Origin of the sequence: Streptomyces sp. NPDC050732 (assembly GCF_040654255.1) — a bacterium.
GTDB lineage: Bacteria > Actinomycetota > Actinomycetes > Streptomycetales > Streptomycetaceae > Streptomyces.
Window position 1 is genome coordinate 1 of sequence record NZ_JBFAHP010000051.1, and the last position, 51,227, is coordinate 51,227.

The 51,227-nt window shown below is 70.8% G+C and carries 33 protein-coding genes, 1 tRNA gene and 2 pseudogenes; 23 read left to right on the forward strand and 13 right to left on the reverse strand.

All coding sequences use genetic code 11. The annotated features are described in order from the left end of the window. Positions 1-232 precede the first annotated feature (232 nt). Positions 233-2,704, reverse strand: a complete 2,472-nt coding sequence (locus AB0H82_RS33405) for a DEAD/DEAH box helicase (protein ID WP_362999271.1) — start codon at positions 2,702-2,704, stop codon at positions 233-235. An 80-nt stretch (positions 2,705-2,784) separates the two neighbouring features. Between AB0H82_RS33405 and bldG the strand changes: the two genes are divergently transcribed. From bldG to AB0H82_RS33460, 11 genes are all read left to right on the forward strand, one after another. Further along, positions 2,785-3,126: an anti-sigma factor antagonist BldG gene (gene bldG / locus AB0H82_RS33410; protein ID WP_362999272.1), complete on the forward strand. Its 342-nt coding sequence runs from the start codon at positions 2,785-2,787 to the stop codon at positions 3,124-3,126. 163 nt (positions 3,127-3,289) lie between these two features. Then, the gene (locus AB0H82_RS33415) at positions 3,290-3,724 is read left to right on the forward strand and encodes an ATP-binding protein (protein ID WP_362999273.1); all 435 of its coding nucleotides are present in this window, start codon (positions 3,290-3,292) and stop codon (positions 3,722-3,724) included. Between the two features lie 301 nt (positions 3,725-4,025). Beyond that, on the forward strand, positions 4,026-6,428 hold the full coding sequence (locus AB0H82_RS33420; RefSeq protein ID WP_362999274.1) for a sodium-translocating pyrophosphatase: 2,403 nt from the start codon (positions 4,026-4,028) through the stop codon (positions 6,426-6,428). Positions 6,429-6,643: 215 nt separating this feature from the next. Then, positions 6,644-7,213, forward strand: a complete 570-nt coding sequence (locus AB0H82_RS33425) for a small secreted protein (protein WP_362999275.1) — start codon at positions 6,644-6,646, stop codon at positions 7,211-7,213. Between the two features lie 85 nt (positions 7,214-7,298). Further along, on the forward strand, positions 7,299-8,825 hold the full coding sequence (locus AB0H82_RS33430) for a class I SAM-dependent methyltransferase (RefSeq protein ID WP_362999276.1): 1,527 nt from the start codon (positions 7,299-7,301) through the stop codon (positions 8,823-8,825). 219 nt (positions 8,826-9,044) lie between these two features. Beyond that, on the forward strand, positions 9,045-9,242 hold the full coding sequence (locus AB0H82_RS33435) for a hypothetical protein (protein ID WP_362999277.1): 198 nt from the start codon (positions 9,045-9,047) through the stop codon (positions 9,240-9,242). 324 nt (positions 9,243-9,566) lie between these two features. Beyond that, entirely contained in the window at positions 9,567-12,392 is a 2,826-nt protein-coding gene (gene topA, locus AB0H82_RS33440; RefSeq protein WP_362999278.1) for a type I DNA topoisomerase, read from the forward strand. Positions 12,393-12,488: 96 nt separating this feature from the next. Next, positions 12,489-15,674 (forward strand): dTMP kinase, encoded by a 3,186-nt coding sequence (gene tmk / locus AB0H82_RS33445; RefSeq protein WP_362999279.1) that lies wholly within the window; start codon positions 12,489-12,491, stop codon positions 15,672-15,674. A 107-nt stretch (positions 15,675-15,781) separates the two neighbouring features. After that, positions 15,782-16,987: a DNA polymerase III subunit delta' gene (locus tag AB0H82_RS33450; protein WP_362999280.1), complete on the forward strand. Its 1,206-nt coding sequence runs from the start codon at positions 15,782-15,784 to the stop codon at positions 16,985-16,987. Positions 16,988-17,119: 132 nt separating this feature from the next. Further along, positions 17,120-18,733, forward strand: a complete 1,614-nt coding sequence (locus AB0H82_RS33455; RefSeq protein WP_362999281.1) for an alpha/beta hydrolase — start codon at positions 17,120-17,122, stop codon at positions 18,731-18,733. Positions 18,734-18,817: 84 nt separating this feature from the next. Beyond that, a tRNA-Thr gene (locus tag AB0H82_RS33460) sits at positions 18,818-18,891 on the forward strand. A 47-nt stretch (positions 18,892-18,938) separates the two neighbouring features. Here AB0H82_RS33460 and AB0H82_RS33465 read toward each other — a convergent pair. From AB0H82_RS33465 to AB0H82_RS33480, 4 genes and pseudogenes are all read right to left on the reverse strand, one after another. Beyond that, a pseudogene (locus AB0H82_RS33465) lies at positions 18,939-20,112 on the reverse strand (tyrosine-type recombinase/integrase). Positions 20,113-20,175: 63 nt separating this feature from the next. After that, positions 20,176-20,379 carry a helix-turn-helix domain-containing protein gene (locus tag AB0H82_RS33470; protein ID WP_362999282.1) on the reverse strand — a complete coding sequence of 68 codons (204 nt, stop codon included), beginning with the start codon at positions 20,377-20,379 and terminating at the stop codon, positions 20,176-20,178. Between the two features lie 554 nt (positions 20,380-20,933). After that, positions 20,934-23,294: a hypothetical protein gene (locus AB0H82_RS33475; RefSeq protein WP_362999283.1), complete on the reverse strand. Its 2,361-nt coding sequence runs from the start codon at positions 23,292-23,294 to the stop codon at positions 20,934-20,936. Positions 23,295-23,773: 479 nt separating this feature from the next. Beyond that, positions 23,774-24,724 carry a LysR family transcriptional regulator gene (locus tag AB0H82_RS33480; RefSeq protein ID WP_362999284.1) on the reverse strand — a complete coding sequence of 317 codons (951 nt, stop codon included), beginning with the start codon at positions 24,722-24,724 and terminating at the stop codon, positions 23,774-23,776. A gap of 404 nt (positions 24,725-25,128) precedes the next feature. Between AB0H82_RS33480 and AB0H82_RS33485 the strand changes: the two genes are divergently transcribed. Continuing rightward, the gene (locus tag AB0H82_RS33485) at positions 25,129-26,283 is read left to right on the forward strand and encodes a ParB/RepB/Spo0J family partition protein (RefSeq protein ID WP_362999285.1); all 1,155 of its coding nucleotides are present in this window, start codon (positions 25,129-25,131) and stop codon (positions 26,281-26,283) included. Between the two features lie 51 nt (positions 26,284-26,334). On the opposite strand, the gene AB0H82_RS33490 is transcribed toward AB0H82_RS33485, so the two are convergent. The 3 genes from AB0H82_RS33490 to AB0H82_RS33500 form a co-directional block, all read right to left on the reverse strand. Then, on the reverse strand, positions 26,335-27,738 hold the full coding sequence (locus AB0H82_RS33490; protein WP_362999286.1) for an aldehyde dehydrogenase family protein: 1,404 nt from the start codon (positions 27,736-27,738) through the stop codon (positions 26,335-26,337). Next, entirely contained in the window at positions 27,738-28,865 is a 1,128-nt protein-coding gene (locus AB0H82_RS33495) for a phenazine antibiotic biosynthesis protein (protein ID WP_362999287.1), read from the reverse strand. The genes AB0H82_RS33490 and AB0H82_RS33495 overlap by 1 nt, the downstream gene beginning before the upstream one ends. A 132-nt stretch (positions 28,866-28,997) precedes the next feature. Beyond that, on the reverse strand, positions 28,998-29,360 hold the full coding sequence (locus AB0H82_RS33500) for a hypothetical protein (RefSeq protein ID WP_362999288.1): 363 nt from the start codon (positions 29,358-29,360) through the stop codon (positions 28,998-29,000). A 285-nt stretch (positions 29,361-29,645) separates the two neighbouring features. Between AB0H82_RS33500 and AB0H82_RS33505 the strand changes: the two genes are divergently transcribed. Together AB0H82_RS33505 and AB0H82_RS33510 are read left to right on the forward strand one after the other, a co-directional pair. Further along, on the forward strand, positions 29,646-30,008 hold the full coding sequence (locus AB0H82_RS33505) for a nuclear transport factor 2 family protein (RefSeq protein WP_362999289.1): 363 nt from the start codon (positions 29,646-29,648) through the stop codon (positions 30,006-30,008). 94 nt (positions 30,009-30,102) lie between these two features. Then, a complete protein-coding gene (locus AB0H82_RS33510; RefSeq protein WP_362999290.1) occupies positions 30,103-31,662 on the forward strand; it encodes an MFS transporter in 1,560 nt (519 codons plus the stop codon). A gap of 59 nt (positions 31,663-31,721) precedes the next feature. Here the strand turns inward: AB0H82_RS33510 and AB0H82_RS33515 are convergent, their stop codons facing one another. Then, positions 31,722-32,621 (reverse strand): LysR family transcriptional regulator, encoded by a 900-nt coding sequence (locus AB0H82_RS33515; RefSeq protein WP_362999291.1) that lies wholly within the window; start codon positions 32,619-32,621, stop codon positions 31,722-31,724. A gap of 273 nt (positions 32,622-32,894) precedes the next feature. Here AB0H82_RS33515 and AB0H82_RS33520 point away from each other — a divergent pair, with 273 nt between their 5' ends. From AB0H82_RS33520 to AB0H82_RS33540, 5 genes are all read left to right on the forward strand, one after another. After that, a complete protein-coding gene (locus tag AB0H82_RS33520; RefSeq protein WP_362999292.1) occupies positions 32,895-33,452 on the forward strand; it encodes an adenylyl-sulfate kinase in 558 nt (185 codons plus the stop codon). 115 nt (positions 33,453-33,567) lie between these two features. Then, positions 33,568-34,356, forward strand: coding sequence for a class I SAM-dependent methyltransferase (locus AB0H82_RS33525; protein ID WP_362999293.1), 789 nt, complete (start codon positions 33,568-33,570; stop codon positions 34,354-34,356). A gap of 70 nt (positions 34,357-34,426) precedes the next feature. Then, a complete protein-coding gene (locus AB0H82_RS33530) occupies positions 34,427-35,332 on the forward strand; it encodes a sulfotransferase domain-containing protein (protein WP_362999294.1) in 906 nt (301 codons plus the stop codon). 185 nt (positions 35,333-35,517) lie between these two features. Then, positions 35,518-36,048 (forward strand): cupin domain-containing protein, encoded by a 531-nt coding sequence (locus AB0H82_RS33535; protein WP_362999295.1) that lies wholly within the window; start codon positions 35,518-35,520, stop codon positions 36,046-36,048. Positions 36,049-36,052: 4 nt separating this feature from the next. Then, a complete protein-coding gene (locus tag AB0H82_RS33540; protein ID WP_362999296.1) occupies positions 36,053-36,862 on the forward strand; it encodes a glucose 1-dehydrogenase in 810 nt (269 codons plus the stop codon). 72 nt (positions 36,863-36,934) lie between these two features. On the opposite strand, the gene AB0H82_RS33545 is transcribed toward AB0H82_RS33540, so the two are convergent. Further along, positions 36,935-37,753 (reverse strand): alpha/beta fold hydrolase, encoded by an 819-nt coding sequence (locus tag AB0H82_RS33545; RefSeq protein WP_362999297.1) that lies wholly within the window; start codon positions 37,751-37,753, stop codon positions 36,935-36,937. A gap of 177 nt (positions 37,754-37,930) precedes the next feature. On the opposite strand from AB0H82_RS33545, the pseudogene AB0H82_RS33550 reads away from it, so the two are divergent. The 3 genes and pseudogenes from AB0H82_RS33550 to AB0H82_RS33560 form a co-directional block, all read left to right on the forward strand. Continuing rightward, positions 37,931-38,644 (forward strand): annotated as a pseudogene (locus tag AB0H82_RS33550) (response regulator transcription factor); the annotation flags it as partial. A 295-nt stretch (positions 38,645-38,939) separates the two neighbouring features. Continuing rightward, entirely contained in the window at positions 38,940-40,964 is a 2,025-nt protein-coding gene (locus tag AB0H82_RS33555) for a HAMP domain-containing sensor histidine kinase (protein WP_362999298.1), read from the forward strand. A gap of 311 nt (positions 40,965-41,275) precedes the next feature. Next, positions 41,276-44,851 carry a BTAD domain-containing putative transcriptional regulator gene (locus tag AB0H82_RS33560; RefSeq protein WP_362999299.1) on the forward strand — a complete coding sequence of 1,192 codons (3,576 nt, stop codon included), beginning with the start codon at positions 41,276-41,278 and terminating at the stop codon, positions 44,849-44,851. A 94-nt stretch (positions 44,852-44,945) separates the two neighbouring features. Here AB0H82_RS33560 and AB0H82_RS33565 read toward each other — a convergent pair whose 3' ends face one another. Next, complete coding sequence (locus AB0H82_RS33565; RefSeq protein ID WP_362999300.1) at positions 44,946-46,670, reverse strand: bifunctional 3'-5' exonuclease/DNA polymerase; 1,725 nt, start codon at positions 46,668-46,670, stop codon at positions 44,946-44,948. Positions 46,671-47,404: 734 nt separating this feature from the next. Here AB0H82_RS33565 and AB0H82_RS33570 point away from each other — a divergent pair. Further along, complete coding sequence (locus AB0H82_RS33570; RefSeq protein ID WP_362999301.1) at positions 47,405-48,247, forward strand: nitrilase-related carbon-nitrogen hydrolase; 843 nt, start codon at positions 47,405-47,407, stop codon at positions 48,245-48,247. Here the strand turns inward: AB0H82_RS33570 and AB0H82_RS33575 are convergent. Both AB0H82_RS33575 and AB0H82_RS33580 read right to left on the reverse strand, forming a co-directional pair. Next, positions 48,222-50,417 carry an FtsX-like permease family protein gene (locus AB0H82_RS33575; RefSeq protein ID WP_362999303.1) on the reverse strand — a complete coding sequence of 732 codons (2,196 nt, stop codon included), beginning with the start codon at positions 50,415-50,417 and terminating at the stop codon, positions 48,222-48,224. The genes AB0H82_RS33570 and AB0H82_RS33575 overlap by 26 nt on opposite strands. Next, entirely contained in the window at positions 50,417-51,148 is a 732-nt protein-coding gene (locus AB0H82_RS33580) for an ABC transporter ATP-binding protein (protein WP_362999302.1), read from the reverse strand. The genes AB0H82_RS33575 and AB0H82_RS33580 overlap by 1 nt, the downstream gene beginning before the upstream one ends. Positions 51,149-51,227: the final 79 nt, after the last annotated feature.

Sequence of the window (51,227 nt, forward strand, 5' to 3'; positions counted from 1 at the left end):
GCGAACGGAGCACCGAGCACACTCTGGCGCCTTTGGACTTGAGGCGTGGCGCAGGGATAGCGAGTACGCACATACCCCCGCGGCCCCGCCCCACAACCGAGCCCGAGGCGCAGACCCCCAGGCGACCTCGCACATACCCCCGCGGCCCCGCCCCCCCAGACGAACAGGAGGCGAACCCAGCCACCACCCAAGGCCCTGCCCCCACCGCCCCACCGCCCCCCCAGCCCCACCCCTAGCCCTCTCTCGCCCCCGCCCCCACCCCCGCATCCCGCAACAAAACCGAAAGCAACCGCACCGCGCCCCGCTTGTGCAGAGGTTCGTTGCCGTTGCCGCACTTGGGGGACTGGATGCACGAAGGGCAGCCCGCCTCGCACTCGCAGGAGGCGATCGCCTGCCGCGTGGCCGTCAGCCACTCCCGCGCCGTGTGGAAGGCCCGCTCGGCGAAGCCCGCCCCGCCGGGGTGGCCGTCGTACACGAACACCGTGGGAAGGAGCGTGTCCGGGTGCAGCGGGACGGAGACGCCCCCGATGTCCCATCGGTCACACGTGGCGAACAGCGGCAGCATGCCGATGGACGCGTGCTCGGCGGCGTGCAGGGCGCCGCCGAGGATCTCGGGATTGACGCGGGCGGCGTCCAGTTGGTCTTCGGTGACGGTCCACCAGACCGCCCGCGTGCGGAGCGTACGAGGAGGGAGGTCGAGTTTGGTCTCGCCGAGCACCTCGCCGGTGAGGACGCGGCGACGCAGGAAGGAGACGACTTGGTTGGTGACTTCGACGGAGCCGTAGCAGAGCCGCCCGGCGCCCCAGGGGACCTCGGTGTCCGTCTCCAGGATGGAGATCGCCGTCGTGTCGCGAGCGGTCGTGGAGTAGGGCGGAGCGGCCTCCTCGACCAGGGCCACGGAGTCCTCCAGGTCGAGGTGGCGGACGAGATACGTGCGCCCTTGGTGGAGGTGGACGGCCCCCTCGTGCACGGTGGTGTGCGAGGCGGACGCGTCGACGGTGCCGAGGAGCCGCCCCGTGCCCTCCTCGACGATCTGGACGGGGTTGCCGCCCTCGCCGCGGATGTCGGTGAGGTCGGCGGCCCGCTCCCGCCGGGTCCAGTGCCAGGCCTTGGTCCGGCGCCGGAGCAGCTTCGCGGCTTCCAGTTGTGGGAGCAGTTCCTCGGCGGTGGGGCCGAAGAGCGCGAAGTCGTCCTCGACGAGGGGGAGTTCGGAGGCGGCGGCGCACAGGTGGGGCGCGAGGACGTACGGGTTGTCGGGATCGAGGACCGTGGACTCCACGGGCTGCTGGAACAACGCCTCGGGGTGGTGGACGAGATACGTGTCCAGTGGGTCGTCCCGGGCGACGAGCACGGCCAGCGCGCCCTGCCCCGACCGCCCGGCGCGCCCGGCCTGCTGCCAGAGGGAGGCCCGGGTGCCCGGGTAGCCGGCGATGAGGACGGCGTCCAATCCGGAGACGTCGACGCCGAGTTCGAGCGCGGTGGTGGCGGCGAGGCCGAGGAGTTCGCCGGAGTGCAGGGCGCGTTCCAGGGCGCGGCGCTCCTCGGGGAGGTAGCCGCCGCGGTAGGCGGCGACGCGGCGGACGAGGGAGCGGTCGACCTCGGCGAGGCGTTCCTGGGCGATGACGGAGATGAGTTCGGCGCCGCGCCGGGAGCGTACGAAGGCGACGGAGCGGACGCCCTGGACGGTGAGGTCGGTCAGGAGGTCGGCGGTCTCGGCGGTGGCGGTGCGGCGGACAGGGGCGCCTTTCTCGCCGTGCAGGTCCGTCAGTGGCGGCTCCCAGAGGGCGAAGACGAGGTCGCCGCGGGGTGAGGCGTCGTCGGCGACCTCTCGCACCGGCACCCCGGTGAGGCGCTCCGCGGACGCCGCTGGGTCGGCGGAGGTGGCGGAGGCGAGGAGGAAGACGGGTTCGGAGCCGTAGCGGGCGCAGAGGCGACGGAGGCGGCGCAGGACCTGGGCGACGTGGGAGCCGAAGACGCCGCGGTAGGTGTGGCACTCGTCGATGACGACGTAGCGAAGGGCGCGCAGGAAGGAGGACCAGCGGGGGTGGGAGGGGAGGATTCCGCGGTGCAGCATGTCGGGGTTGGTCAGGACGTAATTGGCGTACTGACGCACCCATTCGCGTTCTTCGAAGGGCGTGTCGCCGTCGTACACGGCGGGGCGCACCGCGTTGCCGAGGGGGGCGGCCAGTTCGCGGACGGCCCGGCGCTGGTCGGCGGCGAGGGCCTTGGTGGGGGCCAGGTACAGGGCGGTGGTGCCGCGGCCGTTGGGCGCTTCGGAGCCGTCGAGGAGGGCGGAGAGCACGGGTGTGAGGTAGGCCAGGGACTTGCCGGACGCGGTGCCGGTGGCGACGACCACGGACTCGCCGTCCAGGGCGTGCTCGGCGGCCTGTGCCTGGTGGGCCCAGGGGTGCTCGATGCCCGCGGCCCGGACGGCGGATATGACCTCGGGCCGGATGCGGTCGGGCCAGACTGCATACCGGGCCTCGCGCGGGGGCAGGTGCTCCGTATGAGTGACGCGCGATGCACGGCTCGGCCCCGCGGTGAGCCGGTCCAGGACGGTCCGCGGGGACGTGCTTGCCGGGGCGCCCGCAGCGGGTCCTCCGGGAGGAGAAATTTTGGCCATCGGCATCGAGTGTGTCACTGGCGGGATGGACAATGGTCCGAAGGCGTCGTGCATGCGTGCCTGTAAGTGATTGAATGCCATCGCGGCTGGCGATCCGTCCTGGGGGCTCTGCCGAGGTGTCCCGAGGGATGACCGCTCGATAGCAAGGTGCTGGAGGATCCGTGGACCTGTCCCTGTCGACCCGTACCGTCGGCGATCGTACGGTCGTCGAGGTCGGTGGCGAAATCGATGTATATACCGCGCCCAAGCTGCGCGAGCAGTTGGTCGAGCTGGTGAACGACGGCAGTTTCCATCTTGTCGTCGACATGGAGGGCGTGGACTTCCTCGACTCCACCGGGCTCGGCGTGCTGGTCGGCGGCCTGAAGCGGGTGCGTGCCCATGAGGGCTCGCTGCGCCTGGTCTGCAACCAGGAGCGCATTCTGAAGATCTTCCGCATCACCGGCCTCACCAAGGTGTTCCCGATTCACACCTCGGTCGAGGAAGCGGTCCAGGCCACCGACTGAGTGGTGGCCTCGGCTGAGTGGCTTCGGCCGATTCGGCCCGAGCGGCTGCGGCCGACCGGAAGTGAGACGTCCCGGGCCCTTGGGTCCGGGACGGCAGTACAGCAGGGGACCGGGCCTGCGGGCCCGGCCCTCTGACAGCACGCGCGTCTGTCGAGGGGGATGCATGGCCACCGTTGAACTCCGCTTCAGCGCGCTGCCCGAACACGTCAGGACTGCCCGCCTCGTGGCGGCCGCGGTGGCGCGCAGGGCCGGGGTGGACGAGGCCGTCCTCGACGAGGTCAGGCTCGCGGTCGGTGAGGCCTGCACGCGTGCCGTCGGGCTCCATCAGAGCAGCGGGGTGAACGCACCGGTGCGGGTGGCGCTGATCGAGGACGAGAAGCAGTTCTCCATCGAGGTCGGGGACGAGGCGCCTCGTGCGGCGCCCGGTGGCCGGGCGTCCGGCACGCTGCTCGACGACGGTGACGACGCGGAGGGCGAGGACGAGATGGGCCTCGCGGTCATCAGCGGCCTCGTGGACGACGTGGAGGTCACGTCCGGCGAGTCCGGCGGCCTCATCCGCATGAGGTGGCCCACGACGCCGGCGACGCTTCTGCCCTGACGCCCCCCTCCACTCCGCAGACCCTGTCACCACCCTGTAGGCCCTGTCACCACCACGGTGAACAGGGCCTTTTATTTTTCGATCATTTATTTTGATCATTTAATGGCGTCGGATCGGCGATCCACATCTTCGACGTCAACGGGTTTGAGGCATTACCGCTTTCGGGGCCAATCTTCGCCCCCGATCATTTGCTGAGAAGCGATCTCAGGTCAATTCCGTTTGTGGTGCTCTGTTTTGATCAGGTTCCGCTCCCTACAATCCGTCCACATCTTGAGCTCAGCCCAAGCGTCAAGGAGGACGAATGGCGGGGCTTTCTACCCCTCATCAGTTTGACCACCCCTCAACCTTCGCAGCCGCAGTCCTGACCGACGACAACCGCCTCATCGTGATGGTCATCGCGGCCGTCGCGCTCGCGGCTCTCGTCGTCGCGGGTGTGCTCGTACGACAAGTACTCGCGGCAGGCGAGGGCACCGACAGCATGAAGAAGATCGCGAAAGCGATCCAGGTGGGCGCGAATGCCTATCTGGGACGCCAGCTGCGCACTCTCGGCGTATTCGCCGTCGTGGTGTTCTTCCTGCTCATGCTGCTGCCCGCGGACGACTGGAATCAGCGCGCCGGCCGATCGATCTTCTTCTTGGTCGGAGCGGCGTTCTCGGCGACCACCGGCTATATCGGTATGTGGCTCGCCGTGCGCAGCAACGTTCGTGTGGCAGCCGCCGCCCGAGAGGCCACTCCGGCAGAAGGCGAGCCTGAAAAGGATCTCACCGCCGTATCGCACAAGGCCATGAAGATCGCTTTCCGCACGGGCGGCGTAGTCGGCATGTTCACGGTGGGGCTCGGTCTGCTGGGCGCCTCCTGTGTGGTGCTCGTCTACGCGGCCGACGCGCCGAAGGTGCTCGAAGGTTTCGGCCTCGGCGCCGCGCTGATCGCGATGTTCATGCGAGTCGGTGGCGGCATCTTCACCAAGGCCGCCGACGTCGGCGCCGACCTGGTCGGCAAGGTCGAGCAGGGCATTCCGGAGGACGATCCGCGCAATGCCGCGACCATCGCCGACAACGTGGGCGACAACGTCGGCGACTGCGCCGGTATGGCCGCCGACCTCTTCGAGTCCTACGCCGTGACGCTCGTCGCCGCGCTGATCCTCGGCAAGGTGGCGTTCGGCGACTCCGGGCTCGCCTTCCCGCTGATCGTCCCGGCCATCGGTGTCGTGACGGCGATGATCGGCATCTTCGCGGTGGCGCCCCGGCGCTCCGACCGCAGCGGAATGAGCGCCATCAACCGCGGCTTCTTCATCTCCGCCGTCATCTCGCTCGTCCTCGTGGCCGCGGCCGTCTTCGTCTACCTGCCGTCCACGTACGCGGACCTGGACGGCGTGACGGACGCCGCGATCAAGGCCCACGACGGCGATCCACGGGTCCTCGCGCTCGTCGCCGTCGCCATCGGCATCGTGATGGCCGCACTGATCCAGCAGCTCACCGGCTACTTCACCGAGACGACCCGGCGTCCCGTCCAGGACATCGGCAAGACCTCGCTCACCGGTCCCGCCACCGTCGTCCTCGCCGGTATCTCCATCGGCCTGGAATCGGCGGTCTACACCGCGCTCCTGATCGGGCTCGGCGTGTACGGGGCGTTCCTGCTCGGCGGTACGTCGATCATGCTCGCCCTCTTCGCGGTCGCGCTCGCCGGTACGGGACTGCTCACCACCGTCGGCGTCATCGTCGCCATGGACACCTTCGGTCCCGTCTCCGACAACGCGCAGGGCATCGCCGAGATGTCCGGCGACGTCCAGGGCGCGGGCGCGCAGGTGCTCACCGACCTGGACGCCGTCGGCAACACCACCAAGGCCATCACCAAGGGCATCGCCATCGCGACCGCGGTCCTCGCGGCCTCGGCGCTCTTCGGCTCGTACCGCGACGCCATCGCGGAAGCGGCCAAGGACGTCGGCGAGAAACTCGGCGACGGCGCTCCGATGAACCTGGTGATGGACATCTCACAGCCCAACAACCTGGTGGGCCTGATCCTCGGCGCCGCGGTCGTCTTCCTCTTCTCGGGACTCGCTATCAACGCGGTGTCGCGGTCGGCGGGAGCCGTGGTCTACGAGGTGCGGCGGCAGTTCCGCGAGCACCCCGGGATCATGGACTACACCGAGGAACCGGAGTACGGGCGCGTCGTCGACATCTGCACCAAGGACGCGCTGCGCGAGCTGGCCACGCCGGGTCTGCTCGCCGTGCTCACCCCGATCGCGGTCGGGTTCTCGCTCGGTGTCGGCGCGCTCGGCTCGTTCCTCGCGGGCGCGATCGGCACGGGCACCCTGATGGCGGTCTTCCTCGCCAACTCCGGTGGTGCCTGGGACAACGCGAAGAAGCTCGTCGAGGACGGCCATCACGGCGGCAAGGGCAGCGAGGCCCACGCCGCGGTCGTCATCGGCGACACCGTGGGCGACCCGTTCAAGGACACCGCGGGCCCGGCGATCAACCCCCTGCTGAAGGTGATGAACCTGGTGGCGCTGCTCATCGCGCCCGCGGTCGTCAAGTTCAGCTACGGGGACGACGCCAGCGTCGGGATGCGGGTGCTGATCGCGGGGCTCTCCATCGCGGTCATCATCGGCGCGGTCTACGTCTCCAAGCGGCGCGGTATCGCCGTCGGGGACGAGGGCAACTCGGGACGGGTGGCCAAGTCGGCCGACCCGGCCGTGGTCTCGTAACCGCTCCGGCAACACGCGGGCGGGCGGCGCTTTCTGATGCGCCGTCCGCCCGTCGGCGTGAGCGGGGGCGCCCGTGAGGCTTCTCTCGCGCCCCTACCGTTCCCCCGCTTGGTGCAAATGGCTGCAATAGCGGTAGTACCGGGCCCCCGGCATGCGGATGTCGCCCAGTTGGCGTGTAAGTTCCGGGGCCGAGAGCCACGGAAGGGACCAATCCGGTGAACAAGAAGCTTGCAGCCGCACTGTCCGGCGGTGCGGTACTGGTACTCGCTCTGTCAGGGTGCAGCAGCGACGACGGCAACAAGGAACTGGACGACTGGGCCAAGAAGGTCTGCGACTCCGTCCAGCCGGAGTCGAAGAAGATCGCGGACGCCAACGCCGCGATCCAGAAGGAGACCTCCGACAACAGCTCGCCGGCCGACGTCCAGAAGACCGACTCCAAGGCGTTCAAGGACATGTCCGACGCCTACAAGTCGATGGGCGACGCAGTGAAGAAGGCGGGCGCGCCGCCGGTCGACGACGGCAAGAAGAAGACAGACGACGCCGTCAAGGAGCTCAACGCCATCTCCAAGTCGTACGGCGACCTGAAGAAGCAGGTCGACGGCCTGGACACCAAGAACCAGGCGGACTTCGCGGACGGCCTCAAGGACGTCGCCGGAGAGCTCGACAAGCTGAGCAAGAGCGGCAACGAGGCGCTGGAGAAGCTGCAGGAGGGGGAGGTCGGCAAGGCGATGGGCAAGCAGGACAGCTGCAAGAGCGCGTCCGCCACGCCCTCCGCCAAGAACTGACCCCTTCCGGCCGTACCTTCCCGATGCCCCCGACGCCCAGGCGGCGCCGGGGGCGTCGGCGCACCGGGCGGGCCACAATGGAGGGGTGAGTAACGCCAGCCGCAACGCCAGCCTCCCCCTGCCCGCGTCCGACCGCCCCGACGCAGCCGCCGCCCTGCGGGACGCGCTGCTCGCCGCCGACTTCACCGCCGACGGGCTCCTCGAACTGCTCGGCGCCCCCGCCTACACGGCGCTCGCCCGCAGCGAGACCGTGCCGGCGCTGCGGGCCACGCGAGGGGACAGTGCTCTCGCGGCGCTCGTACGCCTCTTCCTGCTGCAGGAATCCGTGCCCCACGCGCGCGTGGCGGACGTTCTCCCCGTCGGCGTACTCCTGGAGAGCGACTGGCTGACCGAGCGGGACGGGGAGCTGTGGGCGACGGTCGACGTGCGGCCGTACGGCGGGCCGGGCGGTGAGGACTGGTTCATCGTCTCCGACCTGGGCTGCGCGGTCGGCGGCGCGGGCGGCATCGGCAGCCACGACGAGGGCGTCGTCCTCGGGGTCGGCGGCGCGTCCACCACCCTGGCCGGCATCACGGTGCGTACGCCCGTCGCGTGCGCCCTCGACCTCGGCACCGGCTCCGGCATCCAGGCGCTGCACGCCGCCCAGCACGCCACGCGCGTGACGGCCACCGACCTGAACCCCAGGGCGCTGCGGTTCACCCGGCTCACACTGGCCCTCTCCGGGGCACCGGAGGCCGATCTGCGCGAGGGCTCGCTCTTCGAGCCGGTGGGGGAGGAGACGTACGACCTGATCGTGTCGAATCCGCCCTTCGTGATCTCGCCGGGGGCGCGGCTGACCTACCGGGACGGCGGGATGGGCGGGGACGATCTGTGCCGGTCGCTCGTTCAGGAGGCGGGGGAGCGGTTGAACGAAGGGGGGTACGCGCACTTCCTGGCCAACTGGCAGCACGTGGACGGCGAGGAGTGGCAGGACCGGCTGCGGTCCTGGGTGCCGCGCGGCTGCGACGCCTGGATCGTGCAGCGCGAGGTGCAGGACATCACGCAGTACGCCGAGCTGTGGCTGCGGGACGCCGGGGACCACCGCACGGACCCCGGGCAGTACGCGGCGCGGTACGACGCGTGGCTGGACGAGTTCGAGGCGCGGGGCACACGCGCCGTCGGGTTCGGCTGGATCACGCTCAGGAAGTCCGGATCCGATGAGCCGTCCATCACTGTCGAGGAGTGGCCGCACCCCGTCGAGCAGCCGCTCGGCGACACGGTCCGGGAGTTCTTCGAGCGGCAGGAGTACCTGCGTACGCACGACGACGCCGCGCTACTCGCCGGGCACTTCAAGCTCGCCGACGAGGTCGTGCAGGAACAGGTCGGGCTGCCGGGCGCCGAGGACCCCGAGCATGTCGTGCTGCGCCAGAACCGCGGGATGCGGCGGGCCACCAAGGTCGACACCGTGGGCGCCGGGTTCGCGGGCGTCTGCGACGGCTCGCTGAGCGCCGGGCGGATCCTGGACGCCATCGCGCAACTGGTGGGGGAGGACCCGGTGTTGCTGCGGGACCGGACGCCCGCGCAGATCAGGCTCCTCGTGGAGCAGGGGTTCCTGCTGCCGGTCGGGGCGTAGCGGGTCTGCGCACCGCACCCGCGCGGTGGGAGGAAACCGGCCAACATCACGCTCGTACGGGGCATTTCGGAGCTCGTAGGGGGCATTTCGGGTGGGGTGTACGGGGCTTTCGGGTGAGGTGTACGGGCGGGCCGCTCGCCGTTCACCCCGATGTCGTCCTCCCGATTCCCGTGCGTGCCAGCCTCCCGGCAGGGGAACTCGGCACGGGGAGGCACGACCATGGAGAGCGGACCAGCGATCTTCGCCGGGACGGTGTTCGCACTGTTCGGAGCCGGACTGATGCTGTGGACCGGTGCGCGTGTCGCGCACCGCGCTCCCGTCGCCCAGGGTGTGAACCCCGTCGCATCGGCGACGTTCGCCCTGCTCGCCGGAACGGGCGCGCTGCTGCTCGGGGTGTGGTGCTTCACGCGGCTGTGACGTGGTGCCGACGACGCGGCGGACCCTCTCCTTCCAGTCGTCCTGCGGGCGCCGGCCGCACGGGGTGCCGGAAGAGCGGTGGCTACGCCGGGCGGCAGGAATGGCGGTAGTCGGGTTACCGTTCGAGTGGCCGTTGCGGGCTTTTCCCGTTTGACACGGGGGCGGGATGTACCGTCACACTCCGCAGCGACAGCGCAACGCAAGCCATGCGGGCACTGCCACCGCACTGCCAGAGCCCTGCCACCACGCAGCGCCACCGGGCGGTGCGGCCGAGCGGTGCCGCCGCGCACTGCCACCGAGCGTCGACCGGAGAGAAGAGCGAAGTTGTCCCCGACCAGCGAGACCGCACAGGGCGGCCGCCGACTCGTCATCGTCGAGTCGCCTGCCAAGGCGAAGACGATCAAGAGCTACCTCGGCCCCGGCTACGTAGTCGAGGCCAGCGTCGGGCACATCCGCGACCTCCCCAACGGCGCCGCGGAGGTGCCGGAGAAGTACACCGGCGAGGTGCGCCGCCTCGGCGTGGACGTCGAGCACGACTTCGCGCCCATCTATGTCGTCAACGCCGACAAGAAGGCGCAGGTCAAGAAGCTCAAGGACCTCCTGAAGGACTCCGACGAGCTCTTCCTCGCCACCGATGAGGACCGCGAGGGCGAAGCCATCGCGTGGCACCTCCTTGAGGTCCTGAAGCCCAAGGTCCCCGTCCACCGGATGGTCTTCCACGAGATCACCAAGGACGCGATCCGCAGCGCCGTCGCCAACCCGCGCGAGCTCAACAAGCGCATGGTCGACGCCCAGGAGACCCGCCGCATCCTCGACCGCCTCTACGGCTACGAGGTCTCGCCGGTCCTGTGGAAGAAGGTCATGCCGCGCCTGTCGGCCGGCCGCGTCCAGTCCGTGGCCACCCGCCTCGTCGTCGAGCGGGAGCGCGAGCGCATCGCCTTCCGCTCCGCCGAGTACTGGGACCTGACCGGCACCTTCGGCACCGGCCGCGCCGGCGACGCGTCCGACCCGTCGCAGCTCGTCGCCCGCCTCACCACGGTCGACGGCAAGCGCGTCGCCCAGGGCCGCGACTTCAACTCCGTCGGCCAGCTCAAGGCGGGCAGCACGGGCACCCTGCACCTGGACGAGGCGAACGCCCGCGCGCTGGCCGCCGCCCTGCGGGACACCGACTTCGCCGTACGCTCCGTCGAGTCGAAGCCGTACCGCCGCTCGCCGTACGCGCCCTTCCGTACGACGACGCTGCAGCAGGAGGCGAGCCGCAAGCTCGGCTTCGGCGCCAAGGCGACCATGCAGGTGGCCCAGAAGCTGTACGAGAACGGCTTCATCACCTACATGCGTACGGACTCCACGACGCTCTCCGACACGGCTGTCGCGGCCGCCCGGGCCCAGGTCACGCAGCTCTACGGCAGCGACTACCTGCCGGACAAGCCGCGTACGTACGCCGGGAAGGTCAAGAACGCGCAGGAGGCGCACGAGGCGATCCGCCCCTCGGGTGACCGTTTCCGCACGCCCGCCGAGACCGGCCTGACCGGCGACCAGTTCCGGCTCTACGAACTGATCTGGAAGCGGACCGTCGCCTCCCAGATGAAGGACGCCACCGGCAACTCCGTCACGGTGAAGATCGGCGGCCGCGCCTCCGACGGCCGCGACGCCGAGTTCAGCGCGTCCGGCAAGACCATCACCTTCCACGGCTTCCTCAAGGCCTACGTAGAGGGCGCCGACGACCCGAACGCCGAGCTGGACGACCGCGAGCGCAGGCTCCCGCAGGTCAGCGAGGGCGACGCGCTCTCCGCCGACGAGATCTCGGTGGACGGCCACGCGACCAAGCCGCCGGCCCGCTACACCGAGGCCTCGCTGGTCAAGGAGCTGGAAGAGCGCGAGATCGGCCGCCCGTCGACGTACGCGTCGATCATCGGCACGATCCTCGACCGCGGCTACGTCTTCAAGAAGGGGACGGCGCTCGTACCGTCCTTCCTGAGCTTCGCCGTGGTCAACCTGCTGGAGAAGCACTTCGGCCGGCTCGTCGACTACAGCTTCACCGCCAAGATGGAGGACGACCTCGACCGCATCGCCCGCGGTGAGGCGCAGGCCGTGCCGTGGCTGCGGCGCTTCTACTTCGGCGAGGGCGAGGCCGCGGGCGGCGCGGCCGACGCGGGCAACGGCGACGGCGACCACCTCGGCGGCCTGAAGGAGCTCGTCACCGACCTCGGCGCCATCGACGCCCGCGAGGTGTCGTCCTTCCCTGTCGGCAACGACATCGTGCTGCGCGTCGGCCGCTACGGCCCCTACGTCGAGCGCGGCGAGCGCGACTCCGAGAACCACCAGCGCGCGGACGTCCCCGACGACCTGGCGCCCGACGAGCTCACCGTCGAGTACGCGGAGGAGCTGCTCGCCAAGCCGAGCGGCGACTTCGAGCTGGGCGCCGACCCGGTCTCCGGCAACCAGATCGTCGCCAAGGACGGCCGCTACGGCCCGTACGTGACGGAGATCCTCCCCGAGGGCACCCCCAAGACCGGCAAGAACGCGGTCAAGCCGCGCACGGCCTCCCTCTTCAAGTCCATGTCGCTCGACACGGTCACCCTTGAGGACGCCCTCAAGCTGATGTCCCTGCCGCGCGTGGTCGGCACAGACGCCGAGGGCATCGAGATCACCGCGCAGAACGGCCGGTACGGCCCGTATCTGAAGAAGGGCACCGACTCGCGGTCCATCGAGACCGAGGAGCAGCTCTTCACCATCACGCTGGAAGAGGCCCTGGAGATCTACTCCAAGCCGAAGCAGCGTGGCCGCGCCGCCGCGAAGCCGCCGCTGAAGGAGCTCGGCGAGGACCCGGTCAGCGGAAAGCCGGTCGTCGTCAAGGACGGCCGCTTCGGGGCGTACGTCACGGACGGCGAGACGAACGCGACGCTGCGGGCGGCGGACTCCGTCGAGGACATCACTCCGGAGAGGGGCTACGAGCTCCTCGCGGAGAAGCGGGCGAAGGGTCCTGCCAAGAAGACGGCGAAGAAGGCCGTGAAGAAGACCGCTGCCAAGAAGGCGCCCGCCAAGAAGACGGCCGCCAAGAAGACAGCGGCCAAGAAGACCACCACGGCGAAGAAGACCACCGCCAAGAAGACGGCGGCCTCCAGCAAGGCCGCCGCTTCGGAGGACTGACCTCCGACACCTCACCCAGCGGGCGCCACCCGGACCGGACGGTCGTTTGTTCGGGTGGCTCCTCGGGGAGTGGGTCCGTCCAGATAGGCTGGACGGATGACGCGTGCCGAGCAGCCAACGGCCGGAATTCCGGCCCCCGACGACGCCCTGGTCGCAGATTCCCGAGAGCGCGCCGTACGCGCCTTGCTGCGCGTACCGCAGCTGAAGCGGTTGTGGAGTGCCCACCTCGTCGACAGTGTCGGCGACGCGCTCGCGCTGCTCGTCCTGGTGATCCTCGCGCTCCAGTCGTCCATCGCCGAAGGTGCCTTCGGAGGCGGCTACCGAGGAGCGGCCTTCGCCGTGACCGCCGTCTTCGGAGCGCGCGTTCTCGCGACACTGCTCTTCGGAGCGGTGCTTCTCGGCCCGCTCACCTCGCTCACCTCTCCGGACGGGCCGCTCGACCGCCGCTGGACCATGATCGGCGCCGACGGTCTGCGGACCGCCCTGCTGGTCGTCGCGCCGCTGTGGATCGACTGGACCCCGGACGACGCCCTCGCGGTGATCCTGGTGACGGCCTTCGTCGTCGGCGTCGCCGAGCGCTTCTGGACGGTCGCCAAGGAGAGCGCGGCGCCCGCGCTGCTGCCCGCGCCGCCCCTGGAGGGCGCGACGATACGGCCCCTGCCCGACCACATGGACGCCCTGCGCCGCCTGTCCCTGCGCACGGGATTCCTGGCGCTGCCCGTCGCGGCCGCGATCCTCGTCGCCATCACCCTCGTCGGGAACGTCCTCGGCGCCGGCATCGACTGGTTCGACCTGCACCAGGCGGGCCTCGCCTCCTTCGTGGCGGCCGGGCTCTTCGCCGCGTCGCTCTCGATCCTCTACTTCCTCGAACTTCCCGGTACGCAGACGCCACGCGCGCGTAGCCCCCTCGAAGGGCTGCGCAGGCCGCGCACCGGCACCGGCCCCGACAAGGGCCGCACCGGCGCGATCCCGCACTTCGTCGCGGCCTGCGCCGCCGTCGCCGGAGCCGTCGCGGCGGCCGTCGCCGTCGCCGTGCTGCACGCCAAGGACCTGGGCGGCGGGCCCGTCACGTACGGCCTGATCGTCCTCGCCCTGACCGGCGGCACCGCCGTCGGCATCCGCGTCGCGCCGGCCCTGCTGCCCTCGCTCTCGCGCCGCCGGCTGCTCGCCCTCGCCATTGCCCTCACCGGCGTCGCGCTGCTCGCCGCGGGCCTCGTGCCCGACGTGACCACCGTGCTGCTGCTCCTGGCCCTCACCGGGGTCTGCGCGGGCGTCGCGGCGAACATCGGGCACGCGCTCCTCGACCAGGAGGTCGAGGACTACCGCAGGGCCCGCACCACGGAGCACCTCCACGCCGTCGTACGCCTCGTCCTCGCGCTCGGCGCGCTGGTGGCCCCGGTGGTCGCCGCCGCGATCGGGCCGCACCGCATGGTCAACGGCAAGTTCGTCTTCGACCACGGCGGCGCCGCCTTCACGCTGATGCTGGTCGGCGCGCTGCTGCTGCCGGTGGCCGCGCTGGTCCTCGCCAAGGCCGACGACCGCCAGGGCATACCGCTCCGGCGCGACCTGCTGGACGCGCTGCGCGGCGGCGACGACCCGGCACAGGTGCCGTGCGGCACCGGCTTCTTCATCGCCCTGGAGGGCGGCGACGGCGCGGGCAAGTCGACGCAGGCCGAGGCGCTCGCCGAGTGGATCCGCGCCAAGGGGCACGAGGTCGTCGTCACGCGTGAGCCGGGCGCGACGCCCGTCGGCAAGCGGCTGCGGTCGATCCTCCTCGACGTGTCGTCGGCCGGTCTCTCGCACCGTTCCGAGGCGCTCCTGTACGCCGCCGACCGCGCGGAGCACGTCGACACCGTCGTACGCCCCGCTCTCGAACGCGGCGCCGTGGTCATCTCCGACCGCTACATCGACTCGTCCGTCGCCTACCAGGGCGCCGGGCGCGACCTGTCGCCGACCGAGATCGCCCGCATCAACCGCTGGGCGACCGGCGGCCTCGTACCGAACCTGACGTGCCTGCTCGACGTGTCTCCCGAGGCCGCCCGCGAGCGGTTCACGGAGGCACCCGACCGCCTTGAGTCGGAGCCCGCCGAGTTCCACGCGCGCGTGCGCTCCGGTTTCCTCACGCTCGCCGCCGCCGACCCGGGGCGGTACCTGATCGTCGACGCGGCCCAGGAGCCGGAGGCGGTCACGACCGTCATCCGGCACCGGCTCGACCTGGTGCTCCCGCTCTCCGAAGCCGAGGTGAAGGCACGCGAGGAGGCCCGCAGGGCCGCCGAGGAGGAGGCGCGGCGCAAGGCCGAGGAAGAGGCCGCGCGCAAGGCCGAGGAGGAGCGGCTCGAACGCGAGCGCCAGGAGCAGCTCGCCAAGCTCCGCGCCGAGGAGGAGGAGCGCAAGCGGCGCGAGCTGGAGGAGGCCCAGCGCCGCGAGGCCGAGCGGCAGGCCGAGGAGGCCAGGAAGCGCGCCGAGGAGGCCCGCCGCAAGGCCGAGGAGGAGCAGGCCAGGCTCCTCGCCGAGGAGAAGGCACGGGCGGCCGAGGAGGAGCGGCGCCGCCGGGAGGCCGAGGAGGAGGCGCGGCTGCGCGCCGAGGCGGAGGAGCGGCGCCTGGAGAAGCAGCGCAAGGCGGAGGCCGCGCTGCTGCGGGCGGAGGAGGCGCGGCGGCTCGCGGCGGCTTCGGCGGCCGCGGCCACGGCTGCTTCGGCTCCGGCTGCCCCGTCGCCGGTCTCGACTCGCAAGGCTGCCCCTCCGTCTGCTCCTTCCGCTCCTTCTGCTCCTGAGCGGAAGACGGCGGCTCCTGAGCCGGTGGCGCCGGACGTGCCCGACAACGAGACCACCGTGCCCACGCCCGTGGTGCAGCCGCCTTCCGGGGCTGCCGACGAGACGGCCGTCCTGCCGGCGGTCGGCGCCGAGGGTCCCGGTACGAAGGGTCCCGACGCGGAGGACACCGCGGTGCTGCCGCAGCCGCCCGCACCCGCTGGTGCCGCCGACGAGACGGCCGTGCTGCCGGCCGTCCAGGAGGACAAGGTGCCGCCGGGGTACTTCCGGGACGAGCGGCCCGCGAGTGCGCCCTCGCCCGACGGTTCCGACGACCGGACCCGCGAGCTGCCCCAGATCGAGGTCGACGAGCAGGGCGTGCCCCGGCGGCCGTCCTCCGAGTGGGCCGAGGAGACGCCGCTGGACGACCTGCCGTCGCTGGCGGACGAACTGCTCGGGTCGCACGAGGACGAGGACGCCCCGGACGACGACGGTGACGGCCGGGCGCGGCGCGGCCGACGAGGTCGCTGAGCACCGCGGCCGGACCGGATTGTCAGAGGTGTCCTCCACAATGGGCAGTCCGGGCAGGCGATGGGCGGTCCGGGCAGGAGCAGAGCGCAGCGTAAGGCGGTGACCCCATGAGCGTGTGGGACGACCTGGTGGGGCAGGAGCGGGTGAGCGAGCAGCTGGGCGCCGCCGCCCGGGACGCCGACGCGCTGGTGACGGCGGCCGCCACGGGCACCCCGCCGCCGGAGGCGTCGAAGATGACGCACGCCTGGCTGTTCACGGGCCCGCCCGGCTCCGGCCGCGCCACCGCCGCGCGCGCCTTCGCCGCCGCGCTGCAGTGCACCAGCCCGGACCGGGCGCTCGGCGGCGCCCCCGGCTGCGGCTTCTGCGACGGCTGCCACACCAGCCTGATCGGCACCCACGCCGACGTGGAAGTGGTGCGCACGGACCTGCTCTCCATCGGTGTGAAGGAGACCCGCGACCTCGTCCGCCGGGCACAGCTCTCGCCCGCCGTCGGACGCTGGCAGGTCATCGTCCTGGAGGACGCCGACCGCCTCACCGAGGGCGCGGGGAACGTCCTCCTGAAGGCCGTGGAGGAGCCCGCCCCCCGCACGGTGTGGCTGCTCTGCGCGCCCTCTCTGGAGGACGTGCTGCCCACCATCCGCTCCCGCTGCCGCCACCTGACGCTGAGCACGCCGCGCGTGGACGCGGTCGCCGACGTGCTCGTACGGAGAGACGGCATCGAGCCGGACGTCGCCGCGGCCGTGGCGCGCGCCACCCAGGGCCACATCGGCCGCGCCCGGCGGCTCGCGACCGACCCGCGCGCGCGTGAGCGCAGGGCCGCCGTCCTGAAGCTGCCGATGCGGGTGACGGAGATCGGCGGCTGCCTCAAGGCCGCGCAGGAGCTGATCGACACGGCGACCGAGGACGCGAAGCAGGTCGCCGAGGAGGTCGACGGCAAGGAGACCGAGGATCTGAAGGCGGCGCTCGGCGGCGGGCAGGGCGGCCGGATGCCGCGCGGCACGGCCGGCGTGATGAAGGAGCTGGAGGACAGACAGAAGCGCCGCAAGACCCGCACGCAGCGCGACAGCCTCGACCTCGCGCTCACCGAGCTGACCGGGCTCTACCGGGACGTTCTCGCCCTGCAGCTCGGCTCGCGGGTGGCCATCGCCAACACCGAGGTGCAGGACATGCTGGAGCGCATGGCCCTCGGGACCTCGCCCGAATCCACGCTGCGCCGCATCGAGGCCATCGGCGCCTGCCGCACCGCCCTCGACCGGAACGTGGCACCGCTGCTCGCGGTCGAGGCCATGACGGTGGCGCTGCGGGCGGGGTGAACGCCCCCGGCCGGGACGCGGATCGGCGGGCTGCGCGGACAGCTCGGGATGCTCGGATCCGACTCGGGGTTCGGATTCACTCGTACGAGCGCGCTGCGTAATCACTCGCTCTCGGAGAGTTACGCTCGCGTGATGGACCTCAGCCGTCACGGCCGTCGCAGCCGTCGCAGCCATCACCTCCCCTTCCGTACGTGCGGCACTCTGTTCGTGACCGCCGGGCTGCTCATGTCCGGCTGTTCGTCCGGAAGTTCGACGGCGGACGCTTCGATGGCGTCACTGTCCCGCTCGACGCCCGCGGAGCTCGCCCCGTACTACGGGCAGAAGCTGAGCTGGCACGAGTGCGGCGCCCCCGGATTCGAGTGCGCCACCATGAAGGCCCCGCTCGACTACGCCGAGCCCGCGGCGGGCGACATCGAGCTGGCGGTCGCCCGCAAGCAGGCCACCAAGAAGAAGGGCCGCCTCGGCTCGCTCCTGGTCAATCCGGGCGGCCCCGGCGGCTCGGCGATCGGCTACCTCCAGTCGTACGCGGCACTCGGCTACCCCGCGGAGGTCCGGGCCCGCTACGACATGGTCGCCGTCGACCCGCGCGGGGTGGCCCGCAGTGAGCCCGTCACCTGCCTCGACGGCAAGCGCATGGACACGTACACGCAGACCGACGTCACCCCCGACGACCAGCGTGAGACGGACGGCCTGCGCGCCGCCTTCGAGACGTTCGCGGAGGGCTGCGAGGCGCGGTCGGCCAAGGTCCTTCCGCACGTCTCCACGGTCGAGGCGGCCCGCGACATGGACGTCCTGCGGGCGGCGCTCGGCGACGAGAAGCTGTCGTACGTCGGCGCCTCGTACGGCACTTTCCTCGGCGCGACGTACGCGGAGCTCTTCCCGCGCCGCGTGGGCCGCCTGGTCCTGGACGGGGCGATGGACCCGTCGCTGCCCGCACGGCGGATGAACCGCGACCAGACGGCCGGCTTCGAGACGGCGTTCCGGTCCTTCGCGAAGGACTGCGTGGCGCGCGGCGCGGAGTGCCCGCTGGGCGCCGAGAGCCCCGACGACGCGGGCAGGCGCCTCAAGGCGTTCTTCCGCGGCCTGGACCGTGAGCCGTTGACGGTGAAGGGGAGCGGCGGCATCGGCGGCGGTCAGGTCGGTGAGCTCGGCGGCAGGAAGCTCGGCGAGGCGCTCGCCACGACGGGCGTGATCGCCGCGATGTACGACGAGGCGGGCTGGCCCCAGCTGCGCGACGCGCTCACCTCGGCGATGGAGGACAAGGACGGGGCGGGCCTGCTCGCCCTCTCCGACGCCTACTACGAGCGGGACGCCGAAGGAAAGTACGCGAACCTGATGTTCGCCAACGCCGCCGTGAACTGCCTGGACCTGCCGCCGTCCTTCAGCTCCCCGGCCGAGGTCCGCAAGGCGCTGCCCTCCTTCCGCAAGGCCTCCCCGGTCTTCGGCGAAGGCCTCGCCTGGTCCTCGCTGAACTGCGCGTACTGGCCGGTGCGGGCCACGGGAGCGCCGCACCGCATCGAGGCGAAGGGCGCGGCGCCGATCCTCGTCGCCGGCACGACCCGCGACCCGGCCACCCCCTACCGCTGGGCGAAGGCCCTCGCCTCCCAGCTCTCCTCCGGCCACCTCCTCACCTACGAGGGCGACGGCCACACGGCGTACGGCCGCGGCAGCGAGTGCGTCGACTCGACGGTCAACGCCTACCTCCTGGCGGGAACCGTCCCGAAGGACGGAAAGCGCTGCTCATAGCCGTCAGGAGGGGGTGTGCGGAGCGCTCTGAAAAACTGTGTAGACTTGGCCGCGTTGCTGATCGCACGATGGTGCGGACAGCGCGCCGCCTTAGCTCAGATGGCCAGAGCAACGCACTCGTAATGCGTAGGTCTCGGGTTCGAATCCCGAAGGCGGCTCTGTGGAAGCCCCAGGACTCACTCGCCGTGACCTGGGGCTTTTGCTTTCAACGGATGCGGCGGCGGCGCTGAGCCCGAGCCGCGCGGGTGTCGGCGGTCTCAGTTCTGGTCTCAGTGGGGTCCGCAGACGGCGGAGCGAAGAACTCTCCCATGCGCCGCATCGCATCCTTCGACAGGTGCGATCTGCCCTTCACGTAGCGCCTCGTCTGGCTGGTCTGGGTGTGCCGCAGGATCTCCATGATCGTGGGCATGTCGACGCCCAACTCGTTCAGGATGGTGCCGGCAGTGTGGCGGCTCCCGTCGTACAGGCGACGGTCATCGATCCCGGTTTCCTTGAGCAGCTCCTTGTACTCTTCGTAGTCGGCGCGAGGGTCGAGGGGGCGCCCGTCCTGCCGTGAGAACACGACGTCGGTCTCCTGCCACAGCTCACCGGCTGCGGTCCGCATCTCGTCCTGCTGTGCCTTGTGGTCGAGCAGGAACGGAATGAACACGGGCGGGATCGGTACGGCGTTCTGGCTCTTCTTGGTCTTGGGGCGGGTGAAGACGAGACCGCCTTCCTTGAGCTCGGGGCAGGCGCTCGCGTGCTACGTGCATCCCTTAGCCCATGCCGACGCCGACGATCCAGCGCATGAGAGTGGGCCGCTTTGAGGCTGCTTCGAGGAATGCCTTGGCTTCCTTCTGCGTGAAGGGATTGGCCTCGGTCTCGTCGACGCTCGGGGGGTCCACGAGCGTGGCGACGTTCTCGCCGATGAGGCGGCGGCGGTGGGCAATCTTCAGGGCGCGAGACAGGATGCGGTGCACCTTCACCACGTGAGAGGGAGCGCGCCCGGCATCGAGCAGCGCTCGGTACATTCGCTCCAGGTGCTCCGGCCGGAGCTTGTCGATGCGATGCTGGCCGACTCCCGGGATGATGTCGTTGCGCGTCTTCGACCAGTAGTCGTCCAGAGATCGCGGCTTGAGCTTGAGGCTGGCGATGTCGGTGAGGTAGGTCTCCATCCACTTCGCGACGGTCGGCTTGCGGCCCGCGATGGGGGCGCGTCCCTGGTCGCGAAGGCGCTCCAACTCCCGGACCCTGCGCTTGATTTCGGGCTCGGCCTTGGCGCGGCGGTGGCGGCGGTAGGGGCTTCCGTCGTTCTTGACGCCCATCGTCACGCGGCCGTGGTACCAGCCGTCGGCGCCGAGGTAGATGAACGATTCCATGTTGGGCTTGCGGGGGCTCATGGGCTCCTCCATGCGGAAGGCGCCCCGAGCGGTGTGCTCGGGGCGCCTCGGGGCTGTCTCTGATCAGTTGGGGAGCGGGGTGAGGTTGTCCACGTACGCCTCAAGGTCCGCGCGGCGAATGCGGCGTGTGCGGCCCAACTTGATGTACTTCAGGGCGCCTTCGGCCATGAGCTCGTAAACGGTGGAGCGGCCGATGGAGAGTGCTTCGGCTGCCTCTTCCGGCTTGTACAGGAGTCGATCGACGGGGGCAGCGAGCGTGGTGCTCATCCGGGGTGCCTCCTGGGCAGTGCGTCTTTGCCTTCGGGGAGTTGGCTCGGGGCCATGGCCCGTGTGCGTCCGAGGTGCAGATTTCTGCGTCATCGCGTCATCAGCGACATTTAGGCTTCTGACCTGCTGCTTTGCCTGACGAGGTGGTGTAGGGATGCGTCATGCGTGCGGCATCGTTCGCGTCATGGGGGTGACGCAGATGACGCAGGATGACGCAGGGCTCGGTGTCTGCGTCATGGCATCCGTCGCAGGTCAGGGGCCGTTAGCGTCCGGCGTGACGTACATGACACAGCGTCTTCCCTCTTAGGACAAAGAAGAGGGAGTGTCTGTAGTGGGCGGTGGCGCCTTCAAGCGTGAAGAAGGAGCCGCTGCGCGGCACGTCCTTGGGGGCGGCGCGCTGCGCCGAACAGCAAGAGGAGCACTCATCGCCTGGGTGCTCCTCTTGCTTCCCTTCTCTGTTGGAGGGTGGAGAGACCTTGGTCTTGGCGGTTCCATGGCTTTATGGAATTCCGCTCCGATCACTAATTCTACGTGGCCACTTGCTGGATGTAACGTCAGTCGTCGAGGTGGCTAGCATTCGACTTCCCGCGGGCTCCGCGGCGCTTCGGATAGTCAGACCAGCGTTTTGCATATTCAGAGTCCTCGCGGATGGCGAGCCGAAGCACTTCGCTTGAATCCTCATAGATGGCCGACCTGAGTACATATTGAGCCTTTGACACAGGTGGTAGGCCCGTCAAGTAATAGGATGAGGGTCGGACCAGGCGAAGCGTCTTTCCGTTCGCCGTTCCCAAAGTCAAAGTGCGCCGATCGTACCCGTCTGTTTGGGATTCGCGAAGACGTGATACGACCGGCAGGAAGCCCGCTTCTTCCGCCTCGGCAAGTACTGTCTCGACAGCGTTTATTGCCCCTAGTACCTCATCTTGGGACGGGAATTTTGGATTCGTATGTTGCAAGATATTCCGAATCTCGTCGACCTTTCCCGATTGCAGTTTCTGCGCAGCGGTCGAAAGCATCGCCACAATGCGAGACCCGGCTGCCGGATCCAAATCGAGGTGCGGATGGATATGCTTAAATAGAAACGTATAAGGAGATGCGGAACGCAGAATCTTGGGGTAGTCATCCAGAGGTCGTCGAGTTGTTTCATCTGACTTCAATGTTTTCAAGCGTTCGGCGAGAATGTCGAACCCTCGAATCATGGGGTGGAGCGTCCACTTCTCATCGGCAGGAAAGTGAACGTCCGCTTGATCGCGACTTAGCTCCTGCGCCGTGAATGCAATTGCATCTTCAGGGGAGTAAACAAAACCCGATGTCGCGTAGTGGTCGCGTAGAAGCGCCCAGGTCGCAAGCTTGAGATACTCCTTGAGTAGCCACTCGACCTTGACGAAGAAGTTGGAAGCGACTGCTCTAATATCGGCTTGGTCGGCGGAGGCGTAAGTATGCGTTCGCATGGCTAGTTCCCTAAGTCGAGCCCCATACTGACGGAAATCAACCAATACGTCAGATTCGGGCGGCCCGTCAATGCCAAGCCGCCATGTAATGGCTCTCCTTAGGGATTCTTCGTTAGACAAACGCTCGCGTGCACGAGCCCCAATCCCGACAAACTTTTCCGCTGCTGCAAGGTTTGCTCCACTATCAAAGATGAGTGACCCGAGAGCGTCATCAAGCGGGCCACTGCATACAAATTGATCCAATTGTTCCTGAAAGGAAGTGCCATCTGTTCCACGAATCAGCCACTCAAGCCTTTCGCGCTGAGTGGGATTGCTTAGGTCGAACAGGTTGGAGATTAGATGGCGGCTTCGAAGAAGAGCTTGTGAGGAGTTTCCGAGGAACCGAACTCCTCGACTCGCGCACTCGGGAACGAGAGCAAAGTATCCCGTGGCCTTAACGCTTCTGGGCGACCTGCGTATTTCAGCCGATGGAATTATGATAGATCCCGAGAGAATTAGCGAGTCCAGTGCATCGATAATCTCTTCGTCCCGACAGAGGAGAATCAGCTGAAGCATCTGAGCTTCGGTGAGGTCATTGGTGAACTTTTCGGCCTCCTTCACCTCTTGCCCAAGCTCAGACAGTGATGCTCGTAGCTTACCTTGGGTAGCATTGAGCAGGTCGTGTATGAGCAAGCGCATTTCCATTGCAGAAAAGGCATCCCCAATAAGGCCTGGGATCCCTGCTGAATGCCTCCATGAGAAGGGGTTGACGAGTTCGGAAGTCAAATCGCGCAAGAACTCCCCCCACTCGCTCTCTGCGCTCTCTTGTCGAGATAGAACCTCTCGCATCTTGGTGCGCACTTTGGCGATCTTTGATGTTCCGGTTTCGAGAAGCACATTGTGCAATCTAGAGCATGATAGATCATCGCAGTGATAAAGAGGAACCCAAACGGAGGGTGGGCAGTATCGAATCTCCCGCGATCGCACGAGCCCCCAGGGGCCTGTCACATAGTCATGAAGCTGGAATACCCCTTGAGGGGTCCCAGCCAGGAGGGTCATCGTATCCTTGTGGGTCAAGTTGTCATTGTTATCTTTGAGCTCATTCAACGCTTTGTCGTACAACTCGCGCCCATAAATATAGGGAAAGAGGACTCGCTCCTTTTTGATTTCGTCGGAGATGACTTTCTCGATCGCGTCGATATTGGTTTTGTCTGGATCTACCAGGAGCTCATTCCAAAATACTTGCAAGAAGGCGGAGAGTGTGCATTCATTTCTGGGGTTGGCGTTGCTTTGTGTGCGACTGACCAACCCGCTGCCGACGGATGAAAGCTTGATGGCTGCGGTGAGTCTGGGCTGCACTTCGTAAGATTCGGAAACAATGCACGACCCGAGAAACTCAGACAAGAGGTCGATCCGCAAGATTCGTTCTCGCGTTTCGGGGTTCGCATAAGAGCGCTGAATCATTTCGCGTGTGAGCTTGTCAGTCATGATCTGCCTCCCCGAAACCTGTCACTGCTACCAGGCTACGGACAGCTGGGGGATCCCGCAGGAGTTCAGAAGCACGCACTCTGACGTTGGAGTGCCGACTGCCACGAGCGGATCGGAGGGGGTGGCGGGGTCCTCTGGTACTGCAGAGCGTGGAGAGAAGGAGGGGGCCGTTCTTGCACGTCGGTTGTGGGCGCTGGGCCGCCTGCCATCACGCCGCCAACGGCGGTCTCATTTGTGGTCTCACTGAGGGCTCGTTCCGGAGCGGTCCACCTTCGTCCGCCCAACGATGACAACCACCTCGACCAGGGAAGACACCTGTCTCGCGGATGCTTATGGACACCCCAGGGCCAAGATCGGACAACTCGTATTGCGTAGGTCTCGGGTTCGAATCCCGAAGGCGGCTCTGTGGAAGCCCCAGGACTCACTCGCCGTGACCTGGGGCTTTTGCTTTGCTACGGGGGCGGGGGGCTTACTGCTGGCTACTGGGCCGACAGGGTCGGTTCCGGGATCGCGGTCGTCTGGGGGGTGTCGGCCGGGGTCAGGGCTGGGGTCGGGCGGGTGAAGGCGTGGCGGCAGTGGTGGACCAGTTGGCGCAGGGCCGGGTTTTCCGCTGCGGTCCAGGCCAGCGAGAGGACCGGTTCCGTGTGGATGTCCTCGATCCGGCGGGTCGTCAGCCGTGGGCGGTGCTGGGCGACGAGGGATTCGGAGAGGATCGCGACGCCCAGACCGCGGATCGCGAGATCGGCGATCGCGCTGGGCGCGCCGGCCTGGAACGCGATCTCCATGTTGACGCCCGCCGCCGCGCACGCGTCGTCGAAGACCTTGCGCACCCCGGCCCCTGTGGGCAGGCTCACCACCGAGTACTGGGCCAGGTCCTCAAGGGTGACCTGGGGCTTCTCGCAGAGCGGGTGGCCGACCGGCATCGCGGCGACCAGGGGCTCACGGATGATCTCGTACGCCTCAAGGCCCGGCGGAGTGGAGCCGGAGGTGCTGACCAGAGCTATGTCGGCGCTGCCCGCGCGCAACCGCTCGATGAGCCGGTCGGAGGTGTCCTCCAGGAGGACGATCTCCACACCGGGGTGTCTGTGGTGGAACGCGGACAGTGCGTCGAAGAGCGGCGTGACCGTGCACGCGGTGACCATGCCGACGACGAGCCTGCCGCGGATGAGGCCGTTCACCTCGTCGACCGCCTGGCGGACGGCGTCGACGGCGGCCAGCGCGGACCGGGCGTGCCGCAGGGCCGCCACCCCGGCGGGGGTGAGTCGGACGCTGCGGCCCGAGCGGTCGAACAGGGACGTCCCGAGGTCGTGCTCCAACTGCCTGATCTGGGCGCTCACTCCGGACTGGCTGATGTGCACGCGCTCGGCGGCCCGAGTGAAGTTCTCCTCCTCGGCCACCGCGACGAAGTATTCGAGCTGCCTGAGTTCCATGCCTCGGGATTCTAGTAATCGGCAGAAGCATATGTGGGACTTCTGGTCGATTTTCGCTTGAGTCCTGGTCGAGAAATGTGCCTGTTAGGCTTTGTCGCTTGCATCTGTCAAGCGTTCTGCGAAGTTTGACGGGAAATCGCGCACACGGGCCGAGCGTGACACCTATAGCGGTGGCCCACAGGGGTACGGTGGCGGTAATTTAAGTTAACAACTATTCCACGCTCGCGCGAACTCTGACAGGGGGCGACGGGTTCATGTACACGAGCAAGTCGGCAGAAGTTGCGGAAGACGAGACGGTCGCAGATGGAAGAGATGGGAGAGATGGAGTAGATGGAATATACGGGGAAATAGGGCTGCGGCCGTGGGAAATACGGCCGCATTCCCTGCCAATTGAACGTGTTCCCGTGGACCAGCTCTGGTCGGCCGATTCACCCCGCCTGGTCGGCGAGAACGTCGACCACATCCGGGTCCTCGCCGAGTCCGGCGCGGACCTGCCGCCCATCCTCGTCCACCGGGTGACGATGCGGGTCATCGACGGGATGCACCGGCTGCGGGCGACGGTGCTGCGCGGTGAGCGGGAGATCGCCGTCCGCTTCCTCGACGGGCACGAGTCGGATGTCTTCATCGTCGCCGTCCAGGCCAACACCACGCACGGTCTGCCGCTGAGCCGCGCCGACCGCAACGCCGCGGCGACGCGGATCATCCACTCACACCCGCAGTGGTCCGACCGCATGATCGCCTCGTTCGCCGGGCTCTCGCCCAAGACGGTCGGAAGCATCCGGCGCCGGCTCGGCGACGACCTGCCGCCCGCGCCGGTGCGGATCGGGCGCGACGGCCGGACGCGGCCCGTCGACAGCAGCGGGGTGCGGGCCGCCACGGGCGAGTTCATCCGGACCCACCCCGACGCGACGCTGCGGCAGATCGCCGGTGCCGCCGGGGTCTCCCGCGCCACCGCACGCGATGTGCGCAGGAGGCTGGAGGAGGACGAAGCCGGCCCCGGCCTCCCGAAGCAGCGGTCGCTCCACGAGGGGGCGCCCCATCTGCCCCATCTGCCCGGGCTGCCTGACCTGCCCGACCTGCCTGATCTGGCGGCGGTTGCGGGTACGGTCACGGCCGCCCAGGCCCGGGTGGCGCAGGGACGGGTGGGAGCGGTGCGCGTTGCGCCCGCCCGGGTCGCCGCCGATCCCGGCGGCGCATCGGCCGTATCGGCACGCGTGGCACCACCCGAGGACGCGGAGTCCGTCGCCGCGCCGACCCCGCCGACCCCGGCGACCCCGGTGGCACCGACTGCACCGGCGGCGTCGGGCATCACCGTGCCGTCGGCCGCCGCGGAGCTGATCCCGATCCTGAAGCGCGACCCCTCGATCCGCTTCACCGACTCCGGGCGCCTGCTGCTGCGGCTGCTGGACGCGGCCACCCTCCCGCCCGACGAGTGGAGCCGGCTCATCGAGAGCGTTCCCGCCCACTGCGTCGACATGGTGGCGAGCGTGGCGCGGGCCTGTGGCGAGGTCTGGTTCAACGTCGCGCAGGAAGTGGACGGCCGCGCCTCGACGCGGTGAGGCGCGGCTCGGTGCCCTCAGTGGCGTACGTCAGTAGTCCCATGGCGTACGTCAGTAGTCTCGTACGACCGTCTTCGTGCGCATCAGGAAGTCGGAGAGATAGCCGTCGTGCGGCAGTCCGGGGCGCATCCAGTGGGTCGGGTGGTCGCCGACGTACAGGTTGGCGATGGTCGGTTCGGCCAGGAGGCGGTCGAGCAGCTCTTCCTGCCGCGTCAGCGCGGTGAGCACCAGGCTGTCGCGCAGCGGGGCGATCCCGTCCGCGGGGCGCCACGGTGCCACCCATACGCAGGGGAAGGGCAGTTCGGCGCCGAGCTGCGGGGCGTCGGCGCGGTCGACCTGGTGGACGGCGGGCCGCAGGACCGCGCTGCCGTCGCCCAGTTCGTCGGCGACCGCGTCGGCGCCGAGCCAGGGCCGGGCGCCACCGGCGCGGCGCCCCACGTACTCGGCGATCGCCCGCGCGCCCGCGGCGGGTTGGACGGGAAGCACGGCCTTCGGGTGGTCCGGCGGCAGGCTGGGCAGCGCCGAGAGCCGCTCGGCGAGGGCCTCGCACAGCGGCGTCGGATCGCCCTCCACCAGCACGGCCGTCGCGTTGACGCAGCCCGTGCCGCCGCGCCCGGCGACCGAGTCCACGAGGGTGTCGAGGTGGTCGCGCCAGTCGACGTCGGCCGTCAGCAGGACTTTGGAGCGGCCCGGCCCCTGGAGCAGGACGGTGGGGTCGGCGCCGTACTTGCGGACGACGTCCTCGCCGCCGTAGACCATGCCGAGGTCCGCGCCGCGCAGCACGGCGTCCGCGCCGGTGTGGTCGGTGGGGAGCAGCGTGATCTCGTCGTTCCCGAAGCCCGCGAGGCGCAGCGCCGTGACGAGCCGGTGCGGGGTGAACGGCTCGCGCCGGGAGGGACGGACCGCGACGCGGTAGCCCAGCGCGAGCGCCTCGGGCCACAGACTGTGGGTGCCGGGGTGGTTGCCGGCCGCGTGGACGGCGAACACGTGGCCGCGCCGGGTGTGGGCGGCCCGGCCGGCCCTGGCCAGGGGGTCGCGCCAGTCGGTGACCGCGCCGGCGGGCCGCGCCTGTGCGAGGCCGGTGCCGATGTCGCGGAGCCGTTCGGCGATGCGGTCGACCGCCGAGGTGACCTCCGTGATCGGGACCCCGCCGACGCGGCTGACCAGGAGGGAGTACTCCGCCACGCTCTGCCCCGCGACGGTGCCGGTGGCGAAGAGGTCGGCGGCGGCCGCGATCCGCCGTACCCGCTCGTCGGCCGGTGCGGGCTCCGCGCGGCGCAGCGCCGACAGGGTGCGGCTGACGAACGGCGGGGGTACGAGGCTCAGTTCGGCGGCGGGGCTGCCGGTGACGTCGGTGACCACCTGGCGGTTCTTGGCACGGAACTCGCCGCGCGGTCCGAGCGCGTCCAGGAGGAGCGGTTCGGACGCGTCCAGCCGGGCCGGTTCGGGCGCCATCAGTACACCCCCTCGACCACGTCCTCGTTCTCGAACCTGCTGACGGGCGCGATGTCGGCCACCGAGTCGCCGGGGCCGCCGTCGAGCGGCTCGACGCGGGTGGCGATGTCGCGTTCGAGGTTGTTGGGCAGCAGGAACGACTTGCTGACGTGGCTGGCCACGACCCGGCCGCGCGCGCCGTAGGGGACCGGCCGGAGCGTCTCGGGGTCGACGACCGAGAAGGTGACGTACGGGCTCAGGGTGTCGAAGACGCAGGGGTCGTCGTCGCCGAGCCCCGGCCGCTCCCCGGCGAAGCCCAGGATCATCGTGCTGCCGTAGTTCCCGGAGAAGACGGTGTCCGGGAATATCTCCGTCCGGTACACCTGGCGGGAGTCGGGGTCGAGCTGTGTGCCGCCCCAACGGATCGCCCGAACCTTCTCGTTGATGAGTTCCACGAGTTCGTCGCGGCGTGCGATGCGGTCCAGGATCGGCGGGGTGACGGTGAGGACGCCGATGTTCTGGGAGCGCAGCACTTCCGCGGCCTGGTCGACGACGTGCTCGGCGTAGTCGTCGGCCTCGCTGCCGCGGCCCGCGGATATCAGCCGCTTCACCCAGCGCGGGTCGAGGTCGAGCGTGAATCCGTGGGTGCCGTGCGTGGTTGCCGAACCCCGGAAGAACTCGCCGACGATGTGCGGGCCGCTGGGAACGATTCCCAGCCAGTTTGCGCCCCGGGGGAAACCGTGGGCGTCGAGCTGCTCTGCGGTCCAGTGGAGCAGCCGCTTCCGCCAGTCCCCGAGGAGGACGACCCGCTTGGGGGCGCCCGTGGTGCCGCCGCTCTCGAACACGCCCCGTACGTCGGGGTTGTCGCCGTAGCCGCGCGGGATCAGGTCCTCGGCGGGGACGGTGCGCAGCTCGGAGGCGACGTTGGGGAAGCGGACGAGGTCGGCCACCGAGGAGATGTCGGACCGCGGGTCGAAGTCGAGGGACTTCGCGCGTTCCAGCCAGTAGGGAGAGCCGGTTTCGGGGCCGAAGTGCCACTCCATCGCGGCTCTGATGTATTCGTCCGGGTCGGGCCGGACGCCGGGCGGCAGGTCGAGAATGTCCCAGGTATGCGACGTGTCCGACGTGTTCGACGTGTGCGACGCCATGTTGTCGTTATCCTCCCGGCCTTGTCGTCCATCTGTTGCCTGGATTGTTGCCTGGATTGTTGTTTGAAGGGTCGCCCGACGCTTTTTCCCGTGGAATGACCAGGGCATTGGAGCCGGGGTTGTTCAGGAATGTCAACACCGTTCCATCTCTTCCGATCTCTGTCCCGTGAAAGCGGGGCCGAGGGCCTGGAGCGTGGCCAGTTCGTACAGGCCCTCGACGGTGCCCTCCGCCTCGAAGGTGACGCGGACGTCCGGTGGCCGGCCGATCAGTGCGAGGGCGGCGTTCGGCGGCATCTGGTCGAGCGGTGGCCGCTCGTTCTCCCAGAGCATCATCGCGCCCCACCGGTTCTGCTCGCGGTCCGCGAAGTAGATCTTCAGACGCAGTCCGGGCACCTTGGTCCACCGGTCCAGCGTGTTCTCGCGCAGGTGCTCACGCATCGACTCGATGGTCTGGGGCGTCCCGTCGAGGTGCCACCAGGCGACGTCGACCCTCATCGGGGCACTCGCACGGTGTGACTGGGCATGCGCGCTGCGTAACTGGTCATGGGTGCCTCCGTCTTCGGTGGGAGGGAGCGAGAGGAAGGGGGTGAAGCCAGTGAGCGTACGACTCGCTCGGCGCGAGCGCGTGGGGTGGCGACTGAGGAATTCCTCAGTCGCCCGGACGGCCGCGATCCAGATCTGTTGCTTCTGGTAGCCAGAAGTAAGGGGAGTTGGACGTGCCAGTTCCGCGCGGCCAAGCTTATTGGTGCTGGAAATCAGCTCTGAACGAGAGGCCCCCCTGTGTCCGAGTATGAGAAGGCCTACCGGCCGGAAGACATTACGCGTCTGTTCGTCGAGCGCGCCAACAAGGGCGATGCGACCGGCGTCGCGGAGCTCTACGCGGAGGACGCGGTCGTCGCCTTCCCGCCCGGGCAGATCACCCAGGGGCGCGAGGCCATCCGCAAGCTGTGGGAGATGGCGATGACGCGGAACCCCAAGTTCGAGCCGGAGGAGCCCCTTCCGACTCTGATCAACGGTGACATCGCGCTCACGTCCACCCCGCCGAAGGACGGCACGGGTGCCCGCGCCCAGGTGGTGCGCCGCCAGCCCGACGGCTCGTGGCTGCGGATCCTCGACCAGCCCGAGTTCATCCAGCCCAAGTAAGCAGCCGGACCAGGCAGCCGGCCCGGTCAGGCAGTCGGCCCGGTCAACGCGTAAGCCGCGTAGAACGCCGTAGGAAGTGTGGGGGAGATCAGTCATGGCCAAGCGATGGTGGACGTTGGTGGTCGTCTCCGCGTCGACCTTCATGATCCTGCTGGACGCCACCATCGTCACCGTCGTGCTGCCGCAGATCCAGAGCGGACTCGACACCAGCTTCGCCGACGCGCAATGGGTGGTCGACGCCTACTCGTTGACGCTCGCCGCGATGCTGCTGGTCGGTGGCTCGCTGGCGGACCGCTTCGGCTACCGCAAGCTGTTCCTGGTGGGCCTCGGTGTCTTCACCGTCAGCTCGCTGCTCTGCGGGATCTCCTCCACACCTCTCATGCTGATCCTGTCGCGCGCCGCGCAGGGCATCGGCGGCTCCGTCATGTACGCCACCTCGCTGGCGCTGCTCGCCCGGAACTTCACCGGGAAGGAGCGGGGCGTCGCCTTCGGCATCTGGGGTGCGGTGACGGGCATCGCCACCGGACTCGGGCCCGTCTTCGGCGGTTTGATCGCCAGCAACATCAGCTGGCGCGGCATCTTCCTCGTCAACGTGCCCATCGGTCTCCTCGCCATCGCGGTGACGCTGTGGCAGGTCGACGAGTCGCCGATGCGGCGCAAGCTGCGGCTGGACTGGCCGGGCTTCGTCCTCTTCACCAGTGGTCTGGTCGCGCTGATCTACGGTCTGATCCGGGCCGGTGAGACCGAGTGGGGCAACACCGGCGTCGTGCTGTGGCTCGGCGCGGCGGCCGTCCTGCTCGTCACCTTCCTGATCGTGGAACTCCGCTCCGAGCAGCCGCTGTTCGACCTGTCGCTGTTCCGTACGCCGACGTTCGTCGGCGGGTCCATCGCCGCGTTCACCATGAACGGCTCGCTGTTCGCGATGCTCCTCTACTTGGTGCTCTACCTGCAGAACGGCCTCGGCTACTCCGTCCTGGAGTCCAGCGTGCGGCTGCTCGTGATCAGCGTGTGCGCCCTGGTCGCGTCGACCATCGCGGGCCGGCTGAGCGCGAAGGTGCCGGTGAAGTGGCTCATCGGCCCCGGCCTCTTCCTCGTCGGCGCCGGTCTGCTCCTCATGTCGGGCAACGACGCGTCGAGCAGCTGGACGCACCTCATCCCGGGCTTCGTCATCGCCGGTATCGGCAGCGGCGTCGTCAACCCGCCGCTCGCCTCGACCGCCGTCGGCGTCGTCACGCCGGACCGGTCGGGCACGGCGTCGGGCATCAACATCACCTTCCGCCAGGTCGGCATGGCCGCCAGCATCCCGGTGCTCGGCTCCATCTTCACGGCGTCGCTGCACGACGACGTCATGCGGAACCTGTCGGGAATCCCCGAACTCGCCGACAGGGCCCCGGGCATCGCCGCGGCCGTCGAACACGGTGACGTGTCCGGCCTCGCCGAGAAGGTGCCCGCGCCGCTGCGGGACCAGGTGGCCACCGCCCTCCACTCCGGATACGCCGAGGCGCTGAACGACCTGCTGGTCATCACCGGTGTCCTGGCCCTGGTCGGAGCGGTGTTCTCCTTCTTCCTGATCCGCGCGAAGGACTTCCTGGCCGCCAAGCCGCCGCCGCGGGACACCGGGGTCGAAGCCGGGGAGCCGCAGCCGGTGAAGTGACGGGGACGGGCACTTGTCGGATGGAGCCGGGTGCCCGTGAGCCGGGGGCCGAGCGCTCGTCAGCCGGAACCGTCCCGTTCCTGGATGTGGTCGAGCGCATGCTGGATGACCGCCTGCGCCGCCGGGTCGATCGTCCGGTCGTCCGGCCACGCCAGGTACAGCCGCCCGTGCATGTCAGGGTCGCGGAACGGCACCAGCCGGAGGTCCTCACCGGCTGACCGGACCGCCCCTCGCGGCAGGATCGCCACACCGAAACCACGGGCCGCCATGTCCACCAGGACCTGGGGATCGCTGGCCGAGAAGGCGATGGGCGCGTCGATCCCGGCCGTGGCCAGGGAGATGTCGAGCTGCCGCCGGGTACCGCTGTCGCCGGGCAGCGAGATCAGCTGCCGGGACGCGAGCTCCTTGAGCAGCACGGAGTCCCGGTCCGCGTACTCGTCGTCCGCGCGCAGCACCGCGACGAGCGGGTCGGCGAGGACGACCTCGGTCCGCAGAAAAGCCGGCGGTTCGACCGCCATGCCGAGGAAGGCCATGTCGAGTTCGCCGTCCTTGAGCGCGTCGACGAGGTCGTCGGTGCTGCCCTGGCGCAGCGCGATCTCCACGGTCGGATGGCTCGCCTGGAACTCCGCGAGCATGCCGGGCACGTCCAGCGACGCCACCACCGTCACCATGCCCACGCTCACCCGGCCCCGCAGCAGCCCGGCCACCTGGTCGACGGCGAGTCTGGCGTTGCGTACCGCCGCCAGCGCGGCCTTGGCATAGGGGAGCAGGGCCTCGCCCACGGCGGTGGGGCGGACCGTGCGCCCGGACCGGTCGAGCAGTTCGTATCCGAGTTCCCGTTCGAGGCGGCGGATCTGCGCGCTCACTCCCGGCTGGGTCACATGGACCCGGGCCGCGGCTCTGGTGAAGTTGCCGTCCTCCACGACAGCGACGAAGTACTCAAGCTGGCGTATCTCCATAACTGACCGATCTAGGCTTCAGTACGAACAGATATTGGACGCCCGGTAAACGCCGGGACAATACTGACGGGGTCGCTCGGAAAGCAATGAAAGAGCGGCCATTCAACGGCCAGTCAGCGGCCTTTTTCACGGGGATACTCGGAATTTTCTGAGTAATGCATGCCAAATGCGCGTGCCAAAATTTTCTGAGGGACTTTACAGCAGCGCGGTCGGGCTGTGAAGAGTTCATCCGCAGCGAGCGGGCCACCGTACGTGCACTGAGGGGAGTCATCCATGGGAACCACAGGAATTGGAGGCGCCGATTCCGGCGGCGCGGTCATCTGGGTGACCGGGCTTGCCGAGGCCGGCAAGACGACGGTCGCCCGTGAGCTGGTCCGGCAGCTCGTCCAGCGCGGCCGGCAGCCGATCCTGCTGGACGGCAACGAGGTGCGGACCGCCCTGGACATGATGACCCACGGTTTCGACCGGGAAAGCCGCATAAAGACATCCATGACCTATGCGCGGCTGTCCCAGCTCCTCGCCGAACAGGGGCACCTCGTCGTGGTCGCGACCATCTCGCTGTTCCACGAGGTGCAGCGGCACAATCGCGAGAACCAGCCCGACTACTTCGAGGTGCTGCTCGACGTGCCCGTTGAAGAACTCAAGCGGCGGGACAGCAAGGGCGTCTACAGCGGCAACGACGCCAAGGACGTGGTCGGCATCGGGCAGTCCGCCGAGTTCCCCACCCACCCCGACCTCGTGGTCACCAACTACGGCGACGTCGACCCGAAGGCCGCGGCCACCATGATTCGACTCGCGCACGAGGAGCGTGTGCCGTCCGCGGCGGCGTGACGCGCGTATTCCATAAACCTCCGCTTTTCCAGCTGAGAGCGTTCTCGCAGTTCTCGCGGTTCTCGCTTTCAGGCGGATATTCGTTTTCACGTAGACATAAGGAGCTGTGCCCCGCATGACGACGTCGACCAAGCTCAAGCACGGAGATTTCACCGACCTGGCGAAGGACTACTCGAAGTACCGTGAGGGTTACGCGACCTCGGTGCGGGACGCGCTGATCGGCCTGGTGGGCCGGCCGGCCGCCGAGCTCGACGCCGTCGACGTCGGCGCCGGCACGGGCCTGTGGACCCGCATCGTGGCGGACGGCGGATTCCGCTCGGTCACCGCGGTCGAGCCGAACGACAACATGCGCGCCGAGGGCATCTCCGACTCGGAGGGCTACTCGATCACCTGGCGGGCCGGCAAGGGCGAGGAGACCGGACTCCCGGACCGGTCGGCCGACCTCATCAGCATGGCGTCCTCCTTCCACTGGGTGGACTTCGAGGTGGGCACCGCCGAGTTCTGCCGGGTCCTGCGGCCGGGCGGCTGGTTCGTCGCGCTCTACAACCCGCGGCTGATCGAGGTCAACCCGGTGCTCGTGGACATCGAGAACGAGCTCAAGCGCCTGATGGGCGAGCGCAAGCGGATCACCTCCGCGCACCCGCAGATGATCAAGGAGCTGTCGGACAAGTTCAACGCCAGCCCGCGGTTCGACGACGTCGTCGTGCTGGAGGGCCGCCACTCCGTCGAGCAGACCATCGACCACTACATCGGCCTGTGGCAGTCCGTGAACGACGTGCGGGTCCAACTCGGCGACGCGAAGTTCGAGCAGTTCCTCGACTACATCCGCGAGCGCCTGGCGGACGCGCAGAAGCTCGAAGTCACCTACCTGACCAGGGCGGTCGCGGCGCGCGCCAAGAAGTGACCCGAGCCACGCGCTGAGAAGCAACCCGAGAGCCGCGCCCAGAAGCAGGCCGAGAGACAGGATTTCTGACATGACCGAGGACTCCGCCCGGGAGCTGCGTCCCGACGAACTGGCCCGTCGCAGCGCGCGCCTGCTCGGCGAGAACGACATCGTCGTGGCCGGCGACCCCGGGTCCGGCCAGGCACTCGTGGCCAACATCGTGTTCGAGCTCGGCTTCGACTACCTCGACCCGTACGTCGAGTCGCCCGACGAGGCGGACGGCGCGGCGCAGTCGGTGGAGAGCCGTCTCGACTACTACCGGCAGCGCCTCGCCGCCACCTCCGAGAAGAGCCAGGCCGCGCTGGACAGGGCGGCGAGCGGAGCCGTGCCCAAGAGGTTCATCAAGACCCACTTCTACCCCGAGGTGTTCGCCGACTCCTCGGTGAACAGCGCGATCCTGGTGGTGCGCGACCCGCGCGACACCATCTACTCGTCGTACAAGTGGTTCTCCTCCTTCGGCGGCTCCTGGATCCCGGACGCCGCGGACATGATCGGGAAGCTGACGTACCCGGACTTTCTTGACCGCGTCAGGCTCGGGGACGGAGAGCCCTCGATCCCCGGCTGGGCCCGCTTCTACCGGAGCTGGCTGGAGGCGGCGCCGGAGTTCTCGAAGTTCGCGGTCGTGCGCTTCGAGGATCTGAAGTCGCACCCCGTGGGCGCCATCACCGCGATGCTCGCGGCGCTGGGGCTCGCGGTGCCGCCGGAAGTCGTCGAACAGGCGGCCGAACGCAGCTCCTTCAAGGCGATGCGCGCCCGCGAGGACGCGGCGTCCGCCGGCGAGGGCGACACCACGAAGAACGCCCGCATCATGCGGCGCGGGCAGGTGGGCGAGTGGCGCGAGTGGATCGGCGAGGGCGACCTGGCCGAACGCTTCGCCCACCCGGGGCTGGTCGCGACGGCGGCCCGTTTCGGGTACGACGCGACGCCGACGCGGTAGCTCGCACGTCGCGCGCCCGCGGGGTTCGGATGCGTTCGGGTGCGTTCGGGGAGGGCCAGGTCACGTGATCCGTGACCTGGCCCTCCCCGTTGCAGGATCACCTGCCCGCTGCAGGATCAGTCGCAGGAGCAGCGGAGTCTCGGGCTCCGCGGTTATGACGCTTCCGGTCCGGGGAGCGATCGACCATGGTCGAGACTGGCGAGACTGCTGACGAAGTGGCCGTACGGCACGGGCTGCGCCCGCTGCCCGTCGAGGGCGGACTGTTCCGGCGTGTCTGGGCGGGCCCGCCGGACGCGTCCGGGCGCCCCGCCGGGTCGGCGATCGTCGCGCTGCTGACCACGGCACCCGGCGACTTCTCCGCCCTGCACCGCCTGCCCATCGACGAGGTCTGGCACTTCTACGAGGGCGACGCGCTGGAACTCCTCCTCCTCGCGCCCGACGGCACGGACCGGACGGCGGTGCTGGGCGCCGGCGGGCAGGTGCAGCTGGTGGTACCGGCGGGGACGTGGATGGGGGCGCGCGTCAGGTCCGGCGGGCGGTACGGCTGGGCGCTCTTCGGGACGACGATGGCACCCGGGTTCGTACCCGAGGATTACGAGGGCGGGGACGCGGCGGAGCTGAGTGCCCGCTATCCGGGGCGCGCCGAGCTCATCCGGGAGCTGTGCCGCCCCGGGGAGCCGCTGCGGATGCGGGGAGAGGACGGCGGGGATGCGTGAGGGGATGAGTGAGGGGGCTTCGGTGGGTGGCGCGGTGGTGCGTGACGAGACGCTGCCCGGGCTGGGCGGGCGCGTCGCCCTGGTGACCGGGGCGAGTGGAGGCATCGGCGCCGGGGTCGCCCTGCGGTTCGCGCAGGCGGGGGCCGCGGTGGTGGTGCACTACCGGCGGGGCGGGGAGCGGGCCGATGAACTGGTCGGGCGGATCGTGGCGGCGGGCGGCGACGCCGTCGCCGTATCGGCGGACCTGACGCGGGAGGAGGAGTGCCACCGCCTCGTCGCGGAGGCGCACTCCTGGCGCGGGCGCCTGGACGCGCTGGTCAACAGCGCCGGAATCCAGCCGGTGCGGGAACTTCCCGGCATGACGGCCGCCGAGTGGCGACAGCTGTCCGAGGCGAACGTGACGAGCGCGTTCTGCTGCACGCAGGCGGCCGCCGAGGTCATGGCCGGACAGGACGGCGGCGGTACGGTCACCCACATCGCGTCCATCGAGGGGTCGAGCCCGGCCCCGGGCCACGCGCACTACAGCGCGTCCAAGGCGGCCCTGATCATGTTCGCCCGCTCGGCGGCCCTGGAGTACGGGCCGCGCGGCATCCGCGTCAACAGCGTCTCGCCCGGCCTCATCGACCGGCCGGGGCTCGCCGACGACTGGCCGGACGGCGTGGCGCGGTGGGGCCGGGCGGCGCCGCTCGGACGGCTCGGGCGGCCCGAGGACGTCGGCAGCGCCTGTGTGTTCCTCGCCTCGGACGCGGCGTCCTGGATCACGGGGACGGACTTGGTGGTGGACGGCGGGGTGGGGGCGCGCCCGACCTGGTAGACGCCACCGGCCGCGTGGGTGGACGCCACCGGACACGTGGGCAGACGTCACCGGCCGCGTGCGGTTCCGTTCTCAGGAGATGCGGGCCAGCCATGTGCGGAGCGCGGCGTTGAACTCGTCGGGGCGTTCCAGGTTCGGCATGTGTGCCGCGGACTCGACGATGTGCAGGACCGAGTCGGGGAGCGCGGAGTGCATGGCCTTGGCGTCGGCCACCGGCGTGAACGCGTCGTCGCGGCCGACGACGACGAGGGAGGGGACGCCGACGCGGGTCAACAGGGCGCGGTAGTCGGGGCGTTCGGCCCGGCCGCGCAGGGCGGCGGCCGCTCCCTCGGGCGGGGCGGCGAGCATCATGCGGTGGACGTACGCGGACGCCTCCGTGTTGTACGGGGCCACCATCTTGTCCCGCACCTCGTCCGCGTACCCCTTCATGCCCTCGGCGAGGAGGCGGTCGGCGAGGGAGTTGCGGAAGACCTTGCCGTCCGGGGTCTCGGCGGCGGGGAAGGTGTCCGCGAGGAGGAGCCCGGTGATGCGCTCCGGGAAGAGGCGGTAGCACTCCATCACGATCTGGCCGCCCATGGAGAGCCCGCCGAGTGCGAACTCCCGTATGCCCAGATGGTCCATGAGGGCGGCGATGTCCTCGGCGAAGGTGGCGAAGCCGGTGGTGCGGGCCGCGGCACTGGCGCCGGGGGCGAGGGTGGAAGCTCCGTAGCCGCGGAGGTCCGGGGTGATCACGCGGTGGGTCGCGGCGAGAGCGGTGCGCTGCGGGGTCCACATGGAGCGGTCGAAGGGGTGACCGTGGACGAGCACGAGGGGGCTGCCGGGGTTGCCGTCGGCGCTGCTGCCGGTGTCGTCGTAGCCGATGGTGATCCCGTTGAGCTGTGCGGTTGCCATGCGGGGAGGCTAGGCGGGGGGATCGGGCGGGGCAACGGGTGACCCGGTGCTGCGATGCCAGGGGGGTACTTCCGTGGCCGCACCAGTCTGCCGGTCACTTATGAGGATCCTGTCAGGCCGCCGTCTGATCCCGTTCGGCCGGCCCGAACCGGGCGCGGCATGCCTATCCTCAACGCCATGTGCGCTTTTGTCCTGGTCGCGGAGGACGACGAGAAACAGGCCGAGCTGGTCCGCCGCTACCTGGAGCGCGAGGGCCACTCGGTCGCCGTCGTCCACGACGGTTCCGCCGCCCTCGCCGAGGTGCGGCGCCGGCTGCCGGACCTGCTGATCCTCGACGTGATGATGCCGGGCGCCGACGGCCTGGAAGTGACCCGTCGCCTGCGGGACGGGGACGGGGGCGGGCCGCCCGGGCTCGCGCGGCTGCCGATCCTGATGCTGACCGCCCGCACCACCGAGGACGACCTGCTCGCGGGCCTCGACACGGGCGCCGACGACTACCTCACCAAGCCGTACAGCCCGCGTGAGCTGATGGCCCGGGTACGGACGCTGCTGCGCCGCGCGGGCGGCAGCCGGCCGCCGCTGCCGGACGCCGACCGGCGGATCCTGCGCGTCGGCGGCCTCGTCGTCGACCCGCTGCGGCACGAGGTGACGGTCGACGGGCGGCACGTGGACTGCACCCCGGGCGAGTTCGACCTGCTCTCCGCACTGGCGGAGGAGCCGGACCGGGTCTTCACCCGGCCGCAGCTCCTCGACCGCATCCACGGCTCGTCCGGCTACATATCCGCCCGCACGGTCGACGTGCACGTCCTCAACCTGCGCAAGAAGATCGAATCCGACCCGCGCCGTCCCGATCGGCTGGTGACGGTCTTCGGGGTGGGGTACAAGCTGACGGGAGCGGGAGCGGGAGCGGGAGCGGGGACGGGAGGCGGGGTGGCTGGGCGCGGTGCGAGCTCCGGTGGGGTGGCCACGGGTGGGCCGGCCACCGACGGGGTGGTGGCGCCGGTCACGGGTGGGCCGGTCGTCGACGAGGTGCCGGTACCGGTCGTCGGTGGGCCAGCCGTCGTCGGGTTGGTGGCGCCGGTCGCCGACGAGGTGGCGGCGCCGGTCGCCGGTGGGTCGGTAGCCGTCGGGGCAGCGGCACCGGACACCGGTGGGGCGGTCGGCGACGGGGTGGCGGCGCGGCGTCGTGCGTGATGTTCCGCTGCGCAAGAGCCTGTTGGCGCGTCTCCTCGCCGTGTCCGTCCTGGTCTCCATCGGTTCCATCGCCGCCACCGCGTGGCTCGCGGCGCAGACCACGTCCGGCGCGCTGCGGCAGGAGCAGGGGCAGGTCCTCGCCGACGACGCCCGCATCTACGACAGGCTCCTCGGCGTCGGCGCGAGCGCACCGCAGTGGCGGGGCGCCGACAAGGCCGTACGCGAACTGTCCCGCAGCACCGGCCGCCGCATCGCCCTCACCACCCAGGACCGCAAGGTCATCGCGGACTCGGCGGCCCGCCGCACCGCCCTGCCCCCGACCGCGTCCGCCGTGCTCGACCCCCTCTCCGTGGACGCGACGCTGGCCCCGGGACGCGCGGACGAGGGCACGGTGGACGAAGGAACGGCGGACGAGGGTACGGCCGTCGAGGGCACGGCCGTCGATCGCATCGACCCGCGCGCTGTCGGCCCCTACCGCCTCCCCGAGCAGGAGCGCGCGGCCCTCAAGGAGGCCGCCGACCGGAGCGCGGCCTGCCTGACGGAGCTCGGCATGAGCCCCGAAGTCGTCTCCGGGACCGGCGGCCGCCCCTTCGTCCGACTCGACTACCACTCCGGCGAATTCATGGACTCGCGCTGCCGCATGAGCCTGCTCGACGTACCCACCGCGCACGAACAGAAGGCCCTCGACAAGCTCAACTCCCTCTCCGACGCCTGCATGAAGCGGCGCGGACTCGCCCCCGTACCGATCAGCCTCGACCTGACCGCGCGGCCCGGGCCGAAGCCGATCGGCGCCGCCCCGACGTCGGTCCCCGTGGCGCCCCGCGAGACCCCGCCCGTCGCCTCCCCGGCCGCCCCCGTCCCCGACCCCGTCTTCGCCCCGACCTACCCGGAGCCGGACACGAGTGGGCGGGAGGCAATTGGGCGGGAGGCAATTGAGCGGGAGGCGGGCGAGCCCACCGACGCCGCCATCAGATCCTGCGTCGACACCGCCCGCCGCGAGCAACTCGGCCCCTACGTCTCCTCGCCCGCACTGCTCTTCATCACCAGCTCCGACGGCACCCGCAGCACGCCCGGCTTCAGCCTCTCCCGGGCCAACACCAGCCGCCTCGCCGGGCTCGCCGCCGCCGTCCTCGCCGTCACGGTCGCCGTCACCGCGCTCGCCGCGACCCGGCTCACCCGGCCGCTGCGCGCGCTCACCACCGCGACGCGGCGCATGAAGGCGGGCGAGCCGACCGAGCCGGTACCCGAGCGGGTCACCCGCTCGGCGGGCGAGATCAGCCAACTGGCCGCCGCCTTCAACGACATGGCGGCCCACCGCAAGGCCCTGGAGGAACAGCGCAAGGCCATGGTGAGCGACGTCGCGCACGAACTGCGCACCCCGCTGTCCAACATCCGCGGCTGGCTGGAGGCGGCGGAGGACGGCGTCGTCGACACCGACCCCGAACTGGTCACCTCGCTCCTCGAAGAGGCCCTGCTGCTCCAGCACATCGTCGACGACCTCCAGGACCTGGCGGCCGCCGACGCGGGCACGCTCCGGCTGCACCGCGAGCCGGTGCGCGCCGCAGAGATCGCCGACCAGGTGGCGGCGGCGCACCAGGCGCGCGCGGACGCGGCCGGGGTGAAGCTCAGGGCCACCGCGTTCGGCGACCCGTGGGTGACGGCCGACCCGCTGCGGCTGCGCCAGGCGGTCGGCAACCTCGTCTCCAACGCCGTCCGCCACACCCCGGAGGGCGGCAACGTCCGCATCAGCTGCCGCACCACGTCCGACGCGGTGCTCATCGAAGTCGCCGACACGGGCACCGGCATCGCGCCCGCCGACCTGCCGCACGTCTTCGACCGGTTCTGGCGCGCCGACAAGTCACGGACCCGCGCGACGGGCGGCAGCGGCCTCGGCCTGTCGATCGTACGGAAGCTGGTGGAGGCGCACGACGGGACGGTGTCGGCGGAGAGCGTGCCGGGGAAGGGCTCGCTGTTCACGGTGCGGCTGCCGGGGGAGCAGCAGTTGCCGGGGCAGTAGCGGTTCCCGAGGGGGCGCGCCAGGGGTGAGGGGGAGCGGCAGGGGTGAGGGGGAGCGGCAGGGCGAAAGCCCCGGTCGGTCACCTCCGCCGACCGGGGCTTTCTCTGCCCCCGGATCCGGCCGCGGCGGCGACACTCCCCCGAGCTACGCGCTGTGCGCGAGTACCGGCGGGCCAGATCCGATGCAGTGATCAGATCAGGCCACACCAACAGATCGCTAACATGTGGGCCGACGGCTCTCCGGGCGCTTCGGCCCGGACTCCGGAACGCACAGCGGCACATGGCGATACGAGTACGGCACGGGGGAACGGTGTGAGCGAGCGATGCGGGCTGCGCTTCGGTCTGCTCGGGGCACCCGCCGTGTACGACGCCGAGGGCGAGCCGCATCCCGTACGCAGCGCGAAGGGTCGCGCCCTGCTGGCCGCGCTCCTGCTCGAACCCGACCGGGTCGTCTCCCTCGGCGCCCTCAAGGACGCCCTGTGGGGCGACTTTCCGCCAGCTTCGGCACAGGCGTCCCTGCAGAACCACGTGACGCGGCTGCGGCGCCTCCTCGACGACCCGCGGCGGCTGCAAGCAGTGCCGCCGGGGTACCGACTCCGGGTCGGGGACGGCGAGTTGGACGTACGGGTCTTCGAGCGGCTGGTGGCGCAGGTGCGGGCCGCGCACGCGGCGGGGGACTGGGCGCGGACGGTCGCCCGCGCGGCGGACGCGCTCGCGCTGTGGCGCGGCACGCCGTTGAGCGGCCTCCCGGACTCGCTGGACGGCCACCCCCTCGTACCGCGCCTCGAAGAGGCACGTCTCCTCACCCTGCAATGGCGGTACGACGCCGAACTGGCACTCGGCACGGGCCTGGCGTCGCTCGCCCCCGAACTCGCCGCACTGGTCGCGGAACACCCGCTCCGCGAGGCCTTCCACCGCCAGCTGATGCTCGTCCTGCACCGCACGGGCCGCCAGGCCGAGGCCCTCGCCGTCCACCGCGAACTGCGCCGCAGACTGATCGAGGAACTCGGCGTGGAACCGGGCGCGGCGGTGCGGGACGCGCACGGGGAGGTGCTGGGGGCGGCTCCCGGCGGGGAGCCCGCTGCTCCGGGGGCGGGGGAGCCGGGCCGTCCGGGCGCGGGGGAGCCGGGCAACCCGGGCGCGGGGGAGCCGGGCAATCCGCCCCCGCGGGAGCCGGGCAACCCGGGCGCGAGGGAGCCGGGCAATCCGCCCCCACGGGAGCCGGGAAATCCGGGCGCGGGGACGTCCGCAGCTGCGCCGTCGCCGCCCGTACTCACGGAAGCGTCCCGGCCCGCGTGTACCGGTGAGGCGGTCCGCGCGAAGGCCGCCCGTCCCGCGCAGCTACCGCCCGCCCCGGCCCACTTCACCGGCCGGGACGGCACCGTACGCTCGCTCCGGCTCGCCCTGGCCGGCGGATCGCGCGTCGCCGTCGTCTCCGGCATGGCCGGTGTCGGCAAGAGCGCGCTCGCCGTGCATGCGGCGCACGCGCTGCGGGAGGAGTTCCCGGACGGACAGCTCTACGTCAACCTGCGCGGCGCGACACCGGGCATGACCCCACTCACCCCGTGCCAGGCCCTCGCCGCTCTCCTCCGCGACCTCGGCGCCGAACCGCCCCACACCCCCGCCAGCCACGCGTGCTGCCCGAACTGCGGTGCCGCTGGAGGCCGCACGTCGCGCTGCGAGGACGCCGGGAGACCAGAGGACAGCGAATCGCCGGGCGGGGCAGGGGTGGGCTGCGCATCGTCGGATGCGGTCGACGAGAGCTGCGTGTTGGCGGGTGCCGTCGGTGCGGGGCGTGAGTCGCCGGATGCGACGAGTGCGGGATGTGCGTCGCCGGGCGCGGCAGGGGCGGGCTGTGCCTCGTCGGATGTGGGTGGCGAGAGTCGCGTGTTGGCGGGTGCCGTCGGTGTGCGCTGTGAAGCGTCGGATGCGGCGGGTGTGGGATGTGCGTCGCCGGGTGCGGCGAGCGTGGGGCGGGAGTCGGCGGATGCGGCGAGCGCGTTGCTGCGGTCGTTGCTGGCGCCCACTCGTACGCTCATGGTTTTGGACGACGCGGCGACGGCGGCGCAGGTGCGGCCGTTGTTGCCCGCCGGGGCCGGCTGCGCGGTGATCGTCACCAGCCGTTCGCCGCTGACGGCCCTCGACGGTGCCGCGCGCTTCCCGCTGGCACCCCTGTCCGACAGGGACAGCGCCGCACTGCTGCGCGCCGTCTCCGGCCGCGCGGGGCTCGACGCCGGGCACCCCCTGATCGAACTCGCGGGCCGCCTCCCCCTCGCCCTGCGCATCGTCGCCGCCCGACTCGCCGCCCGCCGCGCCCTCACCCCGGACGCCCTCGCCGAACTCCTCACCGTCAGCGGCGGCCGCCTGCACCACCTGGAGTACGACGACCTGAGCGTGCGCCGTTCCCTCGCCGTCGCCCTCGACGCCCTGCGCACCTCGGACCGCGAGGCCGACCGCGACGCCGCGCGCGCCCTCACGCGTATAGGTGCGCTCGACCTGCCGACGTACGGAGTGCCGCTCCTGGCCCGCCTGTTGGGCACCGACGAACTGCGCGCGGGCGCGGCCCTCGACCGCCTGGTCGACGTCGCGCTCCTCGAAGAGACGTCCTACGGCCGGTACGCACCGCACGATCTCGTACGCGACTTCGCCAGGGAGACGGCCACCCGGGGCCGGACCGGGGAAGCCGTGTGCGCCGGCCTCGTCGAGGAGGCCTTCCGTTGGTACGCGGAGTCCGCCCGCCGCACCCTGCTGGCGATCCTTCCCGAGGGCCTGGACCGCTCCGACCGCCTACGCGGCGTCGAGCCCCGCCTCGCACGCACCGACCACGCCGGCGCGGAAGTATCAGTGTCCCCGTCGGCGGAGGGCGGCACCCTGACCGGGGAGAGCACGGACCCGTCCGTGGCGGGCACCTCCGCAGCGGACGTACCCATGTCCGCAGAGGACGCCTTCGCCTGGGGAGACACCGAGCTCGCCAACATCCTCGCCCTCGCCGACCGCCACAGCGACCCCGTCGGCCTGCTCCCCGTCCTGGTCCGCTGCCTCTTCCCGTACCTCCAACGCCGCGGCCGTCTCACCGAGTTGGCGGTGCTCGGAGCCCTCGCCCTGGACGGCGCCCGCCGGCAGGGCGACGCCGCTGCCGAGGCCCAGGCCCTCACCGATCTCGCGGGGCTGCACTTCATGTCCGGCCGAAGCCGGGAAGCCCTCGCCCTGAACGACGAGGCCCTCACCCTCTGGCGAGCGCTCGGCATCGTGTCCTGCGTACGGCGCGGCCTCAACAACCGCGGGCTCCTCCTCGAAGGCCTCGGCCGCCACACCGAATCCGCCGAGGCGCTCCACCAGAGCCTCGACCTCGCGCACGACCTCGCCGACCCGCTCAGCGAGGCGATCACCCTCAGCCACCTCGGCAACCTCTACGAGCACACCGACGCCCGCGCCGCCATCGCCCACCACGAACGCAGCCTCGCGATCGGCGAGACCATCGGGCACGCCGTCGTCCGCCAGTCCGCCCACTGCAACATCGGCTACGCCCACCTCACCCTCGGCGAACCGGCCGCCGCCCTCGGCCACTTCGAGGAGAGCCTGCGTCTGCACGGCGAGTACGAGGACTGGCACGGCGCCTCCCAGGCCCGCCTCGGGCTGGTCCGTGCCCTGCGCGGACTCTCCCGTTCCGTGGACGCGGCGCGCGAGTGCGCCGCCCTCCTCGACCGCGCCGAACAACGCGGCGACACCCACATGACGGGTCTCGCCCGGCACCAGCGCGGCCTCCTGCTGCGGGCGGCGGGGCGCGACGAAGAGGCGTACGAACAGTGGCGGGCCGCGCTGCGCGCGCTGGACGGGACGGACAGCAAGGTGTCGGACGAGCTGCGGGCGCTGCTGGCGGCGGCGTAGCGGCACGGTGTGGCACGGTGCGGTGCGGTGCGGTGTGGTCTTGTGAGTGCGGTCTCCTGGTTTCGGCGCCCGAACCCCTCGCCCCCGCTTCGTTCTACTTCGCGTCCGCGTAGCACCGCACCACAGCCGTCGTGAACGGGAACCGGACCGGGGTCTCCCCGAACGCGATCCGGCCCGCGAGATCCCCCGCCTCCCGCACCGCGAGCGCCACCGTCTCCGCCTCCTCGGCAGGACAGTGCACGATGACCTCGTCGTGCTGGAAGAACACGAGCTGGGCCCGCAGCCCGCCCTCCGCGAGCGACCGCCGCAGGGCGGCCAGCATCAGCAGCGCCCAGTCCGCCGCGCTGCCCTGCACCACGAAGTTGCGGGTGAAGCGGCCGCGGGCGCGGGCGTTGGACGAGGCATAGCCCGGTGTGAACTCGCCCTCGGAGGGCGGGCCCCCTTCGCCGCCGGCCGGGACGCCCTGCGGGCCCTCCTGGGGGATGCCCGCCTCGTCGTCCTCCCCGGCGCCCGCCGCGGGCGGACTCGTCCGGCCCAGCCAGGTCCGCACGAGCCGGCCCTCCTCGCCCGCCCTCGCCGCGTCGTCGACGTACGCGACGGCCAGCGGGAAGCGGCGGCGCAGCGCCGCCAGGTTCTTCAGGCCGTCGCCCGACGTCTGCCCGTACACCGCGCCGAGCAGGGCGAGCTTCGCGTGCTCGCGGTCGCCGGAGAACGCCCGGTCCGACAGGCGCGTGTACAGGTCGTCCTCGCTCCCCGCCACCTCCATCAGGCCCCGGTCGCGCGAGATCGCGGCGAGGACCCTCGGCTCCATCTGATCGGCGTCGGCGACGACGAGCCGCCAGCCGGGGTCGGCGACGACGGCTCTGCGGATCACCTTCGGGATCTGCAGCGCGCCGCCGCCGTTGGTCGTCCAGCGGCCGCTGACCGAGCCGCCCGGGGTGTACTCCGGACGGAAACGGCCGTCGTGCACCCAGTCCTGGAGCCAGCTCCAGCCGTGCGCCGTCCAGATCCGGTACAACTTCTTGTACTCGATGAGGGGCTTCACCGCGGGGTGGTCGATCCCCTCGATCTCCCAGCGCCGCGTCGACTTCACCCTGATGCCCGCCTGCGCGAAGGCCTTCACGACGTCCGCGGCCAGATCCGGGCGGACCCGGCGCCCGAACGCGCTGGACACCTCGTCGGCGAGCTCGGCGAGACGGCGGGGCTCACCACGGCCCGCGTACCGCTCGCCGAGCAGTTCGGTCAGGAGCGCGCGGTGGACGTCGGCGCGCCAGGGCAGGCCCGCCGCGTTCATCTCGGCGGCCACGAGCATGCCGGCGGACTCGGACGCGGTGAGCAGACGCATGCGGCCGGGGTGAGCGGTCGCGTCGTGCCGCCGCTGCTGCTCGGCGTGCACCTCCACGAGCTCCGCGAGGGATACGTCGGTGCCGCCGCCGGGGCGGGGCTCGAAGAGGGAATCCTGGGTGCCGGGCTCGGCGGCGCGGGGTGGGGGGTCGGGAGGCACGGGTCTGTTGCGGATGCGGGCGAGGGCCGCGGCGGCGGAGCGGGGCTCGCCCAGGCGGCCCTCGTGGCCGAGGAGGAGGAGCTCGGCGGCTTCGATGTCGTAGCAGCGGGGGACGCGGAGGCCGGCTGCGAGGAGGTGGGGGTAGACGGCGGCCGTGGACCGCCAGACCCAGCGGTCCACGGTGGGGCGCTTGCGGATGGCTTCGGCGAGGTCGGGTTCGCGGATGACGTCTCCGGCGGGCAGGCCGTCGTCCCCGAGCCGGACGAGCTCCGCAGCCCCTCCCTCGGCAACCCCGACCACCCACCTCTCACCCATCCCCCCACCCTCGCACCCACCACTGACATCGCCCTCCTGCTCCCTGGGCGCGGGCCGCGCCTTTGTCTGGGGGCGGGGCCTCGGGGGTGTGCGCGAGTTCGCCTGGGGGTCTGCGCCTCGGGCTCGGTTGTGGGGCGGGGCCGCGGGGGTATGTGCGTACTCGCCACCCCTGCGCCACGCTGCACGGACAAAGACGCCACGGTGTGCTCGGTGCTCCGTTCGCACATACCCCCACGTCCCCTCCGGCGCGCTCGCGGCTGCCCGGCCGGTGGGGGTCCCCGTCTTTGCTCCTACCTGGCAGCTGCGTCGCGGGGCAAACGGGTGGGTGGGTGGGAAACATTCGCCGCGAAGCGGCGGGCTCGGTGCTCCTACCCCGGGGGGCGGCGCGGGACAGCTCCCACCCGCCCCTCCCTCACTCCCGCGGGACGCAGCGGGGCAGACCCCACCCGCCCCCCTACCTCCGCAGGGCGTCGCAGGCCAGACCCCACCCGCCCCGCCCCTACCTGTGCGGGACGTCGCAGGGCAACAACCCACCCGCCCGCCCCTACTCCCGCTGGACGGCGCGGGGCAAACGGGTGGGTGGGTGGGGAACATCCGCCGCGGAGCGGCGGGCTTGGGGGGACGGGCCCGGGCCCGGCGGGGCGGGGCGGGGGGACAGGCGTGCCGCGTGGCGGGGGAGCCCGTCCGGGGGGCTTCGGGGTGCGGGGGGCGGGTGGTGCTGGGAGGCTCGGCGCATGCGAGTCGCGCTGGCACAGACGGACTGCGCGCTGGGTGAGGTCGAGCAGAACCTGGACACCGCGCGGGACCAGGCGGCCCGGGCCGCGGCCCAGGGCGCCGACCTCGTCGTCTTCCCCGAGCTGAGCCTGCACGGCTATCACCTGGGCGGCCTGAAGAGGGACACGTCGATCACGACGGACGACCCGAGGCTGCTCGGCCTTGCGGAGCCCGGCGGCCCCGCCGTCCTGGTCGGCCTCCACGAGCACACGAGCCTCCGCGCGTACAACACGGCGGCGTACGTCACGGAGGGCCGGCTCCTGCACGTCCACCGGAAGCTGTACCTCCCGAACTACCTGGCGTGGGAGGAACGCAAGCACGTGAGTCCGGGCCAGCACCTGCGCGCGTACGACCTGCCCCACGGGCACGGCCGCGCCGCCACCCTCATCTGCAACGACGCGTGGCAGCCCGCGCTCCCCTGGCTCGCCGTGCAGGACGGCGCCGAGGTCATCTTCGTACCGACGAACAGCGCGGCCAGCCTGGACCCGGAGGCCATGGACACCGGCCTGTACTGGGACACGCTGCTGTCGTACACCGCCCGCATGCTGCAGTGCTGGGTCGTCTTCGTGAACCGGGTCGGCAACGAGAACGGCGCCTCGTTCTGGGGCGGGTCACGCGTCGTCGACCCGCGCGGCACGGTCGTCGCGCAGGCGCCGAAGTGGGAGCCTGGCCTTGTGACGGTCGACATCGACGTACACGAGGCGCGCCGGCAGCGCCGCGCCGTGCCGCTCGTCGCCGAGGCGCGGCTCGGTCTGGTCGACCGCGAGGTGCGGCGCCTCATCGACGAGGGCGGCGACAGCTGAGGGCCTGAGGGAGACGGTGGGCTGCTCCGGAGGGGCTTCTCCCCGCACCCGTCACCGCCGCCGTCACCGCCACCACCGCGCACACCCCCACGCTCACCCCGAGCTCCCTCCACGGCACCGTCACTCCCGCCGGGACGGAGAGGAGGGCGAGGCCGGCGGACAGGCCGGTCAGGTTGACCGCCGTGACGGCCAGGCCAAGGAGCGTGCCCGCCGCCACGGCCACCAGCGCCTCCCCGGCGACGACCAGCCGCACCTGGCCGTGCGTGGCGCCCGCGAGGCGCAGCGAGCGCAGTTCCGTGCGGCGTACGGAGGTGGCCATCAGCAGGGTGCTCGCCAGCGAGATGCCCGTGTAGAGGAGGGAGATGCCGAGGATCATGAGGAGGCCGAGGCGCGTCTGGGCCTTGGTCCGCGGGTGCGTCGCGGCCAGCCACTCCTCGGCGGTGCGCACCTCACCGCCGCTGCGGGCGCTCAGCGCGGCGGCCGCGGCGCCCCGGTCCGCGCCCGCCGCAAGGCGGACGTCGATGCGGTCGACGGGGGCCGACGGTGCGTTCGCCCGGGTGACGTACGCGCCGTTGTCCCCGGTCCCGCGCGCGAGGACCGCCACGATCCGCAGCCGCGCGGGCCGTCCGTCGCCGAGCCATACGGCGACGCGGTCGCCGACCCGGTGCTTCTCCCACTCCTCGTTGACGACGATCGAGCGGTCGTCCAGGTCGCGTACGTCACCGGCGATCACCGGCAGCCGCGAGGTCGCCGCCAGCGCCGCCGGGTCACCCACCGCACGCGCGTCGGTCCGGACGAGGGCACTGCCTTCCTCGCGTACGAACACGGCGGTGGCGGCGGAAGGGGAGACGGCGGAAGCGCCCGGCACGTCCCGAGACCGGGTCGCACTCAACGAGTCGCCGTCGGCGACCAGTTGGGCCGCCGTCCGCCGCTCCGCCTCCGTCGCCTTCGCCGCGCTCACGGTCTGCGCCGAGCCGAGCAGGCTGCCCGCGAGGGCGACGCTGACCAGGACCGGTGCCGCGACGGCGGCGGTGCGGCGCACGGCGGCGATGGAGTTCTCGCGGACGAGGAGGCCGACGGCGCCGGGCAGCCGGAGGACGCGGACGACGGGACGTACGAGAAGGGGTGCGAGCGCGGCGGCCGCGGTGATCAGGATCATCGGCTGGGTCGTGTACGTCTTGCGCTTCAGGAGCGCGGACGGGTCCGTGCCGAGATTCCGTACGAGCAGTCCGAGCCCGCAGGCGAGCAGCAACGCCCCCACGATCCGCCGGCTCCACGGCATGACGCCGCTGTCGACGGACGCGTCGCGCAGCGCCTCGACCGGGCCGACGCGCCCGGCCCGCCGCGACGCGGCCCAGGCTCCGGAGAACGACACGAACAGACCGGTCCAGAAGGCGAGTTGGAGGGGCCAGGAGAACCAGCCGACTCCCTCACCTCCCCCCGTGAACCAATCCGGTGCGATCCCCGCCCGCACCAGCGCCTCGGCCTGCGGCTCCGCGCCCCATGCCCCGAGCGCGCACCCGGCGGCGGACGCCACGACGCCCACCGCGAGCGCCTCGCCCAGGAGTTGCCTGCGCACCTGCCCCGGCGTGGCCCCCGCCATCCGCAGCAGCCCGAACTCCCGCCGTCGCAGCGCGACCACGAAGGCGAACGTCGACGCCGTGACGAACACCGACACGAAGGCGGCCACGCCGCCCGCCGTGCCGAGGAAGGAGTTGACGGCCACCAGCGCCTCGGCGTCCCGCGCTGCGCCGGGATCGGCGTGGCGGCGGTCGTCGCCGGTGAGGACACGGGCCCGTCCGCCGACGACCTCGCGTACGGCCCGGGCGGGAGCGTCGACGCCGACGGCGTCCCGCTTCTTGCCGTCGAGCCGTACGGGCCCGAGCCGCCGAAGGTCGTGCAGCAGTTCGATATCCACAGGGTGTGGATGAACGAGCGGCTTCGTTACGTGGGTGACGTCCGGGCCGCGCCGGACCGGAACCGTCAGTGTGTCCTGACCCATGACGACCACGGGCCACCCGGCGAACCGCTCCGGAGCCCGCTCGGGTGCCGAGAGACTCGCGGCCAGCCCCAACGCCATGGCGGCGGTGAGCCCGACGCCCAGGGCGACGGCCACGAAGGCCCCCACGAGACTGCTCCACCGCGCGCGGAGAGAGGCGAGAAAGATCATCACGCGCGCACCTCCGCCGCTTCGAGGCCCGCCATCGCCGCCGCCACCCCACCGGCATCCGGCGCCCGCTGCTCGCTCGCCACCCGCCCGTCGACGAGGAACACCACCCGGTCCGCGTACGAGGCCGCCACCGGATCGTGGGTGACCATCACGACGGTCTGCCCCTCGCCGTCCACCAACCCCCGCAGCAGCACGAGGACTTGACGGCTCGTCCCCGTGTCGAGCGCCCCCGTCGGCTCGTCGCCGAAGAGAACCGCGGGCCGGGTGACCAGCGCCCGCGCGAGCGCCACCCGCTGCTGCTGCCCGCCCGACAACTCACCGGGCCGGTGCCCGGCGCGGTCGGCGAGACCCACCCGGCCGAGCGCGTCACGGATCTCCGTACGCGAGACCTTGCGCCCCGCGAGCCGCAGCGGGAGCGCGACGTTCTGGGCGGCGCTCAGTGCGGGCAGCAGGTTGAAGTCCTGGAAGACGAAGCCGATCCGCTCCCGCCGCAGCAGCGTCAGCCGCCGCTCGCTCAGTCCCGTCAGTACGGTCCCGCCCACCTCGACCCGACCGGACGTCGGGCGGTCGAGTCCGGCGGCGCACCGCAGGAGCGTGGACTTGCCGGAGCCGGAGGGGCCCATGACGGCGACGAAGGTGCCGGTCCGGACGTCGAGGTCGACGCCGTCGAGAGCGGTGATCTCGCCGTGGAGGCGGTGGACCCCGGTGAGCCGTACAACGGTTTCACTCATGCCCCCACCCAACCGCCGCCCCCTCTCACAAACACGCCCCCTGGAGGGCGTCCCGGGGTAGGGCAGGCCCTACCCCGGG

Coding starts and splice junctions, on each gene's coding strand:
- AB0H82_RS33470 (WP_362999282.1), bottom strand. CDS start 20,379: ATGAGCACCACGCTCGCTGCCCCCGTCGATCGACTCCTGTACAAGCCG.
- AB0H82_RS33525 (WP_362999293.1), top strand. CDS start 33,568: ATGACGACGTCGACCAAGCTCAAGCACGGAGATTTCACCGACCTGGCG.
- AB0H82_RS33450 (WP_362999280.1), top strand. CDS start 15,782: ATGAGCGTGTGGGACGACCTGGTGGGGCAGGAGCGGGTGAGCGAGCAG.
- tmk (WP_362999279.1), top strand. CDS start 12,489: ATGACGCGTGCCGAGCAGCCAACGGCCGGAATTCCGGCCCCCGACGAC.
- AB0H82_RS33405 (WP_362999271.1), bottom strand. CDS start 2,704: ATGGCATTCAATCACTTACAGGCACGCATGCACGACGCCTTCGGACCA.
- AB0H82_RS33480 (WP_362999284.1), bottom strand. CDS start 24,724: ATGGAACTCAGGCAGCTCGAATACTTCGTCGCGGTGGCCGAGGAGGAG.
- AB0H82_RS33510 (WP_362999290.1), top strand. CDS start 30,103: ATGGCCAAGCGATGGTGGACGTTGGTGGTCGTCTCCGCGTCGACCTTC.
- AB0H82_RS33580 (WP_362999302.1), bottom strand. CDS start 51,148: ATGAGTGAAACCGTTGTACGGCTCACCGGGGTCCACCGCCTCCACGGC.
- AB0H82_RS33515 (WP_362999291.1), bottom strand. CDS start 32,621: ATGGAGATACGCCAGCTTGAGTACTTCGTCGCTGTCGTGGAGGACGGC.
- AB0H82_RS33565 (WP_362999300.1), bottom strand. CDS start 46,670: ATGGGTGAGAGGTGGGTGGTCGGGGTTGCCGAGGGAGGGGCTGCGGAG.
- AB0H82_RS33490 (WP_362999286.1), bottom strand. CDS start 27,738: ATGGCGCCCGAACCGGCCCGGCTGGACGCGTCCGAACCGCTCCTCCTG.
- AB0H82_RS33530 (WP_362999294.1), top strand. CDS start 34,427: ATGACCGAGGACTCCGCCCGGGAGCTGCGTCCCGACGAACTGGCCCGT.
- AB0H82_RS33545 (WP_362999297.1), bottom strand. CDS start 37,753: ATGGCAACCGCACAGCTCAACGGGATCACCATCGGCTACGACGACACC.
- AB0H82_RS33420 (WP_362999274.1), top strand. CDS start 4,026: ATGGCGGGGCTTTCTACCCCTCATCAGTTTGACCACCCCTCAACCTTC.
- AB0H82_RS33475 (WP_362999283.1), bottom strand. CDS start 23,294: ATGACTGACAAGCTCACACGCGAAATGATTCAGCGCTCTTATGCGAAC.
- AB0H82_RS33455 (WP_362999281.1), top strand. CDS start 17,120: ATGGACCTCAGCCGTCACGGCCGTCGCAGCCGTCGCAGCCATCACCTC.
- AB0H82_RS33570 (WP_362999301.1), top strand. CDS start 47,405: ATGCGAGTCGCGCTGGCACAGACGGACTGCGCGCTGGGTGAGGTCGAG.
- AB0H82_RS33540 (WP_362999296.1), top strand. CDS start 36,053: ATGAGTGAGGGGGCTTCGGTGGGTGGCGCGGTGGTGCGTGACGAGACG.
- AB0H82_RS33500 (WP_362999288.1), bottom strand. CDS start 29,360: ATGAGGGTCGACGTCGCCTGGTGGCACCTCGACGGGACGCCCCAGACC.
- AB0H82_RS33520 (WP_362999292.1), top strand. CDS start 32,895: ATGGGAACCACAGGAATTGGAGGCGCCGATTCCGGCGGCGCGGTCATC.
- AB0H82_RS33535 (WP_362999295.1), top strand. CDS start 35,518: ATGGTCGAGACTGGCGAGACTGCTGACGAAGTGGCCGTACGGCACGGG.
- AB0H82_RS33495 (WP_362999287.1), bottom strand. CDS start 28,865: ATGGCGTCGCACACGTCGAACACGTCGGACACGTCGCATACCTGGGAC.
- AB0H82_RS33575 (WP_362999303.1), bottom strand. CDS start 50,417: ATGATCTTTCTCGCCTCTCTCCGCGCGCGGTGGAGCAGTCTCGTGGGG.
- AB0H82_RS33435 (WP_362999277.1), top strand. CDS start 9,045: ATGGAGAGCGGACCAGCGATCTTCGCCGGGACGGTGTTCGCACTGTTC.
- AB0H82_RS33415 (WP_362999273.1), top strand. CDS start 3,290: ATGGCCACCGTTGAACTCCGCTTCAGCGCGCTGCCCGAACACGTCAGG.